Annotated in this window: 60 protein-coding genes (1 of these 60 only partly in view); 34 read left to right on the top strand and 26 right to left on the bottom strand. The window is 62.1% G+C overall.

Going from position 1 to position 55227, the window contains the following annotated elements; translation table 11 throughout:
• On the bottom strand, positions 1-248 hold the 5' portion of the coding sequence (locus NKH73_RS30795; protein WP_352938918.1) for a BrnA antitoxin family protein. Its footprint begins 22 nt before the window's first position; the window shows 248 of its 270 coding nt (coding positions 1-248); the start codon lies at positions 246-248; its stop codon lies off the left edge, out of view.
• Positions 249-503: 255 nt separating this feature from the next.
• Complete coding sequence (locus NKH73_RS30790) at positions 504-812, bottom strand: hypothetical protein (protein ID WP_352938916.1); 309 nt, start codon at positions 810-812, stop codon at positions 504-506.
• A 463-nt stretch (positions 813-1275) separates the two neighbouring features.
• Here NKH73_RS30790 and guaB point away from each other — a divergent pair, with 463 nt between their 5' ends.
• On the top strand, positions 1276-2778 hold the full coding sequence (gene guaB / locus NKH73_RS30785) for an IMP dehydrogenase (RefSeq protein ID WP_352938914.1): 1503 nt from the start codon (positions 1276-1278) through the stop codon (positions 2776-2778).
• 25 nt (positions 2779-2803) lie between these two features.
• Positions 2804-3349, top strand: coding sequence for a hypothetical protein (locus NKH73_RS30780; RefSeq protein ID WP_352938912.1), 546 nt, complete (start codon positions 2804-2806; stop codon positions 3347-3349).
• 18 nt (positions 3350-3367) lie between these two features.
• Here NKH73_RS30780 and rnd read toward each other — a convergent pair whose 3' ends face one another.
• The 3 genes from rnd to NKH73_RS30765 all read right to left on the bottom strand — a co-directional run bounded on the left by rnd (position 3368) and on the right by NKH73_RS30765 (position 6529).
• On the bottom strand, positions 3368-4519 hold the full coding sequence (gene rnd / locus NKH73_RS30775; RefSeq protein WP_352938909.1) for a ribonuclease D: 1152 nt from the start codon (positions 4517-4519) through the stop codon (positions 3368-3370).
• A 94-nt stretch (positions 4520-4613) separates the two neighbouring features.
• A complete protein-coding gene (locus NKH73_RS30770) occupies positions 4614-5861 on the bottom strand; it encodes an MFS transporter (RefSeq protein ID WP_352938907.1) in 1248 nt (415 codons plus the stop codon).
• Between the two features lie 161 nt (positions 5862-6022).
• Positions 6023-6529 carry a DUF3280 domain-containing protein gene (locus tag NKH73_RS30765; protein ID WP_352938905.1) on the bottom strand — a complete coding sequence of 169 codons (507 nt, stop codon included), beginning with the start codon at positions 6527-6529 and terminating at the stop codon, positions 6023-6025.
• A gap of 250 nt (positions 6530-6779) precedes the next feature.
• Here NKH73_RS30765 and NKH73_RS30760 point away from each other — a divergent pair, with 250 nt between their 5' ends.
• Both NKH73_RS30760 and aspS read left to right on the top strand, forming a co-directional pair.
• Positions 6780-7574 carry a GNAT family N-acetyltransferase gene (locus tag NKH73_RS30760; protein WP_352938902.1) on the top strand — a complete coding sequence of 265 codons (795 nt, stop codon included), beginning with the start codon at positions 6780-6782 and terminating at the stop codon, positions 7572-7574.
• Positions 7575-7765: 191 nt separating this feature from the next.
• Positions 7766-9562 carry an aspartate--tRNA ligase gene (gene aspS, locus NKH73_RS30755; RefSeq protein ID WP_352938900.1) on the top strand — a complete coding sequence of 599 codons (1797 nt, stop codon included), beginning with the start codon at positions 7766-7768 and terminating at the stop codon, positions 9560-9562.
• An 82-nt stretch (positions 9563-9644) separates the two neighbouring features.
• On the opposite strand, the gene NKH73_RS30750 is transcribed toward aspS, so the two are convergent.
• Complete coding sequence (locus NKH73_RS30750) at positions 9645-10835, bottom strand: aq_1923 C-terminal domain (protein ID WP_352938898.1); 1191 nt, start codon at positions 10833-10835, stop codon at positions 9645-9647.
• Between the two features lie 286 nt (positions 10836-11121).
• On the opposite strand from NKH73_RS30750, the gene parC reads away from it, so the two are divergent.
• Both parC and NKH73_RS30740 read left to right on the top strand, forming a co-directional pair.
• The gene (gene parC, locus NKH73_RS30745; protein ID WP_352938896.1) at positions 11122-13374 is read left to right on the top strand and encodes a DNA topoisomerase IV subunit A; all 2253 of its coding nucleotides are present in this window, start codon (positions 11122-11124) and stop codon (positions 13372-13374) included.
• Between the two features lie 253 nt (positions 13375-13627).
• Positions 13628-14848: an AI-2E family transporter gene (locus tag NKH73_RS30740; protein WP_352938894.1), complete on the top strand. Its 1221-nt coding sequence runs from the start codon at positions 13628-13630 to the stop codon at positions 14846-14848.
• Here NKH73_RS30740 and NKH73_RS30735 read toward each other — a convergent pair.
• From NKH73_RS30735 to NKH73_RS30725, 3 genes are all read right to left on the bottom strand, one after another.
• Positions 14836-15732 (bottom strand): DMT family transporter, encoded by an 897-nt coding sequence (locus tag NKH73_RS30735; protein WP_352938891.1) that lies wholly within the window; start codon positions 15730-15732, stop codon positions 14836-14838. The genes NKH73_RS30740 and NKH73_RS30735 overlap by 13 nt on opposite strands.
• Before the next feature lie 126 nt (positions 15733-15858).
• The gene (locus NKH73_RS30730; protein ID WP_352938888.1) at positions 15859-16623 is read right to left on the bottom strand and encodes an arginyltransferase; all 765 of its coding nucleotides are present in this window, start codon (positions 16621-16623) and stop codon (positions 15859-15861) included.
• Between the two features lie 138 nt (positions 16624-16761).
• Positions 16762-17232, bottom strand: coding sequence for an RDD family protein (locus NKH73_RS30725; RefSeq protein ID WP_352938885.1), 471 nt, complete (start codon positions 17230-17232; stop codon positions 16762-16764).
• A gap of 262 nt (positions 17233-17494) precedes the next feature.
• On the opposite strand from NKH73_RS30725, the gene sthA reads away from it, so the two are divergent.
• Positions 17495-18883, top strand: a complete 1389-nt coding sequence (gene sthA / locus NKH73_RS30720; RefSeq protein ID WP_352938882.1) for a Si-specific NAD(P)(+) transhydrogenase — start codon at positions 17495-17497, stop codon at positions 18881-18883.
• Between the two features lie 12 nt (positions 18884-18895).
• Here the strand turns inward: sthA and NKH73_RS30715 are convergent, their stop codons facing one another.
• A complete protein-coding gene (locus NKH73_RS30715) occupies positions 18896-19567 on the bottom strand; it encodes an alpha/beta hydrolase (protein ID WP_352938879.1) in 672 nt (223 codons plus the stop codon).
• 276 nt (positions 19568-19843) lie between these two features.
• Between NKH73_RS30715 and NKH73_RS30710 the strand changes: the two genes are divergently transcribed.
• Positions 19844-21031, top strand: a complete 1188-nt coding sequence (locus tag NKH73_RS30710) for an OpgC family protein (RefSeq protein ID WP_502893977.1) — start codon at positions 19844-19846, stop codon at positions 21029-21031.
• A gap of 10 nt (positions 21032-21041) precedes the next feature.
• On the opposite strand, the gene NKH73_RS30705 is transcribed toward NKH73_RS30710, so the two are convergent.
• A complete protein-coding gene (locus tag NKH73_RS30705) occupies positions 21042-22124 on the bottom strand; it encodes a LacI family DNA-binding transcriptional regulator (RefSeq protein ID WP_352938873.1) in 1083 nt (360 codons plus the stop codon).
• A gap of 142 nt (positions 22125-22266) precedes the next feature.
• Here NKH73_RS30705 and NKH73_RS30700 point away from each other — a divergent pair, with 142 nt between their 5' ends.
• Positions 22267-22410: a hypothetical protein gene (locus NKH73_RS30700; protein WP_352938870.1), complete on the top strand. Its 144-nt coding sequence runs from the start codon at positions 22267-22269 to the stop codon at positions 22408-22410.
• A 57-nt stretch (positions 22411-22467) separates the two neighbouring features.
• Entirely contained in the window at positions 22468-22632 is a 165-nt protein-coding gene (locus tag NKH73_RS30695; protein ID WP_352938867.1) for a hypothetical protein, read from the top strand.
• Between the two features lie 24 nt (positions 22633-22656).
• Here the strand turns inward: NKH73_RS30695 and NKH73_RS30690 are convergent, their stop codons facing one another.
• A complete protein-coding gene (locus tag NKH73_RS30690) occupies positions 22657-23031 on the bottom strand; it encodes a DUF423 domain-containing protein (RefSeq protein WP_352938864.1) in 375 nt (124 codons plus the stop codon).
• A gap of 41 nt (positions 23032-23072) precedes the next feature.
• Positions 23073-24332 carry a multidrug efflux MFS transporter gene (locus NKH73_RS30685; protein ID WP_352938861.1) on the bottom strand — a complete coding sequence of 420 codons (1260 nt, stop codon included), beginning with the start codon at positions 24330-24332 and terminating at the stop codon, positions 23073-23075.
• A 175-nt stretch (positions 24333-24507) separates the two neighbouring features.
• Between NKH73_RS30685 and NKH73_RS30680 the strand changes: the two genes are divergently transcribed.
• Positions 24508-25173 carry a GntR family transcriptional regulator gene (locus tag NKH73_RS30680; protein ID WP_352938858.1) on the top strand — a complete coding sequence of 222 codons (666 nt, stop codon included), beginning with the start codon at positions 24508-24510 and terminating at the stop codon, positions 25171-25173.
• Positions 25142-25492, top strand: coding sequence for a DUF982 domain-containing protein (locus NKH73_RS30675; protein WP_502894165.1), 351 nt, complete (start codon positions 25142-25144; stop codon positions 25490-25492). Before NKH73_RS30680 ends, NKH73_RS30675 begins: the two co-directional genes overlap by 32 nt.
• Positions 25493-25546: 54 nt before the next feature.
• Here the strand turns inward: NKH73_RS30675 and NKH73_RS30670 are convergent, their stop codons facing one another.
• Positions 25547-25705, bottom strand: coding sequence for a hypothetical protein (locus NKH73_RS30670; protein ID WP_023798419.1), 159 nt, complete (start codon positions 25703-25705; stop codon positions 25547-25549).
• Between the two features lie 206 nt (positions 25706-25911).
• Here NKH73_RS30670 and NKH73_RS30665 point away from each other — a divergent pair, with 206 nt between their 5' ends.
• Positions 25912-26889, top strand: coding sequence for a glycosyl transferase family 90 (locus tag NKH73_RS30665; RefSeq protein ID WP_352938851.1), 978 nt, complete (start codon positions 25912-25914; stop codon positions 26887-26889).
• A gap of 28 nt (positions 26890-26917) precedes the next feature.
• Here NKH73_RS30665 and NKH73_RS30660 read toward each other — a convergent pair whose 3' ends face one another.
• From NKH73_RS30660 to NKH73_RS30645, 4 genes are all read right to left on the bottom strand, one after another.
• A complete protein-coding gene (locus tag NKH73_RS30660; RefSeq protein WP_352938849.1) occupies positions 26918-27829 on the bottom strand; it encodes a DUF3313 domain-containing protein in 912 nt (303 codons plus the stop codon).
• A gap of 183 nt (positions 27830-28012) precedes the next feature.
• Complete coding sequence (locus NKH73_RS30655) at positions 28013-29353, bottom strand: sensor histidine kinase (protein ID WP_502893979.1); 1341 nt, start codon at positions 29351-29353, stop codon at positions 28013-28015.
• The gene (locus NKH73_RS30650; protein WP_352938846.1) at positions 29350-30021 is read right to left on the bottom strand and encodes a response regulator transcription factor; all 672 of its coding nucleotides are present in this window, start codon (positions 30019-30021) and stop codon (positions 29350-29352) included. The genes NKH73_RS30655 and NKH73_RS30650 overlap by 4 nt, the downstream gene beginning before the upstream one ends.
• A 139-nt stretch (positions 30022-30160) precedes the next feature.
• Positions 30161-31204, bottom strand: coding sequence for an aldo/keto reductase (locus NKH73_RS30645; protein ID WP_352938843.1), 1044 nt, complete (start codon positions 31202-31204; stop codon positions 30161-30163).
• A 276-nt stretch (positions 31205-31480) separates the two neighbouring features.
• Between NKH73_RS30645 and ppk2 the strand changes: the two genes are divergently transcribed.
• Positions 31481-32401 carry a polyphosphate kinase 2 gene (gene ppk2, locus NKH73_RS30640; protein WP_352938840.1) on the top strand — a complete coding sequence of 307 codons (921 nt, stop codon included), beginning with the start codon at positions 31481-31483 and terminating at the stop codon, positions 32399-32401.
• Positions 32402-32683: 282 nt separating this feature from the next.
• Here the strand turns inward: ppk2 and NKH73_RS30635 are convergent, their stop codons facing one another.
• The 5 genes from NKH73_RS30635 to NKH73_RS30615 form a co-directional block, all read right to left on the bottom strand.
• The gene (locus NKH73_RS30635) at positions 32684-33328 is read right to left on the bottom strand and encodes a dihydrofolate reductase family protein (protein ID WP_352938837.1); all 645 of its coding nucleotides are present in this window, start codon (positions 33326-33328) and stop codon (positions 32684-32686) included.
• 140 nt (positions 33329-33468) lie between these two features.
• Complete coding sequence (locus tag NKH73_RS30630) at positions 33469-33819, bottom strand: HepT-like ribonuclease domain-containing protein (RefSeq protein WP_352938833.1); 351 nt, start codon at positions 33817-33819, stop codon at positions 33469-33471.
• A complete protein-coding gene (locus NKH73_RS30625; protein ID WP_202363192.1) occupies positions 33819-34115 on the bottom strand; it encodes a nucleotidyltransferase family protein in 297 nt (98 codons plus the stop codon). The genes NKH73_RS30630 and NKH73_RS30625 overlap by 1 nt, the downstream gene beginning before the upstream one ends.
• A 49-nt stretch (positions 34116-34164) precedes the next feature.
• Positions 34165-35196: a porphobilinogen synthase gene (gene hemB / locus NKH73_RS30620; RefSeq protein WP_352938829.1), complete on the bottom strand. Its 1032-nt coding sequence runs from the start codon at positions 35194-35196 to the stop codon at positions 34165-34167.
• A gap of 92 nt (positions 35197-35288) precedes the next feature.
• A complete protein-coding gene (locus NKH73_RS30615) occupies positions 35289-35936 on the bottom strand; it encodes a pyridoxamine 5'-phosphate oxidase family protein (RefSeq protein WP_352938826.1) in 648 nt (215 codons plus the stop codon).
• Between the two features lie 66 nt (positions 35937-36002).
• Here NKH73_RS30615 and NKH73_RS30610 point away from each other — a divergent pair, with 66 nt between their 5' ends.
• The 7 genes from NKH73_RS30610 (at position 36003) to NKH73_RS30580 (ending at position 43676) form a co-directional block, all read left to right on the top strand.
• Positions 36003-37046, top strand: a complete 1044-nt coding sequence (locus NKH73_RS30610; RefSeq protein WP_352938823.1) for an enoyl-CoA hydratase/isomerase family protein — start codon at positions 36003-36005, stop codon at positions 37044-37046.
• Positions 37043-37465 (top strand): DUF6163 family protein, encoded by a 423-nt coding sequence (locus tag NKH73_RS30605; RefSeq protein ID WP_352938820.1) that lies wholly within the window; start codon positions 37043-37045, stop codon positions 37463-37465. The genes NKH73_RS30610 and NKH73_RS30605 overlap by 4 nt, the downstream gene beginning before the upstream one ends.
• Positions 37466-37718: 253 nt before the next feature.
• Positions 37719-38234: a transcriptional regulator LdtR gene (gene ldtR / locus NKH73_RS30600; protein WP_095485756.1), complete on the top strand. Its 516-nt coding sequence runs from the start codon at positions 37719-37721 to the stop codon at positions 38232-38234.
• Between the two features lie 336 nt (positions 38235-38570).
• Positions 38571-39824, top strand: coding sequence for a L,D-transpeptidase family protein (locus NKH73_RS30595; protein ID WP_352938817.1), 1254 nt, complete (start codon positions 38571-38573; stop codon positions 39822-39824).
• 108 nt (positions 39825-39932) lie between these two features.
• The gene (locus NKH73_RS30590; RefSeq protein ID WP_352938814.1) at positions 39933-41579 is read left to right on the top strand and encodes a Na+/H+ antiporter; all 1647 of its coding nucleotides are present in this window, start codon (positions 39933-39935) and stop codon (positions 41577-41579) included.
• Between the two features lie 116 nt (positions 41580-41695).
• Positions 41696-43009: a serine hydroxymethyltransferase gene (gene glyA, locus NKH73_RS30585; protein ID WP_352938811.1), complete on the top strand. Its 1314-nt coding sequence runs from the start codon at positions 41696-41698 to the stop codon at positions 43007-43009.
• A gap of 85 nt (positions 43010-43094) precedes the next feature.
• Positions 43095-43676: an invasion associated locus B family protein gene (locus NKH73_RS30580; protein WP_502894002.1), complete on the top strand. Its 582-nt coding sequence runs from the start codon at positions 43095-43097 to the stop codon at positions 43674-43676.
• A gap of 95 nt (positions 43677-43771) precedes the next feature.
• Here the strand turns inward: NKH73_RS30580 and NKH73_RS30575 are convergent, their stop codons facing one another.
• Positions 43772-44074: a hypothetical protein gene (locus NKH73_RS30575; protein WP_352938805.1), complete on the bottom strand. Its 303-nt coding sequence runs from the start codon at positions 44072-44074 to the stop codon at positions 43772-43774.
• 189 nt (positions 44075-44263) lie between these two features.
• Between NKH73_RS30575 and nrdR the strand changes: the two genes are divergently transcribed.
• From nrdR to NKH73_RS30515, 12 genes are all read left to right on the top strand, one after another.
• Positions 44264-44740 (top strand): transcriptional regulator NrdR, encoded by a 477-nt coding sequence (gene nrdR, locus NKH73_RS30570; protein ID WP_023798407.1) that lies wholly within the window; start codon positions 44264-44266, stop codon positions 44738-44740.
• A 2-nt stretch (positions 44741-44742) separates the two neighbouring features.
• On the top strand, positions 44743-45864 hold the full coding sequence (ribD, locus tag NKH73_RS30565; RefSeq protein WP_352938801.1) for a bifunctional diaminohydroxyphosphoribosylaminopyrimidine deaminase/5-amino-6-(5-phosphoribosylamino)uracil reductase RibD: 1122 nt from the start codon (positions 44743-44745) through the stop codon (positions 45862-45864).
• A 61-nt stretch (positions 45865-45925) separates the two neighbouring features.
• Entirely contained in the window at positions 45926-46543 is a 618-nt protein-coding gene (locus NKH73_RS30560; RefSeq protein ID WP_352938798.1) for a riboflavin synthase, read from the top strand.
• Between the two features lie 78 nt (positions 46544-46621).
• On the top strand, positions 46622-46882 hold the full coding sequence (locus NKH73_RS30555) for a CopG family ribbon-helix-helix protein (protein ID WP_352938795.1): 261 nt from the start codon (positions 46622-46624) through the stop codon (positions 46880-46882).
• Positions 46882-47157 carry a type II toxin-antitoxin system RelE/ParE family toxin gene (locus NKH73_RS30550; protein ID WP_352938792.1) on the top strand — a complete coding sequence of 92 codons (276 nt, stop codon included), beginning with the start codon at positions 46882-46884 and terminating at the stop codon, positions 47155-47157. The genes NKH73_RS30555 and NKH73_RS30550 overlap by 1 nt, the downstream gene beginning before the upstream one ends.
• 82 nt (positions 47158-47239) lie before the next feature.
• Entirely contained in the window at positions 47240-47734 is a 495-nt protein-coding gene (ribH, locus tag NKH73_RS30545) for a 6,7-dimethyl-8-ribityllumazine synthase (protein WP_352938788.1), read from the top strand.
• Entirely contained in the window at positions 47731-48231 is a 501-nt protein-coding gene (nusB, locus tag NKH73_RS30540; protein ID WP_352938785.1) for a transcription antitermination factor NusB, read from the top strand. The genes ribH and nusB overlap by 4 nt, the downstream gene beginning before the upstream one ends.
• Positions 48228-49445 (top strand): MFS transporter, encoded by a 1218-nt coding sequence (locus tag NKH73_RS30535; RefSeq protein WP_352938782.1) that lies wholly within the window; start codon positions 48228-48230, stop codon positions 49443-49445. The genes nusB and NKH73_RS30535 overlap by 4 nt, the downstream gene beginning before the upstream one ends.
• 158 nt (positions 49446-49603) lie before the next feature.
• On the top strand, positions 49604-50515 hold the full coding sequence (gene osmF, locus NKH73_RS30530) for a glycine betaine ABC transporter substrate-binding protein OsmF (RefSeq protein WP_352938779.1): 912 nt from the start codon (positions 49604-49606) through the stop codon (positions 50513-50515).
• Between the two features lie 258 nt (positions 50516-50773).
• A complete protein-coding gene (locus NKH73_RS30525) occupies positions 50774-51940 on the top strand; it encodes an ABC transporter permease (RefSeq protein WP_352938776.1) in 1167 nt (388 codons plus the stop codon).
• Positions 51937-52875: an ABC transporter ATP-binding protein gene (locus tag NKH73_RS30520; RefSeq protein WP_352938773.1), complete on the top strand. Its 939-nt coding sequence runs from the start codon at positions 51937-51939 to the stop codon at positions 52873-52875. The genes NKH73_RS30525 and NKH73_RS30520 overlap by 4 nt, the downstream gene beginning before the upstream one ends.
• Positions 52872-53636, top strand: a complete 765-nt coding sequence (locus NKH73_RS30515; RefSeq protein ID WP_352938770.1) for an ABC transporter permease — start codon at positions 52872-52874, stop codon at positions 53634-53636. Before NKH73_RS30520 ends, NKH73_RS30515 begins: the two co-directional genes overlap by 4 nt.
• 217 nt (positions 53637-53853) lie before the next feature.
• Here the strand turns inward: NKH73_RS30515 and NKH73_RS30510 are convergent, their stop codons facing one another.
• A complete protein-coding gene (locus NKH73_RS30510) occupies positions 53854-54054 on the bottom strand; it encodes a type II toxin-antitoxin system HicB family antitoxin (protein ID WP_023798395.1) in 201 nt (66 codons plus the stop codon).
• Between the two features lie 97 nt (positions 54055-54151).
• A complete protein-coding gene (locus NKH73_RS30505) occupies positions 54152-54367 on the bottom strand; it encodes a hypothetical protein (protein ID WP_352938767.1) in 216 nt (71 codons plus the stop codon).
• Between the two features lie 88 nt (positions 54368-54455).
• Here NKH73_RS30505 and NKH73_RS30500 point away from each other — a divergent pair, with 88 nt between their 5' ends.
• On the top strand, positions 54456-54956 hold the full coding sequence (locus NKH73_RS30500) for a DUF2165 family protein (protein ID WP_352938764.1): 501 nt from the start codon (positions 54456-54458) through the stop codon (positions 54954-54956).
• Positions 54957-55227: the final 271 nt, after the last annotated feature.

Genomic DNA, 55227 nt, shown 5'->3' with positions numbered 1-55227 from the left:
ACCTCGTCAATGCGCGTTTGCCAACCGGGACCTGTCGCCTTGAACTTATCAATGACTTCCTGCGATAGGTATATGCTCGTACGCACCTTTGGTTTTTCAGTACGCGGGCGACCTCTGCGCACGACTTCGGCATAGGTCATGAACTTTTTCCCCTGAAACTCACCTGGGGCCTCGTCCTCGCGCTTGTGACGCTGTGCGGCTGCTTCTTCTGCGTCTGTTAGTGTGTGTCGTCCATGTGTGTTCGTCATAGCTTATTCCCTCATCTCGTGTTGCGAGTCGCATCGTAACGATTGACACCCCTTCGGTGCCTAACTGTTTAAAGACCACCGCGTAGAGACTATTACCAATCAGGTTGAAGGCCTTATAGCGCCCTGTGTGCCCCGCCTCGATTAAGGCGGATTCAATGAACGGCGGCGTTACCCATGCGAAATCAAGTTGACGGTCGATCAGCACCTTTTGTCGCTTGATTTCGTCCCATACGATACGCATTTAACGTATGTATGTTAATGCGTTGTTGCCGTCAAGGAAATGCGCAGGATGAACGCGAACGGCAGGGGGTCGGTGTGAGGGGTTTGCGTGTCGATGCGATCGTTGCCGTCGCGGGTCACTGAACGCGTCACACCGCGCTGTGAGGGTGGGCAGGGGGTTAGTTTCTGGGCGACCTCACCCTGCAATCGGGCGTTCGGGTGACGTGACTTATGCACCAACCTTATGAACCGCGCGTGCTTGGAGGGCACATCCCTGCAAATGCGACGAACGATCTGTTTGATGTAAAGGGCGACCGCCAGGATAAGCGGAATGGTGCGGTTCATGGAGCACGTCCGGATTTGAATGTTCGCCGCCGATTGCTTGCCGATCCCTCGGGGGCAAAGGGGGTAAGCCGACACGCAGGGCGGTTACCACGGGTTAAGTCGGATGTCGCCTTAATTTGCCGTCACATTTGCGCGACGCTTGGCAAACGTGCCGGTTCGGAGCCTTGCGGAGAATGGCGCCCAAATAAAAACCCGCCTCGGCGGCGGGCGATGGCGCAAATCGGCACCATGAATAAATTCCTAGCATAACTGCCGTCACAAAGCAAGGCCAGATGTGCTAATCACTTCAGCAAAGGCTGGCGGCACCGCCCCTCATCGCCCTGCCGACCCCGCCATGCACAACCAATCGGCTTTTCATCGGCGACGGGACGTGTTACGAGCCAGCGCCAATCCTGAAAGGGAAGAAGACGAGTCGGCGCTGTCCATCCGGTCCAGCGCTTTTCATGCATTCCGAGGGCTGGCCATGGCAAAAATTATCGAAACGTCCACGGGCGCGTTGGCGCTGACCTTTGACGACGTGCTGCTGCAGCCGGGTCATTCCGAGGTCATGCCCGGCGAGACCGATATCCGCACCCGCATCGCCGGCGACATCGACCTCAACGTGCCGATCCTCTCCGCCGCCATGGACACCGTCACCGAGGCGCGCCTCGCCATCGCCATGGCCCAGGCCGGCGGCATCGGCGTCATCCACCGCAATTTCTCGCCGGCCGAACAGGCCGAACAGGTGCGGCAAGTGAAGAAATTCGAATCCGGCATGGTGGTCAACCCCGTCACCATCGGCCCCGATGCGACGCTCGCCGACGCTTTGGGCTTGATGCGCACCTACAGCATCTCGGGCATTCCCGTGGTCGAGAATGGCGGCGCCGGCGGGCATACGGTCGGCCGGCTGGTCGGCATCCTGACCAATCGCGACGTGCGCTTCGCCTCCGATCCGGGGCAAAAGGTCTACGAGCTGATGACCCGTGAGAACCTGATCACGGTCAAGGAGAACGTCGATCAGGACGAAGCCAAGCGGCTCCTGCACCAGCACCGCATCGAAAAGCTGGTTGTGGTCGACAGCGACGGCAATTGCGTCGGGCTGATCACCGTCAAGGACATCGAGAAGTCGCAGCTCAATCCGCACGCTACCAAGGACGTGCAGGGGCGCTTGCGCGCGGCGGCTGCCACCAGCGTCGGCGATGACGGTTTCGAGCGCGCCGAGCGCCTCATCGACGCCGGCGTCGACCTTCTGGTGATCGACACCGCTCACGGCCACTCGCAACGCGTGCTCGACGCGGTGACACGGGCTAAGAAACTGTCCAATTCGGTCCGCATCCTGGCCGGCAACGTCGCCACCGCAGAAGGCACGCTGGCGCTGATCGATGCCGGTGCCGATGCGGTCAAGGTCGGCATCGGGCCAGGCTCCATCTGCACCACCCGCATCGTCGCCGGCGTCGGCGTGCCGCAGCTTTCGGCAATCATGTCGGCGGTCGACACGGCGCAGAAATCGGGCGTCTCGGTCATTGCCGATGGCGGCATCAAATATTCCGGCGATCTCGCAAAGGCGCTTGCCGCCGGCGCCAGTGCCGCCATGATCGGTTCGCTGCTGGCCGGCACCGACGAGAGCCCGGGCGAAGTCTACCTGCACCAGGGCCGCTCGTTCAAAGCCTATCGCGGCATGGGCTCAGTCGGCGCCATGGCCCGCGGCTCAGCCGATCGCTATTTCCAGGCCGAGGTGCGCGACACGTTGAAACTGGTGCCGGAAGGCATTGAAGGGCAGGTGCCTTACAAAGGACCCGTGTCCGGCGTACTGCACCAGCTTGCGGGCGGCCTGAAAGCCGCTATGGGTTATGTCGGCGGTCGCGACCTTGCCGATTTCCGCGACCGCGCCACCTTTGTACGCATATCCAACGCCGGACTTCGTGAAAGCCACGCCCATGACGTCACGATCACCCGCGAAAGCCCGAATTACCCCGGCGGAGCCTGACCAGCTTGCGCGAAGCCTGGCGGCAATGATGCTGCGGCTGTCGCGCCACGCTGCAGCACTTTGTTTTGCCTGCGTGGCGGTTTTCATCGCCATGACGGCGATGGAGTTCCTCTATTTCCGCCAGTTGAGTGGTGGCCTGCCGTCGCTCGATATGCGCTGGACCGGTTTCACCCCGGATGAGGGCATGGCTTGGCTGACGGCGCTCGGCCGGCGCGGCAGCGAGATCATTCTGGTCTGGCACTACCTGACCTTCGACCTCTTGTTCCCGGCGCTGCTGTCGCTGACATTGGTCAGCCTGATCCTGGCCACGGGACGGCGGCTGAAGAATTTTCGGGCGCTGCCCGCGCAGCTCCAGTCGCTGTTCGCGCTTGTCCTGGTGCTGCCCTATACGCTTGCTGATTATGCGCAGAACTTCGCGGTCGCCCGCCTGCTCTCGGATTTCCTGTCGGCCAATCCGGATTCGCTGTCCTTAGCCTCGGCGCTGATCGTCACCAAATTCGCGCTCCTGGCGATACCGGTGATCGTCATCGCGGTTTTTCTTCTGGCGGGGCAGAAACAGCGCCGAACTTAAGGCCAAACAGGCTCAAGCCTACAAATCGAACACTGCGATCTTGCGCTTGTCGAACTTGATCGCGATCTCGCCGCGCACCAGCTTGAGGGCGGCCTCGCCGAACACGGCGCGTCGCCAGCCTTGCAGGGCCGGCACGTCGGCGTCCTCGCCCTCGGCGGCGATGCGGTCGATGTCGTCGCTCGAGGCCAGCACTTTCGAAGCGACGCCCTCCTTTTCAGCGACGATCCGCAACAGCACTTTCAGCAGTTCCGCGGCGGCATTGGAGCCTTCCGGCGGCTGAAAGCTTTTCGGCAGCTTCGGCATGCTCTCCCTTGGCAAGGCAAGCGCTGTGTTGACCGCGCCAAGCAGTGCCGTTGCCGTCACTGAGCGCTCCCAGCCTTTCGGCGTGGTGCGCAGCTTGCCGAGTGCTGCCGCATCGCGCGGCGCCTGCTGGGCTATCTCGTAGATGGCGTCGTCCTTGAGCACCCGGCCGCGCGGCACGTCGCGTTCGCGCGCCTCGCGCTCGCGCCATGCCGCAACCGCTTGCACGATCGCCAGCTCCTGCGGCTTGCGCAGTCGCATCTTCAGCCGCTTCCAGGCGTCCTCCGGATGCGGATCGTAGGTTTCGCGCGCGGTCAGCACCTCCATCTCCTCGTTCAGCCAATGGGCGCGGTTTTCCCGCACCAGTTCGGCGCTGAGGTGCTGGTAGACCTCGATCAAGTGGGTGACGTCGGCGAGTGCGTAGTCGAGCTGCTTGTCGGAAAGCGGCCGATGGCGCCAGTCGGTGAAACGCGAGGACTTGTCGAGCCGAGCGCCGGTGATCTTCTGGACAAGCTGGTCATAGGAGACGCTGTCGCCGAAGCCGCAAACCATCGCCGCCACCTGGGTGTCGAACACCGGATGCGGGACCAGATCGCCGAGATGAACGATGATTTCGATGTCCTGGCGCGCCGCATGGAAGACCTTGACGACCCCCTCGTTGGCCATCAGCCTGAAGAACGGCTTCAGGTCGATGTCGGGTGACAGCGGATCGATCAGCGCCGTCACGCCGGGCGCCGCCATCTGGATCAGGCAGAGGATCGGCCAAAACGTCGTCTCGCGAATGAATTCGGTGTCGACGGTGACGAAATCCGACTTTTCGAACGCGGCAACAGCGGTCTCGAGTTCTTCTTGGGTGGTGATGACGTGCATCAAATCGCTTTTGGCAAAGGGTAAGGTCTCCTTCAATTTCAGCCGCGCGGGCTTTCGTCAAGCCGCAGCCCCGGGTTCAAGACATATGGGGCCGTCATCGGTGCTTCCCGGGCCCGTCGGAATCGTCGTTGCGTTTGGCCAGCCGGGCGAACACCGTCGATGTGCGCAACAGGCCGATGAAACGGCTGCGATGACCCGCCGGCACGCCGGATCGCGCCTGCATCCGGTACACGATGACGACGACAAAAATGGCGTAGACGATGGCGGTGAACACGAACAGTGCGCTTGGCCCGAAATGCTGCATGGCCGTCGAGGCGGCGAACGGCCCGCCAATAGCGCCGAAGGAATAGAACAGCATCAGCGCCGCGTTGATCAGCACGAACTCGCCCTTGTCGGCACGGTCGTTGGAGTGCGCCGCCGACAGCGAGTAGAGCGGCATGGCAAAGCAGCCGAAAATGAAGACCGTCACGAAGTTAAGGGTAGGGTCGCTGCGCACCCAGAACACCAGCGCCAGCGACGCAAGCAGCGCGCAGCACGTCGTTATCAGCAGCACGTAACGCCGGTCCCAGCGGTCGGATAGGTAGCCGAGCGGATACTGGATGATGGCGCCGCCGAAGATGCCGACGCTGACGAAGGTGACGACGTCGGTGACCGACATGCCGATCTGTTCGGCATAGACCGGCGACAATGTGCGGAAGGCGCTGTTGGTGACGCCGACGGCGATGCAGCCGAAGCAGCCGAGCGGCGAAATCCGCCAGACGCGGGCCAGGTCGAGCTTGACGTCTTCCGGCGGGGTCGGGTTGGAGCGGTCGCCGAGCGAGACCGGCACCAGCGAGAGCGTGATCATGATCGACATGATGGCGAAGATGGCGAAACCGCCGGCGCCGAAGATCGGGATCAGGAACTGCGCGCCTGTGACCGAACCGATGTCGACCATCCGGTAGATGGCCAGCACCCGTGCGCGGTCCTTGTTGGCGACCCCGGAATTGAGCCAGGCTTCCATGATGGTGAACAGACCGGCGAAGCAGAACCCGCCGGCAAAGCGGACCGCGCACCACATGACCGGGTCGACGACCAGCACCAGAAGCAATGTTCCCGCCGAAGCGATCGCCGCCAGCGCGGAAAAGGCGCGCACGTGGCCGACCGCCTTCATGATACGGGTGACGGCGAGGCAGCCGAGCAGGAAGCCGGCGAAATAGAACGTGCCCATCAGGCCGATGGTCGAGGCCGAAAACCCTTCCTGGGCGCCGCGCAGTGCGATCAAGGTGCTTTGTAACCCATTGCCGCCGAGCAGGATGCCGGCGGCAATAAGAAGCGGGATCAGCGGGCGCATGGATGACATGAAGGAAGGCCTGTCGTTGATCCTTCTTGAACCATCGTCCGCGCCAATGCCAGCGGCAATTCCCGGCGATTAGCGGGCCAGCACCGGCAATCAGTTTCTCAGCTTGAGTTTGGCTTGGGAGCGGTCTTTCGCACTCCCGAGGGCGCACTGGGTGGATGTCCCTACCGCAGAATTCTGTTTGTCATCAGCCATTTCACCGAGCGGGGCCACGCGTAGTTCGGACCCATGCGAAGATCGGTAAAGCCTTGCAAAACAGGTTTCCCGGTTTCGGCGTCAAGAATGCGAATGAACATGGTATGCTCTGTTCGATTGACGCGCGTTACGACGCCGAGCAAGGCAAGAGACGCGCCGTGCTCCTTGGCAATTTTGCCTTCACAGCCCCCGCAGTTGCGCAATCCGTGCGGTGCACCCGGCTGCTCGCCCTTCGCTGGTACATCGACGATTGTGAAACGCCCGGACTTGGAAAGCATGTCCTTCGCCATCTGTGCCGACTCGGACAGATAGCGCTTATCGTGTTCGTCAGGAGGAATTATCCCCGCCCCAGCGCTCTTGTCCTCCAATTCGAAAGGAAACACCTCGATTGATGCCGGCTTCGTCTGCTGGGCGTGGGCAAATGTGCAGGTGCCGACAAGCAGCATCATCAGGACAGTCAATGTGCGAATGCGCATGGTAGTCCTCCCATCAATGTGACGGCCATTGTACACGGCTTGACCACCCTAATCACGATCAAAGCAGAAGATAGCAGTCGCCTTCCGTTGGCCGCGACTCGTAGTCCGCTTCGGAACGGGCGAGGCCGAAAATCCCTCCTGCGCGCCGCGCCATACCCTGAAGGAGCCAAGCTGGTTCCAGCGGGACCAGGTTGGCTGTATTCTATCGTGCTTGCTATACTCCATCGGGCACGTCACGCGGGGACTTCCCATGTCAGGCTATTTCGGCACAGAGGTTCAGCAGCGTCTGCAAGCTCAGGCTGAGGTGAGTGTCGACTTCATCAATGCGACCCCCGGCGCGTGCCAGACCGGGCGCACCATGGGGTGCGATGATCCCGATCGGTTCGGGTGGGAGCTGATCGACAAGATTCTCAATCGCGACGGCATCTGCGGCTTTCGTATGATACCAGCAAGCAAGGCGGATGAGCTGAAGTCGAGATTGGCCAAAGGGGGCTTCCGCTTCGATACCTGGGACGTTTTCTTGGCCGACCGGGCAAGTGCCCTGGCGGCGTCGGAGGCAATTATCGATCAGGGGCTGCCCGACGGACTTCTCGATCAAGACAAGCCGACCGAGCCGGATGATGAGTATACGGCCCGCATCCAGGCGTTCATGGCGGCGTCGGGCGTAGTGCCATTTTCGGGGTCGCTGCTGGCCGGAACGCTGGGACCGGCGACGACGGTAGTGGTGGGCGACAAGACGGGTACCGTCGCGGCAACCGCGCATGGCTACTTGGCTCACAATCCCTACAGCGCCTATCACCGATATGCGTGGGGTGGACTGGTTGCGGTCGCGCAATCGCAGAGGGGCCGAGGGCTCGGCAACTACATCAACGCTCGCATGATCGTCAGTGTGTTTCGCGATCTGCATGCGACGCACACCTATGAGCTCGTATCAGCCTCGAACGTACCATCCCGGCGAATGGTGGAATCATGCGGGCTTCGTTGCGATCCCGCTGTTGTGTGTGGGGTTGCTACGCCGGGCGATAGTGCGCGCTTCACCCGCTGACCGCCATGGGCGGTCGATGTTGAATCGCGGCTTATTCCGAGCGATGATCGCGTAGGGCGAGAGCCGAAGTCCAACCTGAGATGCTGCCCTAGCGCCGTCCGCCTTGACAAAGGCGGCCTCTCATGTGCTTTTCGCGCAAATTTCGGGCCTGGCCATCATGCCTTGGCCGCAATCAACATCCGGACTTACCAATGACAATGCATCGTTACCGCAGCCATACCTGTGCCCAATTGAGGAAGAGCGACGTCGGCTCTTCGGTTCGCCTGTCGGGCTGGGTTCATCGCGTGCGCGATCATGGCGGCCTGCTGTTCATCGATTTGCGCGATCATTATGGCCTGACCCAGATCGTCGCTGACCCGGATTCGCCGGCGTTCAAGGTTGCCGAGACGGTGCGCGGCGAATGGGTCATCCGCGTCGACGGCGAGGTCAAGGCGCGCCTAGCTGAAACCGCCAACGCCAATTTGCCGACCGGCGAGATCGAGGTTTTCGCACGCGAGATCGAAGTGCTGTCGGCGGCCAAGGAGCTGCCGCTGCCGGTGTTCGGCGAGCCGGACTACCCGGAAGACATCCGCCTCAAATACCGCTTCCTCGATCTGCGCCGCGACACGTTGCACAAGAACATCGTGGCGCGCACGAAAATCATCGCCGAGATGCGCAAGCGCATGGGCGAGGTCGGCTTCACCGAATTCTCGACGCCGATCCTGACCGCCTCGTCGCCTGAGGGCGCACGCGACTTCCTGGTGCCGTCGCGGATCCATCCCGGCACTTTCTACGCGCTGCCGCAGGCGCCGCAGCAGTATAAGCAGCTGATCATGGTGTCGGGCTTCGACCGTTACTTCCAGATCGCACCCTGCTTCCGCGACGAGGACCCGCGCGCCGACCGTTTGCCGGGTGAATTCTATCAGCTCGACCTCGAAATGAGTTTCGTCGAGCAGGACGATGTGCTGTCGACCATGGAACCGGTCATGCGCGGGGTCTTCGAGACCTTCGCCAACGGCAAGCCGGTGACGCAGGAATTTCCGCGCATCGCCTACGACGTCGCCATGCGCAAATACGGCACCGACAAGCCGGACCTGCGCAACCCGATCGAGATGCAGGCCGTCTCCGATCATTTCCGCGATTCCGGCTTCAAGGTGTTCGCCAACATTCTTGCCAACGACCCCAAGGCTGAGGTCTGGGCCATTCCGGCAAAAACCGGCGGCAGCCGTGCTTTCTGCGACCGTATGAATTCCTGGGCGCAAGGCGAGGGCCAGCCCGGTCTCGGCTACATCTTCTGGCGCAAGGAAGGCGAGAAGCTCGAAGGGGCGGGGCCGCTGGCCAAGAATATCGGCGAGGAGCGCACCGAGGCGATCCGCCTGCAACTCGGCCTTGCCGATGGCGATGCTGCCTTCTTCGTCGCCGGCGACCCGAAGAAATTCGTGTCCTTCGCGGGTGCGGCACGCACTCGCGCCGGCGAGGAGCTGAACCTCGTCGACCGCGAGCGCTTCGAACTGTGCTGGATCGTCGACTTCCCGTTCTTCGAATGGAACGAGGACGAGAAGAAGATCGATTTCGCCCACAACCCGTTTTCGATGCCGCAGGGCGGCATCGAGGCGCTCAAGGGCGAGGATCTGCTCGGCATCAAGGCATTCCAGTATGACATGGTCTGCAACGGCTTCGAGATCGCCTCAGGCGGCATCCGCAACCATCTGCCCGAGACCATGGTCAAGGCATTTGAGACTGTCGGGCTGGATCGCGAAACGGTCGAGGAGCGCTTCGGTGGCCTCTATCGGGCTTTCCAGTATGGAGCGCCGCCGCATGGCGGCATGGCGGCCGGCATCGACCGCGTCGTCATGCTGCTGGTCGGCGCCAAAAACCTGCGCGAGGTGACGATGTTCCCGATGAACCAGCAGGCCTATGATCTGCTGATGAGCGCGCCGTCGGAAGCCAGCCCGCAACAGCTTCGCGAATTGTCGCTGCGCGTCGTGGCGACCAAGAAAGAGGCTTAACAAGCTCCCGCAACCGATTCTGTTGATTCACAAAGAACCCGGCAGCGCTGCCGGGTTTTTCGCTTTCAACAGATCGCTCCGCTCAGTCCTCGTTCGCCTTGACTGTCACGCCAAGCGTCTTCGTCAGGTCCACCGGGTTGGACATGGCGCCCGCCATGATCAGCGCGAACGGCACCGCTGCCGGCGGCTTGGCCAGGATCTCGAGGCTCTTTGGATCGTCGAGAAATTTGCCGACCGCAGCCGATACCTGCGCCGTCAATTCGGGATTGTTGAGCTGCGCCATGCCGAAAGGCACGATCGCCTTGGCCTGATTGGCGATATCCTTGCCGGACATGCCTTGCTGCTTGCCGACATAGTCCAGCACCTTGTTGGTCAGCGAATCGTCTTCGAAGCGGATCGAAGCGCTGTTGAACGAAAGCTGCTGCAAGACACCGAGCATGGCCATGCCTTGCGCCGAATTGTCGGCCCCTTCGGGCTGGGCCGCCAACTTCTTCTGCATCTCCTGCAGCGACTTCATGACGTCAAGCGTGTAGCCGCCGAGACCGAAGGTCATGCCGAGCGTTCCGGCATTGTCGACGGAGATGTCGTATTTCGACAGCTCCATCTTGCCGTCCGCAGGCTGCCACGTGCCCGCCATTTCAAGGTTCCCTGATATATTCTGGTAGCCGAGCGCGTTGATCACGTCCTTCGACTTCGGGTCCTCGACCAGCGTCAAGTCGGCATTGAACTTTTCCGTGGTTCCCGAAAATTCCATCGCCTTACCGTCGGCCGGCGGCGTGATTTCGATGGCAAGCCCGTCCATCGAGAAGGCGGTCTTGTCGGCGACCTTGACCGTCATCTTGTCGAGCTCTGCCGATTTGTACATCATCAGCGAGCCCAGCGGACCCGTGGCGCCGTCAGCCGGAACCGTCATGTCGTGGATGATAAAGGGGCTGAGGTCGAGTGTGATGCCGTCCTCGCTGTGCTGGAACGCCGCAGTCGAGACCGTTTTGATTTCATAACCGCCATTGGCTTCGGTCACGCCTTCAAGCGTGACGTCGCCGAGCTTGAGCGCCTCCTTTTCGGCCGCCGGTTTGACGGCGACGCCTTGCAGCACCATGCTGGAGGCATCGCCCGTCACCCCCGTCCATGAGATGTCGACGCCCTGGGCGGCGAGAGCCGCCTTCAGCCGGTCGGCGACCGCAGCATCCTGCGCGAAGGCCGCGTTCAGCGGCAGCGTCAGCAGGAAGGTCGAAAAAGCGAGCTTGTTGAGTGTCGAGCGTCTGATCGTCATCGCGGTTCCCTGAGCGTGTCCTGAAGATTGTTTTCAATTCTTTGCGCCGTCACCCTTCCGTGACGAACTGGACGGGAAAAAGGCGTTCTCCCGCACAATGGTCGAAAACCAGGGCGAAAGGCAAATCCCATCCATTGCGGCCCCGATCTATCGCGCTTGCCATAGAAGCGGGATGTAACCGGTTGATGTTGGCCGATGCTGCAGTACGTCCAGTTCGTGTTGCAGGAGGCGCCTCGCAATTCAAGCGCCTCTTGCCGCGAATCACCCGCTCGGCTAGTTCCAGCCCATGGGAAAAAGGCTTTTGCCGCCTGGAGATGGCGGCGGCGACAACATCGAGCCGGTCGATCTGAAGAAAGCGCTGGAAGAGCGCTATCTCGCTTATGCGCTGTCGACCATCATGCACCGGGCGCTGCCGGACGTGCGCGACGGGCTGAAGCCGGTCCATCGCCGCATCATGCATGCTATGCGGCTGCTGAGACTGAACCCCGACCAGGGCTTCGCCAAATGCGCCCGCATCGTCGGCGAGGTGATGGGCAAGTTCCATCCGCATGGCGACCAGTCGATCTACGACGCGTTGGTGCGGCTGGCGCAGGATTTTTCGATGCGCTATCCGCTGGTCGACGGCCAGGGGAATTTCGGCAATATCGACGGCGATAACGCTGCCGCCATGCGCTACACCGAAGCGCGCATGACCGATGTGGCGACCGAACTTTTGTCCGGCATCACCGAAGATGCGGTCGACTACCGGCCGACCTACAATGAAGAGGACGAGGAGCCGGTGGTGCTGCCCGGCGCCTTCCCGAACCTGCTCGCCAACGGCTCGTCCGGCATTGCCGTCGGCATGGCGACTTCGATCCCACCGCACAATGCCGCCGAGCTTTGCGACGCCGCGCTGCACCTGATCGAGCATCCGGACGCGCCGGTGGCCAAGCTGATGGACTTTGTCCAGGGTCCCGACTTCCCGACCGGCGGCATCATTGTCGACAGCCGCGCCTCGATCCTCGAAGCCTACGAAACAGGCCGCGGCGGTTTCCGCGTCAGGGCGAAATGGAGCCAGGAGGACCAGGGCAGGGGCACCTGGAGCATCGTCGTCACCGAGATCCCTTACGGCGTCCAGAAGGCGCGGTTGATCGAAAAGATCGCCGAGCTTCTGATGGCGCGCAAATTGCCGCTGCTTGAGGACATCCGCGACGAGAGCGCCGAGGACATCCGCGTCGTGCTGGTGCCGAAGAGCCGTTCGGTCGACCCCGGCATCCTGATGGAATCGCTGTTCAAGCTGACCGAGCTCGAAAGCCGCTTTCCGCTCAACATGAACGTGCTGTCGCGCGGCAAGATACCCAACGTACTGTCGCTGAAAGGCGTGCTCAAGGAATGGCTGGAGCACCGCCGCGAGGTGCTCATCCGCCGCTCGAAGCATCGGCTCGGCGAGATCGAAAGGCGGCTGGAGATCCTCGCCGGCTATCTGATCGCCTATCTCAACATCGACGAGGTGATCAGGATCATCCGTGAGGAGGACGAGCCCAAGCAAGTGATGATGGCCCGCTGGTCGCTCACCGACAACCAGGCCGAAGCCATCCTCAACATGCGGCTCAGAGCCCTGCGCAAGCTCGAGGAATTCGAGATCCGCAAGGAATTCGATGGCCTCACCACCGAGAAAAAGCAGATCGAAGCGCTGCTTGCGTCCGATGCCAAACAATGGGCGACGATCAAGTGGGAAGTCACCAGCATCCGCGAGAAATTCGGACCGGAAACCGAACTCGGCAAGCGCCGGACCCAGTTCGCCGACGCGCCCGAACATGACCTGACCGACATTGCCCATGCCATGATCGAGCGCGAGCCGGTCACCGTGGTCGTTTCGGAAAAGGGCTGGCTCAGGGCGATGAAAGGTCACCTGACCGATCATTCATTGCTGACGTTCAAGGAGGGTGACAGCCTCAAGCTCGCCTTCCACGCCCAGACCACCGACAAGGTGCTGGTCTTCACCACTGGCGGCAAGTTCTACACGATCGGCGCCGACCGGCTGCCCGGCGGGCGCGGCCATGGCGAACCGATCCGCATCATTGTCGACATGGACAACGACCAGGACATCGTCACCGCCTTTGTCCACGATCCCAAGCGCAAGCTGCTCTTGGTGTCGCATGACGCCAATGGGTTCATCGTGCCGGAAGAGGAAGTCGTCGCCAACACCCGCAAGGGCAAGCAGGTGATGAACGTCAAGGCACCAGACGAGGCTCAGCGTTGCGTGACAGTCGCCGGCGATCATCTCGCCATCGTCGGCGAGAATCGCAAGATGCTGGTCTTCCCGCTTGCCGAGATCCCTGAGATGGGTCGCGGCAAAGGGGTTCGCCTGCAGAAATACAAGGATGGCGGCGTCCTCGATCTCAAGACCTTCACGCTCGAAAGCGGTCTCTCCTGGCAGGATTCGGCCGACCGCACCTTCGTCAAGTCGCGTGAAGAGCTGATCGAATGGATCGGCGCCCGAGCCTCGGCCGGCCGCATGGTGCCGAAGGGATTCCCGAGGACCGGGAAATTCGGGTAGCCGCTAATCTCCCCCCTCGAGGGGGAGATGTCGCCGAAGGCGACAGAGGGGGTCGGCACGACCTGACGCGACCTCTTCGACCTCTTATTGTGGGCTGAGGACGCCGGCGCTTCACGCGCGGCTACCCCTCTGGCCTGCCGGCCATCTCCCCCTCAAGGAGGGAGATACCTAGACATTTGGACTATCGTCACGATTGCTGCACTATATCAGTGCATAAGTATCGCTACATAAGCCGTTTGGGAGAAATGGGCATTTGAAGGAAGCTGGGATTCACAAACCGGAAAGGCAGCAACGCCTGTTTGGCTTGTCGACGCCGCTCAGATCCGCCGTCATTCCGCCGTTGTCGGCGGCGCGCTGGCTTTTGGTGCTGATCGTCGCCGCAGGCGTATATTTCTTTCATGGTTTCCTGGTTCCCGTGCTGGCCGCGCTCGTCATCGCCTTTGCCAGCTGGCCGCTCTATCGGCGGTTGCTCGCTGCCGTTGGCGGCAACCGCACGATATCAGCGACATTGGCGATCCTGTTCATCCTTACGTTCCTGGTGGTGCCGATCGCTTTCGCCGGCGCCTACGCCACCAACGAAGTCCGCGAATGGGTCGGCTGGGCGATCGAGACCAACCGCGAAGGCGCGGTAACGCCGCACTGGATCGCCACGCTGCCCGTGGTGGGCGAGTGGCTGAACGAGCAGTGGACGCGCAATCTCGGCCATCCCGGTGGCATCGGCGAACTGATCCAGCTGATCAGCGGCGCCAACATCGGCAGCATCTATCGCGGCGTTCTGGCCGCCGGCGGCAGCGCCTTCGGCCTTCTGCTGGCGCTGCTGTTCATGATGATCGCGCTGTTCTTTGCCTATCGCGACGGCGAGCATTTCGCCGGGCAGGTCGACCGTCTCGGCGAGCGCATCCTGCCGGCCAGGTGGGAGCGGATTTCACGCGTCGTGCCGGCAACGATTTCCTCGACGGTGACCGGCATGACCATTATCGCCATTGGCGAGGGGGTGGTGCTGGGCGTCGCCTACTGGCTGGCCGGCGTGCCGTCGCCGGTGACGCTCGGCGCGCTGACCGGCATTATGGCGCTGATCCCCGGCGGCGCCCCGCTGTCGTTCACGCTTGTCTCGATCTATCTCGCCGCCAGTGGCTCGCTGATGGCGGGGCTGGCGCTGTTCATCTGGGGCTCGGTGGAGCTGTTCATCGTCGACAAGACATTGCGCCCGAAACTGGTCGGCGGTCCGATAAAGCTGCCGTTCCTGCCGACCTTCTTCGGCCTGATCGGCGGCGTCAAGACGATGGGCTTTCTCGGCCTGTTCATCGGTCCGGTGCTGATGGCATTGCTGGTCGCGATCTGGCGCGAATGGCTGCGCGAGGTGGAGTTGGCCGACGAGCTTGCTCCAGCAGCGCCGGCGGACATGGAAGGTGCTCCGGCGCAGATCGACATCGTCGCGGAGCACCCTGCCGCGAGAAAGACTCAGGCCGGGTGACTGACCGCAAGGGTTGCGCTGCGCTTGCGCCCCTCATGCAGCTGCCATAGCGAATGGGCGATCAGCGTGATGGTGAGGATCGCGCCGCCGATCAGGCTGTTGCGCGACGGCGTTTCGGCAAAGATCATCCACATCCAGACTGGCGCCAGCACGGTTTCGAGCAGATAGAACATCGCCACTTCCGGTCCCGAAACATATTTCGGCCCGTTGGCGAGACAGAAGAACGAGATCGGCATGATGACGGCGCCGTTGAAGATGATCCACCACGGCGCGTTCACCTGAAGGCCTTCGCCTGAGACCATGAACACCGCGACGGCCAAGGGCAGGACGACGCCGATCAGCGATGTGAACCCCATGTCCTTGCCGCTGGCGCGCGAGATGGTGATGGCCAGAGCGATGAAGAAAGCCGAGCACAGCGCCATCAGATCGCCAAACAGGTGCCCGGTGCCGATCGAATCGCTGACGATGATCGCAACACCGAGGATCATGACCAGCATCGCGGCCACGGTGACCAGTCGCGGCCGCTCCTTCAGGAACACCCAGGACAGCAGTGCCGCGAACACGGTGTTGAAGGCCAGGATGAAGACCAGATTGGCGGTCGTGGTGTAATAGATGCTGGTGACGAAGGTGACCGAAGTCAGTCCGTAGCATATGGCGACAATCAGCCCCGACCAGCCGGGGATGAGCTGCGGCGCGTTCCGGCTTAGCGAGCGCCAGACTGCCCAGATGATCAGCGCTGCGACCAAGGTAGTGCCGGTGCGCAGCAGGAGGATCGTCCATGCGCCGCCGTCTGCGAGGCGGATCAGTGGAATGTCGATGGTCAGGGTCAGCCCGCCGATGGCGGTGATAAGAAGGCCCTTCTGGTGATCGTTGTGGGACGACATGCGGCAATTCTCGCAATGATGTGGAGGCGGCGCGAAATTGGCCAAGCGTCTGTGCTTCCAGCCAAGCGGCCGAAAACCAGCAGCATCCTCCTTGAAAGTCTTAAGGGTGATTGGCGAAAGAGTGGATCAGCGCGAAACCGCTTCGTGGTCGTAGCGTTCCCAACCCTTCGGGCCGAGATGCTCCTGAGGCATGAAGCGCATCTTATAGTTCATCTTGCGCGAGCCGTTGACCCAGTAGCCCAAATAGACATGGGGCAGGCCCATCGCCCTGGCGCGGGCGATGTGGTCGAGGATCATGAAGGTGCCGAGCGAGCGGTCTTCGAAGTCCGGATTGAAGTAGGAATAGACCATCGACAGGCCGTCGGCCATCTTGTCGGTGAGCGCCACGGCGATCAGCTCGCCCTGGCCCTTGCCGGTGATGAAGCTGTCGGGGCCGCGGCGCCGGTATTCGATGACCTTGGTGTCGACATGGGTGTCTTCGACCATCATGGCGTAGTCGAGCACCGTCATGTCGGACATGCCGCCGCGGCGGTGGCGGGCATCGAGATAGCTGCGGAACAGCGAATACTGCTCCGTGGACGGTTGCGCGTCGTGCATGACGCCGATGAGGTCTGAATTGTGCTGTATCACCCGCCTCATGTTGCGGCTGGCGGTGAACTCCTGGGCCAGGATGCGTACCGAAACGCAGGCGCGGCAGGTCTCGCAGGCTGGTCTGTAGGCGATGTTCTGCGACCGCCGGAAACCGCCTTGCGTCAAGAGGTCGTTCATCTCCGGCGCCTTGTCGCCGACCAGATGCGTGAACACCTTGCGCTCGAACTGGCCCTCAAGATACGGGCACGGCGACGGCGCGGTCAGGAAGAACTGCGGCGACTGGGTCGGATGCTGCGTCATCGAACCTTGGAAACACTCCTGCGAATCGCTCTACCTTTGGCGCGCACGGCGAAAAATTCAATAGGATTGTGAAGGCGCCGACGATCGGACGCCCTCACTTCGCAGATAAACGCTCGCGGGAGCTCGTGAAACGTCGTCTCAGCGGTCACTGCGGCTGACCACGGTGCCAAGCAGCAGGTCGTGCAGCGTGCGCTTGCGGTCGGCAAACAGCGATACCAGAAGGACCAGCGGCGTCAGGATGACGTTGCCGGCCCAGAACAGCACCGAATGCACCACGGCCGTGAGCCCGTCGATGCGAGTGCCGTCCAGGCGGTCGAGCCGGATGCACATCATCTTCATGCCCGTCGTGGCCTGGTCGGCGCTGCCGAGCGTATTCCAGATGTAGAGGAAGGCGACGGCAGGCACGAGGACGGAAAACAGCATCCACCCGAGGCCGAGCGTCAAAATCCCGAGGAAGAATACCAGGATCGCAAACGGGATGGTGAGCAGCGCAACGATGCAATAGTCGATGATGAAGGCGAGGACACGCCGCGTGCGCACGCCGTCATAGGCCCTGACGTCGTCGAGCCTGGAGCTGATGATTTCGCCGTCGAGAACGCGCGCGTTCATGTCATTTCCTCGTAATCAGGCCCGGAATAGTGTGCGGGCCGCCTGGTGTTGAAATGGTGAAGTCTTGCGACGGAATCAAGATCGAACCGTTTTCGGGAGGCGACTGCAAGCAGCGTCGAACGCAGCCAGGATCGGTTGAATTTGCAGCGCGGATGGCGTTAGCTTGCTGCGGTGCAACATAGTGCCTGGAGCGCCGGGCGTCCTTTTTGGACACGCAAGGGGCGCTCTGGCATTTTGAACGACGAGGGGCAGGGCGGGCGAGATGGACTACGACATGCTGGTCATCGGCAGCGGGCCTTCCGGGCGCCGTGCCGCGGTGCAGTCGGCCAAGCTCGGAAAATCCGTGCTGGTGGTCGACCGGGGCCGGCGCCTCGGCGGCGTTTCCGTGCATACCGGCACCATCCCGTCGAAGACACTGCGGGAAACCGTGCTCAACCTCTCCGGCTGGCGCGAGCGCGGCTTCTACGGGCGCGGCTACCGGGTCAAGCAGGACATTTCGGTCGGCGATCTGATCCAGCGCCTGCATAAGACCCTCGATCACGAGGTGGAGGTTTTACAACACCAATTCATGCGCAACACGGTCAAGAGTGCGCGCGCCACAGTCAAGTTTATCGGTCCCAACAAGGTCAGCCTGACGGCGGACAATGGCGACTACAGCGAGGTGGGTTTTGCCAACGCGCTGATCGCGGTCGGCACCCGCCCGCATCGACCGCGCGACGTGCCCTTCGACAAGACCCGTATCTTGGACAGCGACGAGATGCTGGAGCTCGAGCGCCTGCCGCGGACATTGACGGTGATCGGCGGCGGCGTCATCGGCGTCGAGTACGCGACGATCTTTTCGGCGCTCGACGTTCCGGTGACGCTGGTCGAGCCGCGCAACACCATTCTCGATTTCGTCGACCGCGAGATCGTCGATGATTTCATCCATCAGATGCGCGACCGCGGCATGACGATCCGGCTCGGCAGCGCGGTCAAGGAGATCGCCTCGAAACCCGATCATGCCGAGGTGACGCTTGCCGACGGCCGCACCATACGCTCGGAGATGGTGCTTTATGCTGCGGGGCGCACCGGCAATGTCGGCGCGCTCGGCCTTGACGTGGTCGGCATCGAGGCCGATTCCCGGGGCCGCATCAAGGTCGATCCGCAGACCTTCCGGACCAGTGCGTCGAATATTTATGCCGCCGGCGACGTCATCGGCTTTCCGAGCCTCGCCTCCACCTCGATGGAGCAGGGCAGGGTGGCCGCCTGCCATGCCTTCGGCGTGCCCTTGCCGCCGCCGCCGGAAACCTTTCCCTACGGCATCTACGCCGTGCCGGAAATCTCGACCGTCGGCCAATCCGAGGAGCAGGTGCGCGAGAGCGGCGGCGCGTATGAGGTCGGCGTGGCGCGTTTCCGCGAAACCTCGCGCGGCCATATCATGGGCGTCGACACCGGCTTTCTGAAGCTTCTGTTCTCGATCGAAACGCGCCGGCTGCTCGGCGCGCATATCGTCGGCGAGGGCGCGACCGAACTCATTCACATCGGCCAGGCGGTGATCAATCTCGGCGGCACCGTCGATTTCTTCGTCAACAACACCTTCAACTATCCGACGCTGGCCGAAGCCTACAAGATCGCCGGGCTGGATGCCTGGAACCGGATGGGGCGAGCGTAAAACCTCGGCTCATCAATTCGCCTGCGCGATGGCGATCGCCGGGTCGGCCAGCCATTGCCTGACGATTTCAGCATCCCGATCGCCGATCTCATGGCCGGAGGCGATGGTGCGGGCCTCGATCTCGGGGCCATGTGCTTCGAGCGCTGCAATCAACGCCGGCGCGAAGGGGGCATAGGTGAGGTCGGCGGCGCCGGCGATGATCAGCACGTGCGCTTTGGACAAGTCGGCCGGGGGCACCTCGTCGAGTACCGGCATCGGGCGCAGCAATGCTGCCCGTTCGATGAGGCCCGGATGCAGCAGCATCACGCTCGAAACCAGGTTGGCGCCGTTCGAATAGCCGAGAAAAATCGTTCGGGAGAGATCGAGACCGTGGCGCTTCGCGGCCTCGCTGATGAAGCCGGCGAAAGCGTCCGCCTCCGTGCGAATGCTCTGCTGTTCGAAGCGCGTTGGCGTGATCCGCGCGAACCAGCGGAAACCGTCCTCCTGGGCGATTCGGCCACGGACCGCCACCAGCACGGCGCGCGGTGCGATTTGCCGCGCCAGTGCCACGAGCGTCGTCTCATCGACACCGGATCCATGCAGCAGAAAAAGGCATTCCCCGCTGGACTCCACGGGTCGATAGAGACGGTAGCAAAAGGCCAGGTCGCGCCGCAAAAAGCCATCTTCCGGTGGTTTTTTCACCATAGTGCATCCTTTTGATTTCGTACCATTTTTGTTCATTTGCCGGCTTCAAAACGGAATATTTTCGGGCTGCTTCAAAGTTGATTGAACCGGGCGCATTTCAGTCCGTTTCTTCGCCGATATGCTCCTGCGGGAGGAATCGAGTTGGTGCGCCGGGCGGCCGCATCGAATGCCGGCATGAACAACCAGCTTTGAGGCCTTTTATCGATGACCCTGCCAATTTCATCGGATCGGGATACGCGTATCCCGGATCGCGATATGCGTATCCCGGATCGCGATATGCGTATCCTGGATCGCGATATGCGTATCCCGGAGCGCGATACGCGTATTGACGTGTTCCGTGCGCTCGCACTGCTCATCATATTTGTCGACCATGTCCCGGGCACGGTTTTCGAAACCCTGACCTACAAGAATTTCGGCTTTTCGGATGCGGCGGAGGCCTTCGTGCTGATCTCCGGCATGTCAGTCGCGCTTGCCTACGGCTCAAAATTCCAACCGGGAAGCCGGCTCATGGCGACACTGAAATTGTGGCGCCGCGCCGGTGTGCTCTATGTCGCCCACATCGTCACGACGATGACGGTGGTGGCCATCTTCTGCGCGGCGGCGGTGTTCGAGAAGCGGCCGGACATGCTGACGCTGATCAACATCGAGCCATTGATCAGGAACCCGCCGCAAGCGCTGATCGGCATCGCCACGCTTGGCCATCAACTCGGCTATAACAACATCCTCCCGGTCTACGCGGTGCTGCTGCTGATGGCGCCGACATTCCTGCTGTTCATCAGCTACAGGCCCGTGGCGGCGCTCGCCCTGTCGGGTACTCTGTGGCTGGCTGCCGGGATTTACCAGATCGCCCCGCCGAACTATCCGGAGCCCGGCTTCTGGTTCCTCAATCCGCTGTCGTGGCAGTTCCTCTTCAACATCGGCCTGGCAGGCATGCTGCATGTCAGGCGCGGCGGCACCATTCCGGTCAATTGCTGGTTGGTCGGCGCGGCGGCGGCCTATGTCGCGGCGGCATTGGTCTGGGTGCACAGTCCGCTATGGGGGCACGTGTCGTGGCTGAACCTGCCCGTAGTGCTGACCGGCTTCGACAAGACGTTCCTGTCGCTGCCGAGGCTGCTGCACATCCTGGCGGTGAGCTACCTGATTGTGGCGTTTCCTTCTTTCTCGAACCTGTTCCGCACCAGCCGCGACCATCCGCTCGCCATATTGGGCAAACGGTCGCTGCCGGTTTTCATCGCCGGCACGGTGACCGCCATGGCGGCGCAGGTGATGAAGCTGATCAACCCGGGCGGGTTTGCCTATGACAGCTTGCTGATCGCCGCCGGCATCGCCATGCAATTCGCGCTCGCTTATTACCTTGAATGGCTGTCGGGTATTGGACAATCGGGAAGGAGCAAGCCAGCCCGTGGCGAGGCGCCGCCTGTCCATACGTCCTTCGGAGCCATGGCGGCAGGCATCAACCGGTAAGCGTCCGGGCTCAAGCTGTTTTGGGCGGCGGCCCGGAAGATGCCCTGACGACGAGTTCGACGCCGAGCGTCTCGCGCCGCACCGTGCCGTCGAAATCGAGGATCATTCGTGCCGCCCGGCGGCCGATCTCGGCGATCGGCTGGGCGATCGTGGTGAGCGCAGGATCGCAAAGTGCGGCTTCAGGCACGCCGTCGAAGCCGACGATGGAAACGTCGCCGGGAACCGCGATGCCCCGCGCCGTCAACCACTCGATCGCGACCATGGCCATCCGATCCGACATCGCCAGGATAGCCGTCGGCGGTTCTGCCGAGGCGAAGATCGTTTCGAGACCGGCTCTTGTGCTGGCTTCGTCGTTTTCGGTCTCGTATACCGGAATCCCGGCGGTATCGACGCCGAACCGGGAGAGCGCCTCGAAATAGCCGACGATGCGATCGCGCGTGCCAGTATAGGCGGCCGTCCGGACCTGGCTCGGCGTGACAAGACCGGTGCTGTCGTCGGCGAAAGGCAGCGCCAGAACGGCGAAGCGCCGGTGCCCGAGCTCGGCAAGATGCTGCGCCGCCAGGCGGGCGCCGGCGACATTGTCGACGCCGATCGCCGAGACGGTGTCATCTTCCGAGCCGAGTTCGAGCGCGACGAAGGGGAGCTTTCGTTCCCGCGTCAGCTCGACGAGGCGCGGACCTCCCTCAATGCAGAACAGGATAAAACCGTCGACCAGCGCGCTCTGGATGTTCCAGGCAAGCTTCTCCTCATTGCCGGCCGATACCAGCGCGATGCCGGCGCCGGTGGCGTCGCATGCCTCGGAGATCCCGGCCATCATCGCGCGGGCAAAAGGGTCGTCGAAGAAATAGGACAGCGGCTCGGTCGTGGCGACGCCGATCGCGTTGACCTTGCCGGCGCGCAGCAGCCGGCCCTTCGGATCCGGACCAGCATAGCCCATCGCCTCGGCCGCTGCCTTGACCCGTTCGCGGACTTCCTCGCGCACGATCTCGGGGCGGCTGAACACATTGGAAGCGGTGCCGTGCGAAACCCCGGCCGCCCTAGCGATGTCGGCCAGTCGGATGGGTCTTGCATTGCCTTCGGTGGATGACGCCATTTTTCTGCCTCCGGACAGCTATCTAGCACCTTTGTTGGATCGATTCAAATTTTGCTTGACATCGTGTGAGGTGGGTATATTTTTGAATCGATCCAATTTCGGCGCCAACTGTCGATTGGATCGATTCAGGAAGGAGACAGCCATGCACCCCGTCAATTATCTGTTCGAAGACATCTATCGCAGCGACTGGAGCATCACCTCGAACGCAACAACCCGGAAACATCGCGGCAACACCGGTCCGTGGGTCCGCGATCTGCGTTTTTTCGTGGAGCGCAAGCGGAGCTGATCGGCACGGCATTTTGGGCCTGTCGATTGAATCGATTCAAGCTGAAGGAGCCTAGCCATGCATCCGATGCATCATCTGTTTGAAGACATCTATCGCAACTATTGGGGCATCTCGCCGGCCACCGATAGGCCCGAGCGCCGCCGCCTGACCAAGCCGGCTGCACGCAATCGCGACCTGCCGGTCCGGCCTGAACGCCGGCAGGATAGGCCATCGTCTGACTGACCGTCGTTGGTGGACCCGGTCGTCTTATAGGGGCGGGCGCACCAGGGCTGAGGCGGCAATCGCCAGCCAGCCGGCGATGAGCAAGGTGCCGCCGGTAGGCGCCGACATTGGGAAAAGCCGCTCGCCGAGGAAGTCGCGAGCGAGGAGATCACCGCAGAACAACACAAGCCCGACAAGAAGAACAAGGCTGGCGATTCGCAGGATCCGGTTTGCCCCGACGAGGCCGATTGCAAGAAACACCGCTGCATGCATGAGCAGGAAGGACGCGACCGTGCCGACGAAAGCGCCGCCCAGATGAGCCGCCGCGGCGGACAGCGCCACGCCGGCCGCGCCGCACAGGCCGCCTGCGAAAACGAGGATGCGGCCGCTGCCGCTTGCTGGGTGGTCGGCCGTGCTCATGTCTCTGGTCTCCGTGAGGTAATGATGGCCCGCAAACGGTGTCATGCCTTCCCAGTCTGCACCAGCATGTCGCGCGCGCGGCGCGACTGGACCAGCCAGTTGTACGCCGCTCCGCCTGCCAGCAGCATGGACGTGCCGAGAAACACCGCGCGCATGCCGAAATGACCGCCGACGAAGCCGCCGAGCAGCGGCCCGGCGACCTGTCCGACATATTGCGCCGAGATCGATAGGCCAAGCACATTGCCGCCGACGCCGTCCGGAACATTGTGGCGGATGACGCTGGTAATGCACGGCAAGAGACCGCCAAGCGCCAGTCCCATCAGGAAACGCAGGCCGACGAGCTGCCAGCCCTGGGTGACGAAAGCTTGCGGGATCAAAAGCAGCGCCGAGACGGCAAGCGCCCCGATGACGACGTTCCAGTGACCGACGCGGTCGGCGAGCTTGCCGAGACGCGAGGCCGACAGGATGGCGCCGAGTGCCGTCGCGGACATGACGACGCCGGAGGTCAGTGTTAACAGGCTTTGATCCTCTATGAGCTGCTGGACATAGACGGTGATGATCGGCTCGATTGACATGGTGGCGAAGCTCAGCAGCATGCCGGTCGCCAGCATGGCGATTATGGGGCGCTTGTCCTCGATTTGCGACCAGCCGCCTTGCGGCTTCTCAGTCGAAGCAGCAGCCTTGTCGGCTGCCGGGCGAGGGTTCTCCTTGATGAGAAAAGTCGTTGCCAGGAACGCCAGGAAAATGACGCCGCCGGCGAGCAGGAAGGTGGCGCGGATGCCGATCAGCGGTGGCAACGCGCCGCCGAGCAGGGGGCCGACGAGAGCGCCGGCGGTGATGCCGGCCGACAGCACGCCGAGCGCCCAGCCGGACCGGTCCTTCGGCGTCTGCATGGCGACGAGAATGGTCGAGCCTGAGGAATAGCCGCCGGCGAAACCGATCAGCAGGCGCAGCAGCACCAATTGCCAGACAGTCTCCACCATGCCGGTCAGCGACATGCAGATGGCCATGCCGAAACTGGCGCGCACCAGCATCAGTTTGCGGCCGTAGCGGTCGCCCAGCCGTCCCCACAGCGGCGCCACCAGCGCGGCGGCGAAGAAAGTGGCGCCATAGGCGATGCCGGACCACTGCACGATAGCCGCGTGGCCCTCGGCGCCGAGCTGCTCGACATAAAGCGGCAGGAAGGGCAGCAGCAGCGTCATGGCGACGAGCGTGCTGAACGAGCCTGCGAAGCACACGGCAAGATTGCGCCGCCAATGGATGTTGTGCGTGCCTTGCGCAGCGGAAGAGGCGTCTTGCATGTCCTGTCCTGTCCGGCACGTACCAGCTTGCCGAGGAGACCGTTTTGGGATACCAACTTGGTACCTCTGATGGACGCAAGCTTGGCCACCTGTCAAGGCGGCGCTCCGAAACGTGATCGGCCAACCATTGTGGTGCAAGTCGATCGACAGCGACGGCCAAAAATCGGAAGCCACAATGTCGCAGATGCGGAATGTCGAAATTAGGCTTCGGGAAATGATCCTCGGCCTCGAAGTTGGCCCGGGCGAGCGGCTGACGGAACGCTGGATCGAAAGCCGCTTCGGCGCCTCGCGGACGCCGGTCAGGGCAGCATTGCTGCGGCTCGAGACGGAAGGTCTGGTCTGCCGCGATGGGCGTGGCTGGACGGTTTCACCCATCAATCTCGCCGAACTCGAGCAGATCGCCGTCTACCGCGAGGCGGTCGAGGTCGCGGCGGTCAAGCTGACTTGTGCCCTGGAGGACAGGAGCGCTGTCGACGTCATCGAGGCGATGCTGGACTCCTGTGACGCCGGCACGCCGCGCGAGGAATGGCACCGCGTCGGCATGGATTTTCACATCGAGCTGGCACGGCTGTCCGGCAACGAGTTCCTGTTCAGGGCGGTCCGCGATGCCATGACACGCCTGTCGCGCGCCCGTTGGCTGGAGGTGCGCGACGAGGCGGCACTCGGCCGCGCCTGGGCCGAACACCATGCCATTCTGGCAGCGGTGCGGGCTGGCGAAGCCGATGAGGCGGCACGTCGGCTTTCGGCCCATATCGTCGGCAGCCGCGACCGGCTGGTGACATCGCTGCACAACGACCGGCGCGGCCTGCGTGCCAGGGGATTTGCCGTCGTCGCAGCCTGATTGCGGAGGCAACCACTTTCGCCCTCGCTTCGCGAGCGCCGATGGCGTAAGAGCGGCGATGGAAAACAACCGATTTGAAACACCCGTGACCGTCAAGTCGGGCGCGGCGGGAACTACTCAGCTCTTGCGGACCGTCCGGGAGGCTTCCGATTACCTCCTCAACAACTGGCCCGGCAAGCGCAGTCCAAAACATCGCGAAGCGCTGCAGGCCTGCCATGATGCGCTGGCCGGCGACAAGCCGGCCATGATCGCAAGGCGCGCCTTCATAGCCGCCGCGCGCGAAGTAAATGTTTTCGTTAGTGACAAGGCGCCGGTCTGAAGACGCAGCGGGACTCCTACGCCAAATCCGATCCGCCTCGCGGGCCGGATGCGTTTACTCTGCGGTTTCCGTTTCGGTTTCGGAGGTAGTTTCGTCTTCGGGCTTCGAACGCTCCTTGGCTGCAACCTTGGCCGCCTGCTTTTCCGCCTTCTTGGCGGCCTTCTGCCGGTCGCGTTCCTTGCGTTCCTGGCCGTAATTCGGTGCTCGCGCCATATCTCTTCCTTTCGCAATCCTGAAGGCTGTTAGCCCTGCCTAGGAGCATTGGGCTGCAAATACAACACCGCAAAGGCCGATCGGCTCCATAGACAGCCCGCAAGCCGGCTGCACGCGGTTCCGGGCTTGCAAGATGGCTGGCACAATGGTGTAGGAGAGACTGGGGTACAGATAACAAGCTCACCTATTTTTTTACCAAGTGACTGATGGCCACGCTTCGAAGAAACGCACAGAGGCTTTTCTACTATGCGCGCAATGCCATGCGCGATATTGCGCCGCAGGCGCTGTTCCGCCGCAGGCTCGCCGGGCTGCTCGACCAGGCCAGGCTTTCGGACGGATCGGTCCGCGCGCGTCTCAACTATTATAACAGATTGCAGGACGCCTTCGCGCCGAGCGCCGATGCGGTGCCGGTCAGCCGGCTGCCGACAGACCGGAGCATGTATTATTACGATCTGAAGGAATTCACCCGCTACTTCGATCCCGATTTGCGCATCGACCTCGAATTCGGAGACGTCATCGAAGTGCCTGCCGTGCCGTCGATCGTCAAGGATCGGCCGATCGCCGGCGACAACAGGAACGGGGTCCTGTTCAAGCTCAACAAGTTCCGCCACTTCCACATGCCCGCCGACGATGTTGCCTTCGCGGACAAGCTTCCGGTCGCCGTCTGGCGCGGCGAGCTCAACAATCCGATACGGACCTTGCTTCTGGAGGTCGCGCGCGATCTGCCCTCTTGCGATGTCGGCACACCCAGGCCGACGGCTGCGCCGGAATACCGCAAGCCTTATCTGAGCATCGATCAGCAGCGACGCTACCGCTACATCATTTCGCTCGAAGGCAACGATGTGGCGACCAACCTCAAATGGATAATGAGTTCGAATTCGCTGTGCTTGATGCCGCCGCCGACATACGAGACATGGTTCGCCGAAAGCGAACTCGTGGCTGACGTGCACTATGTGCCGCTCGCGCCGGATTTTTCGGATCTTGCCGAGCGGGTGCAGTATCTCGAACGGCATCCTACCGAGGCCGAACGCATTGTTGCCGCCGCCAACGCCTATTGCCGCAAGTTCGCCGACGAGCGGGCCGAGCAGGCGATCTGCCTGCTCGTGCTCTACAAATATTTCGTGCTCAGCGGCCAGATCAAGCCTGATCCCGAAGTCTGGCGATTTATCTCAGGCTCGGCCTAGTTCTACGCGCGCGCTTGCGAAGGACTTTTCAATTCGCCGCAAGCGGCTTGGGCTTCTTGTCGGTCCATTCCGGCGGCGCGCCGTATTTGGACGCCACAGCCCCCATCAATCCCGGCATTCGGCCGAATGTATCGCACACCGCGTATTTCGGTTTTCCGCCAAACCAGGATCGGATTCGCTGTTTCGAAGGCATCGAGAGGTCCAGTAGTTTCGGTTCCTTGCCGGTGATGAGCATTTGGGAGAAGTCACTCCCGAACTTCGAAGCGAGGCTATATGCATCCCCGACTTCCGAAAAGCGGGGGTTGTCCTGGATCGAGTTTGCCCCGCGAGCCCAGACCATTGCCGCGCGCTGGACGCCGCCGCTATCGACGGCCTCGGCCTCGACGGCAAGTCCTCCGAGGCCGAAGGGCAGGCGCGGCACGCTGACGGGCACACTGGAGGGCAAGACAAAACCGCTGCCTACGGTGACAACGGTCGAGACCCCCGCCATTGCCTTGTTCGTCGGAACGATATCGGTGACGACGGATCGGATCGTCACATCGGCCGGCTGGCCGGCCGAGACCATTTGATACTTGTCGCTGAGCGCGACACAGAGCGCCCGGTCCAATGCGTTCGACACCAATGAGCGGTCGGCTGCCGATTTCACCCGGGATGCGGCGCTGAAGACGAAAGTCGTCGGAACGATCCTCGCCGTCTTTGCAACCGCCAGACTTTGCCCGTCCACAAAGATGCGCTTCTTGGACAACTTTCCCTTGGGCGCGCCAAGATTGCTGTAGGACGTCAGCGTGCCGCCTTCTGTCAGAGGCACGGAGGCACATCCGGCTACCGCCAGAATCAGGAAAAATGCCAGACACAAGGATTTCAGCGGAGATGTTGGTGGGGATCTGACAGATCGGAAGAATGATCCGATGGATATGGATAGTGATGGATTGCTGCGCACGCTTTCTGGCCTCCGTCGCGGATGTTCTGGAAACGACCGTGCGAGGGTAGGATTGCCGCAACATTACAGATCATTTCGAGCAGCGACGGATATTGCTGATGCGTAGTGCCAACTGGCCGACCGAGGGCTCGTCACCGGGAGGCATGGCGTGCGAGGCGCAAACCGCCTCCGAGATGTATCAGATCAGAGCCGTATCGCCACCTGCGTCCCGGTCGTACTGCTTGTCATGCTGACCTGGCCCTGGTGGTTGGCGACGATCTGCTTCACCAGGCTCAAACCAAGACCCGCGCCAGCGCTTCGCGGGGTGACGCGGTAAAAAGGCTCAAACACCAGTTCCCGATGCTCTGCCGGTATGCCCGGTCCTTCATCGGCCACATTGATCTCTCCGTCGGCCGAGACCGAGATCGTGATCGTCCCGGTATTGCCGCCGTGGTCGATCGCATTGCGGATCAGATTGCTGATCGCTCTCGGCAAAGCCGACGGGCTGCCGTGCCGTTCGAGACTTTCCACGTCACTTTGAAAGGAAATCTGGTAGCCGGAAGCGATCGCCAGCGGCGCGAGGTCGGCAACGACCGTTCGTGCGATTTCGACGAGATCGACCGTTCCGTCGAGATCGGTCGCCTGGTCGTTGCGCTCGAAATCGAGGAGCTGTTCGGCCATCTCAGCCAAACGCGCGACGTCGGCCAACAATCGCCGGCGATCCTGACCCTCCGGCATCCCGTCGATCCGTATCTGCATGATGGCGATAGGTGTTCTGAGCTCATGCGCCGCATCGATCAGGAAGCGCTGGCGTTTTCGGAACTCATTCTCGAGCCGCTCGAGTGTTCCATTGAACGCAATGACCAGTGGGGCGACTTCTTTGGGAATACCGTCCACAGGCAGGCGTGCTCCCCGCTGGCGCGGTTCGATCTCAGATGCTTTGCGAGCGACATCGTTCACACCGGTCAAACCGCGCTCGACGATGCGCGGAACGGCAAAGAACATCGCAGGCAACGCAATTGCGATCAAAGAGATATAGATCGGGTAGCTGTCGGCCAGAATGGCGAGAACGGGCCAGCCTTTGTCATTGAAGCCGCCAAATAGAATCCGGACCTCACCCACCACGGTATCGACGTTGTCGACCGACGCGATCTCATTCGTACCGGCAGATCCCCTGATATCTGCGTCCTGGAACAGGTGCGCCAGAGGGGCGAGTTCGGCATAAGGAGCTGGTACGGTGCCGTAGGATACCGAAGCACCGTCTGTCGTGGCCGCGACATACCATAGTCCGCTGTTCTGCTGCCTAAACGAGATCAACTCCGGCGTATCGCGTATTTCAAAATTTCCTTGCGGGCCGCGTGCAACCGCTCCGGCCATCAGGGAGGTGATTTTGCGCTCCATGGCAACATTCGGCGACATGACGGTAGTGGCCCATATGCAAAGCCCGACGATCACTGCGGCAACCACGGCGACAATGACGAGACTGAGCTGCCAGCTCAGCTTCCACCAAAGTGATGGATTCAGCCTGTTGCCTACGCGCATCATTCTTCCTTCAGGAGATATCCGACGCCGCGGATGTTGTGGACCGCGACGCCGGCGCCGGCATCCAGCAGTCGCTTGCGCAGTCTGGAAATATGCGCATCGAGCGCGTTCGACTGGATCTCTTCTTCGTAATTGTAGACTGCCGCCTCAAGCGTCGACCGCAGGACGGTTTTTTCCTTCCGCTTGGCCAGCGCCGCCAGAACGAGAAGTTCGCGTCTGGGCAGATCGAGCGGGATCGCTTCGACGGTCACGCTCAAATGCAAGGGATCGATCACCATTCGACCCACAGCGATATGAAGTTCCGCCAGACTTGCCGGTCGCCGCAGAACGGCCCGCAAACGAGCCATCAGCTCTTCGACGAGAAACGGCTTGCCCAGATAATCGTCGGCGCCGACGTCGAGACCTTCGACGCGCTCCATCGGCTCGTTGCGCGCCGTCAGCACGATGATCGGCGTATCGGTTCCTGTCCGCCGCAACGCCGGGATAAAGGTTAATCCCTCGCCGTCGGGCAAACGACGATCCAGGAGGATCGCATCGTAATCGTTCTGGCGCGTCAACTCGATTGCGTCGGCGAGATGCATCGTATGGTCGGTGACGATGCCATGCTTTTTCAGTGCCACCGACAGCGCGTCCGCCAGTTCCCTCTCGTCCTCTATCAGTAGGATTCTCATCACCCTCACCGCTTTTTCCGCACCCGGTGTTTTCACCACCAAGATTGCAGCAGCATTGCGGAGCTTGAAGGGCAGTCAGCTAATGCTGCTGCAGATGCAGAAAACCTGGACCAGGGCGTGTCGAGATTCTTCCGATCTTTCAGATATCATCCCGGTCGAGAACCAGATCGGCCGGACCGAACCGGTCTTTTGCGGTGAATTGCTGATGCCAGTAGGGGTAGAGAACGGGCGGGCGGCTGACCGCATCGAGCCGTTTGCGGTCGTCGTCGGTAAGCACCAGGCTTGCAGCGGCGATATTGTCCTTGAACTGGGCTTCGGTTCGGCCGCCGATCACTAGCGAGCTGACCGCGGGCCGACCGAGCAGCCAGGCAAGCGCCACCTGCGCGGCCGACACGCCATGGTTCTTGCCGACATAGGCAAGCACGTCGACGATCCTCCACAGCCGGTCCTCGTCGCGGATCGGCGGTTCCTTCCAGCCGCTGAGCTGGCGGGAGGTGGCCTGGTCGCGATGGTATTTGCCCGACAGCAATCCACCGGCGAGCGGGCTCCACACCAGCACGCCAAGCCCCTGGTCGACCGAGATCGGCAGCAGTTCATATTCGGCTTCGCGCGCTTCCAGCGTGTAGTGGATCTGCTGGGTGACGAAGCGCGGCTGGTGCTGACGATCGCTGATCCCCAGCGCCTTCATCACCTGCCAGCCGGAATAGTTGGAACAGCCGACATAGCGGACCTTGCCCTGAGTGACGAGCGTGTCGAGCGCGGCGATGGTCTCCTCGAGCGGCGTCGTGCCGTCCCATTCGTGCAGGAAATAGATGTCGATGACATCGGTCCTGAGGCGCTTCAGGCTTTTTTCGCACTCGCGGATCAGATGGTAGCGCGACAGTCCTTCGTCGTTGGGGCCTGTGCCGATCCGCATGCGCGCCTTGGAGGCGATCAGCACATCGCCCTTGCGTTTGCCGCCGAGCGCTTCGCCGATGATCTCTTCCGAAAGCCCGTTCGAGTAGACATTGGCGGTGTCGATGAGATTGACGCCGGAATCGATGCAGAGGTCGATCATCCGGCGCGCCTCGTCGAGATCGGTCTTGCCGACCGCCGAAAATGCGCCGGCGCCGCCAAAGGTCATGGTGCCCATGGTCAGCGTCGAAACCTTCAGCCCTGAACGGCCGAGAGTGCGGTATTCCATGTCAGATCCTCGCAATTGCGTTGAGAAGGGCTGGCTCGAAGATAGCCCGAAATGAGCTGGCATTTGTAGGACAACTTGCAAGGCTTGTCGCCCATGCCGTGGGGGGCGGGTCGATCACATCTCACGGATTTGGCCGGCCGGCGCAGAGGCCGACTGCAATAAAACCGTCATTGCGGGTCTATATCAAGTCGGCTCAGGGTTCCGTCTTCGGCTCGGTTGGCCGGGAGGCAGGCGCCCTGCCAGAAGCCGACAGGGGCTCGCACGCGGAGCAGCGCAATGACCGAAGCAAAACAAAATTCTCCTGCCAAGGATTGGCTGGAGGCGGAGCTAGCCGACACGCTCGACGAAGACTACGAGCTGGAAATGTCGGAACCGGCGCTGTCGCTGGAAATCGCCAAGATCTACAAGAAAGCGCATCCGCCCTCGATGGATCGCCAGCAGTATTTTCGCGATCTGATCACGCTGCAGTCCGAATTGATCAAGCTGCAGTCCTGGGTGGCTTACCACAAGAAGAAGCTGGTGGTGGTTTTCGAGGGCCGCGACTCGGCCGGCAAGGGCGGCGTCATCAAGCGCATCACCCAGCGGCTCAATCCGCGCATCTGCCGCGTCGTCGCCTTGCCGGCGCCGACCGAGCGCGAGAAGTCGCAATGGTATTTCCAGCGCTATGTCCCGCATCTGCCGGCAGGCGGCGAGATCGTGCTGTTCGACCGCTCCTGGTACAACCGCTCCGGCGTCGAGCGGGTGATGGGATTTGCCGAGCCGGATCAGGTCGAGGAGTTCTTCCGCGACGTGCCGGAGTTCGAGCGCATGCTTGTCCGTTCCGGCATCACACTGGTCAAATATTGGTTCTCCATCACCGACGAGGAGCAGCAGATGCGATTTCAGATGCGCATCCATGATCCGATGAAGCAGTGGAAGTTGTCGCCGATGGACCTGCAGTCGCGCGTGCGCTGGGAGCAGTACACCAAGGCCAAGGAAGAGACGTTCGCCCGCACCAACATTCCCGAAGCGCCTTGGTTCATCGTCGAGGGCAACGATAAGAAGCGTGCACGGCTGAACTGCATCGACCATCTCCTCAAGCAGATGCCTTATGAGGAAGTCCCGCACGAGGAAATCATACTGCCGGAGCGCGTCTTCAATCCCGAATACGAGCGCCAGGTGCTGCCGCGCGAGCTCTACGTGCCGGAGAAGTATTGAGGCCGGAGTTCGGCGATATTTCTGAACTGCTGCGCTTTTCGGCCTTAGTCACGGCATGGATCCTAGGGTCTGCGCTCCGCTTCGCGTCGCTTCGCCCTAGGATGACGAATGGATAGGAGCCTCGGCCAATCGCAAACGTTGGCGATTAGCCTAAAATAGCCACCTGCCTTCGTCATCCTAGGGCGGAGCAGGAGCGAAGCGACGTCGCGAAGACCCTAGGATCCATGCCGTTCCTTTCGGGCGCCGCTGCGATGCAGACAAATACCCGCGATTTCTTTTCACTTACACCCGCTCAATAATGACGTGCGTGGCATTCGGCGTCGCGACCTGCTCGCTGCAGCGGTAGCCGAGCTTGAGCATGTCGATGCCGGCAAACAGGTTCTCGCCGGAGCCTAGCAGCATCGGCGAGATCGTCAGATGCATGTCGTCGACGAGCTTTTCCCTGAGATATTGCCGGATCGTGGCGACGCCACCGCCGAGCCGGATATCCTTGCCTTTGGCAGCTGCTTTCGCCTTTTCCAGCGCCGAGTGGATACCGTCAGTCACGAAATGGAAGGTCGTGCCGCCCTCCATGACGATAGGATCGCGCGGATGGTGGGTGAGCACGAAGGCTGGCACATGGTAAGGCGGATTGTCTCCCCACCAGCCTTTCCAACTTTCATCCGGCCACTCGCCGCGGATCGGCCCGAACATGTTGCGGCCCATTATCCACGCCCCGACGTTTTCGAAGCTGCGCGCCACGAACCCGTCGTCCGTGTCGGTCGTCCCGCGATCGTCGCCGGACATGTTGCGGAAGGTTCGGGTGCCGAACATCCAATTGTGCAGGGCTTCCCCGCCGACGCCCAGCGGCTCTTTCAGGTCCTGGTCGGGACCGGCGCCGAAGCCATCGATCGACAGAGTGAAAGCGTTGACCCGAAGTCTGGACATGGGGTACCTCCTCGATAACCAGTTGTGAAATGCAAGCAGCTTTGTTTTTAGCTATACTGATTGCATTTTGCAAGCGGTATTTTGGCGGCTAGTTGGGCCAACCGCATCAAGATTACAGCCAAGACGAGTGGTTGCAGCAGTTACTCGCGCTGCGATGCCTCGAGGATGCGCTCGACAGCTATGCGTAGCGGCGACAGACTGTCTGTCACCACGGTCCAGACGATAGCGTCGGACGTCTTGTGGTATTCGTGACGCAAAATATTGCCTATTCCACGAATCTGTTTCCAGGGAATTTCTGGAGCAAGAGCGATCAAATCGTCCGGGATGTGCCGGGTGGCTTCGGATATAATCTCGATGCCGCGCTCTACCCCATGACGAAGCAGCCAGTCATCCCGAAAGTCGTCCAGAGTCTTGCCGGCGGTGGCAGTGCCGATGCCATCCAAGGCCGCTATGATCTCGGCTAGGATCGGCTCAATCCGGCGGACTGCCATCAGAACACGCGCACGGCCGATTGTTCGATCTCGGCCTTCAGCATAGGATGAAGGCTGTCGCGTGTGGTGATGTCGATTTCCGTTGACATCTTCTCTTCCAGAAATTGCTTGATGCCAACCAGATCGATCAGAGAGAAGCGCCGCGCCGGATCATAGTCGATGAACAGATCAAGATCGCTGTCCGGTTGTGCATCGTCCCGCGCCGCCGACCCGAACAGATAAAGCGAAGTCGCGCCCATGCCTTTGATGGCATCTGCGTTTCTCTGCAACCGTTCGATGACCTCATTCCTGCTCATAGGTCCATTCTAGCGGATTGCATCAAAATCCCAAAATGATTGCGAGTATCTACCCCTTCAGCATCGTCGCCACTTCGGGCGCGAAATAGGTGAGAATGCCGTCGCAGCCGGCGCGCTTGAAGGCCAGCAGCGATTCCAACATCGCCTTGTCTCCGTCGATCCAGCCATTGGCGCCGGCCGCCTTGATCATCGAATATTCGCCCGACACCTGATAGGCGAAGGTCGGCATCCGGAATTCGTCCTTCAGCCTGCGGATGATGTCGAGATAGGGCAGGCCGGGCTTGACCATCAGCATGTCGGCGCCCTCGGCAAGGTCCTGCTCGGCCTCGCGCACGGCCTCGTCGGAATTGGCGTGGTCGAGATAGTAGGTCTTCTTGTCGCCCTTGAGCAGACCGGCGGTGCCGACCGCCTCGCGATAGGGTCCGTAGAAGGCGGAGGCGAACTTCGTCGCATAGGACATGATCGCCACATCCTGAAAACCATTGGCGTCGAGCGCATCGCGGATGGCGCCGATGCGGCCATCCATCATGTCGGACGGGGCAATGATATCGGCGCCGGCCGCGGCCTGGATGACGGCCGCCGCCGTAACCTGCTCCACGGTCTGGTCGTTGACGATGATGCCGTCGCGCAAAATGCCGTCGTGGCCGTGCGAGGTGAAGGGATCGAGCGCCGCATCGGTGATGATGCCGATCTCGGGCACCGCGTGCTTGATGGCGCGCGTGGCGCGGTTGATGACGTTTTCCGGATCGAGGATGTGCGAGCCGGTCTGGTCGCGCAGGCCGAGTTCGACATTGGGGAAGGTGGCGATCGCCGGGATGCCGAGCTTTGCGGCGCGCTCGGCCTCCTTGACGGCAAGGTCGAGCGACAGGCGGAAGACGCCCGGCATGGCGGCGATCGGTTCGCGGATATTTTTCCCATCGACGACGAAGATCGGCCAGATCAGATCGTCGACGGTGAGCCGGTTTTCCTGGACGAGGCGGCGCGACCAGTCGGCCTTGCGCATGCGGCGCAAACGGCGGCTGCCGGTGATCTCGTCGACGCTGCGCGCGCCGGCAGGCTTTGCTGGGGTGAATTTGTTCATCGCCAAAACTCCGGATCGGGCGGCTTTTACCACGAGCTTCCGCCGCTGACCAATGTGACGATTGTGCCAGCATGTCCGTGGCTCGCTGGCAGCTACAGATTTGGCGGCCATGCAAGGTCGGGACCCGTTCTGAAGAACGAGACGTTGTTGGTGAAAATGCTGGCCGGGGCAAGCCTGATCATGCGCCCGTCCGGATGTTCGATCTGGGCCACGTTGTCGATGAACCACTGGTTCCAGCCAGATTCTGGACCAAGGTATTTTCGAAGCAGCCGTTTGAAGCGATCTGGCGACATCGGTTCGATGGTGGCGGCGCCGCGCAGCCCGAGGTGGAGCAGAATACCGGCATCGTTGTCGAAGTGGACAATTTCGACCGCGCAGCGCGGGTCTCTTTCAAGATGCTTTACCGCGCTTCCATCCGACGACCCGAGAAGCCAGATCGCATCGTTCTCCCAGATGAACCATACCGGCGCGTTGCGCGGCGCGCCGTCGGCGGTAGCGGTCGCCAAATTCGCCATCAGCGGGCGACTGAGGACATCATCCGGGTCGAAATTGCGCGGCATCGTCAAATCATATTCTGACGCTCTGGGTTCAACGATCATGCGTTCGCCTTTGAGTTGACTGCTGCACAGCGGCCGGCTGTGCTTGTCGCTGACAATTTGCGCCCATTTGATCCGGACGCAAAGGATGCGCTCTGTCCACTCCAGAATCCAAACTGACCCTGTACCGACTGAGCTTGGCATTGACGCACCCATGCGCCACGCTTTAGCACTTCAGTCCCGGCGGCGCGGGGGAGGGATTCTATCGCGATGGATTTTGACGGCGGCGACGAGATCCGCTTCGAACGATTGGGCAGGGCCGGTGTTGTCACGCTGACGCGGCCGCAGGCGCTCAATGCCGTCACCCATCGCATGGTCAAGGCGCTCGACAACGCGCTGCGTGCCTGGGAGCGCGATCATGAGATCGATGTCGTCGTCGTCAAAGCCGAGGGCAGGGCGTTTTCGGCCGGCGGCGACATCCTCCACGTTTACGAGGCCGCCAGGGCGGGAAAGCCGCCGGTCGATTTCTTCGCCGACGAATATCGGCTGAACGCCCGCATCGCGCGGTTCAGGAAACCCTATGTCGCGCTGATCGACGGCATCGTCATGGGTGGCGGCGTCGGCATCTCGTTCCACGGCTCCCAGCGGGTGATGACCGAGAATGCGCAATTCGCCATGCCGGAAGTCGGCATCGGCTTTTTCCCGGATGTCGGCGCCAGTCATCTCCTGCCGGACCTCGGCGGCAGCTTCGGCATGTATCTGGCCCTGACCGGCAACCGCATCCGCTATGGCGACGCTTTGTGGTCGGGCCTGGCGACGCACACGATCAAGGCGCAGGACCAGGCCGGATTTCTCGACCGACTGGCGGCAAACGGCGACCCGGAATCGGTGCTGCGCGGTTTCTTCATCCCGGCTCGGCGCGAGACGGACAGGCCGACGCTGGAGGCGATCGCCCGCCATTTCGCGCAACCGTCGCTGGGTGACATCGTCGGTAGCCTTGAGCGCGCCGCGCTCACCGATGCGTTCGCGGCCAAGACGCTGGCGACGATCCGCAGCCGCTCGCCGACCAGCCTGCATGTCGCCTGGCGCGAGATCAGCGCCGGGCTGACGCTGTCGATGGACGAGTGCATGCGGATGGAGTTCCGCATCCTCAACCGCATGCTTGCCGGCCACGATTTCTACGAAGGCATCCGCGCCGCCATAATCGACAAGGGCTCGACGCCGCTATGGCGGCCGGCAGGCATCGATAAAATCAGCGCCGCCGACGTCGATGCCTATTTCGCTCCGCTCGGCGAACGGGAACTCGAACTGTGAGCGAGGTCACGTCAAGACGCGTCGTGCTCCAGCCCTCGACGGTCGAAGTCATCTTCGCCTGGTTCCAGCGCGTCGTGTCAGCTTACTGTCTGCTGTTCGGGATTTTGTACTGGATCCGGCTGATCGGCTTCTACCCCGGCCCGTTGTGGCGCTTCGACCTGATGCCGGTGCATTGGCAGGTGGCGGCGGTGATGCTCGCCGTCTTCTTTCCCTTCGCCGCCGCCGGCCTGTGGATGCTGGCGTCCTGGGGGCCGGTGATCTGGTTCATCTGCGCGGTGACCGAGACCGTCATGTATGCCGGCTTTCCCGAGCTCTTCGGCCACCGCCTGCCGATCGTCGCCGCGCATGCGGCGGTGGCGCTGCTCTACATCGTCTTTCGCGTGGTGATCTGGCTGCAGAAGCGCCAGGCCCGTCGATAGAGCATCGGATGATCGACGGGAATAGCGCGGCGCGCCTCATTGGACGGGCAAAATTTCCGTCCGGAATCATTGGCTAAATCTTTAGGTTAATCATCCTTGTTTGGGTGACCCTTCGTTAAGCCTCTTTCGAAACCTCTTACCGGTAAGCTCTTGTTAGCCCTAGCGTTTAAGTCGAATTTTATGAGTATTCGATAGTGTCGCGATCAAGGTGAAAAACAAAAAATCACCAGGCGACAAACGAGAGGCAAAGACAATGATCAATTCCCGTCCGGCGGCGAAGACCGCCAACGTATCCGATGACCGCCGCGAGGCGATCCGTTCGCTATACATGGAATCGCTGCAGCTGGTGGAGCGGCTGCACCGCCGTTTGCTTGACGTGATCAAGGACGAATTCGACCGCAACGGCCGTTCCGACATCAACGCTATCCAGGCGCTGCTGCTCTTCAACATCGGCAATTCGGAGCTGACCGCCGGCGAACTGCGCTCGCGCGGCTACTATCTCGGCTCGAACGTCTCCTACAATCTGAAGAAGCTGGTCGATCTCGGCTTCATCAACCACCAGCGCTCGCGCATCGACCGCCGTTCGGTGCGGGTCTCACTGACGCCGAAGGGCAGCGAGGTGGCGGAAGTCGTCGGCGGCCTCTACGAGCGCCATGTCGGCTCGATCGAGCAGGTCGGCGGCATCAACACGGAAGAATTCAAGCAGATGAACCGCGCCCTGCAGCGGCTGGATCGCTTCTGGAACGATACGATTGCCTATCGGATGTAAGGTAGATCCGCCATGTGAAGGGGAACCGCGCCAAAAGAGGCGCGGTCGGGGAGCGACCTAAAGACCGGTGCCGAAAAGCACCGGTCTTTCCGTTTCGTGAGGGCAGTCGATCCAAATCGCGGTCGGGGCCACGTTGCCGCCATATTCCCGGTGGAAGCGAGAATGCGGGTGATGTTGCGGCAACGGCCAAGCGTCCCCCTGAAACGCGCGTCGCGCCCGGCGTGTTCTCACGAAGTGGTAGGGGCCATGGTTGGCTAATTGTTAACATTGCCAACCCTAGAGTGCGGGCGGGATCGCTCGATGAAGAGAATTGTTACAAGACTGTCTGGAGCGTACATGAGAACCAGTCGCCGTTTCTTCCTTTCCGGAGCCTCCGCGTTGGCAGCGACGATGCTTGCCGGTGGCGCCAGCGCGCAGGACGTGATCGGGGATATCCTGAAATCCTCGGGCCGCGGCAACTGGGACGACCAGTTCGACGCTCGCGCCAGCCAGGGCGGCAAGGTGGCCTCGACGCTGCCGATCGTCAGCCTGCAGACCGTTGCGTACACCGAGCAGGCGATCGCGCAGTATCAGAATATTGTCGCGCAGGGCGGCTGGGAGCCAGTCCCGGACACCAAGAAATTGCAGCTCGGCGTCATCGACCCCGACGTGGTGCCATTGCGCCGGCGCTTGATGGTTTCGGGCGACCTGGCGCAGAGCGCCGGTCTTTCGGAGGCTTTCGATTCCTATGTCGATGCGGCGGTCAAGCGTTTCCAGGCGCGCCATGGGCTGCCTTCCGACGGGACGCTGGGCCAATATACCTATGCGGCGATGAATGTTTCGGCGCAGGTCCGGCTTGGCCAACTGCAGACCAACCTGCAGCGGCTGAACGAGCGCGCCGGCACACTGGGCAACCGTTATGTATTGGTCGACATCCCGGGCGCCCAGATCGAGGCGGTCGAGAACGACCGCGTGGTGCTGCGCCATACCGCCGTTGTCGGCAAGATCGACCGCCAGACGCCGATCGTCGATTCCAAGATCAACGAAATCATCGTCAATCCCTACTGGAACGCGCCGGTCTCGATCGTGCGCAAGGACATCATTCCGCTGATGCGGAAGGACCCCAACTATCTCAAGGACAGCAAGATCCGCCTGTTCGCACCGGATGGCAGCGAGGTCGATCCGCTGACCGTGGACTGGTCGACCGACGACGCCGCCAAATACCGCTTTCGCCAGGATCCGGGCGCCGGCAATGCGATGGCTTCGGTCAAGATCAATTTCCCGAGCCCGGACGGCGTCTACATGCACGACACGCCGCAGCAGAGCCTGTTCGGCAAGATGATGCGCTTCGATTCCTCGGGCTGCGTGCGCGTCCAGAACGTGCGCGACCTCGTCACCTGGATCCTGCGCGACACGCCGGGCTGGAACCGCCAGCATTTCGAGGCGGCGATCAAAAGCGGCGAGAACATCCCGGTGCAGGTCAACAATCCGGTGCCGGTCTATTTCCTCTACATCTCGGCCTGGTCGACGGGGCCTGGCGTCGTGCAGTTCCGCGACGATATCTATGGGCTGGACGGAGCCAACGAGCTGCAGATCACTTCTGCGCTCTAAGCAACTGATCTTTCTGCTGAAAAGGCCGCCGCTGAGGGCGGCCTTTTTGTATCCGGCTGGAGGGCGCGCTTTGTGCAAGATCCGGAAAGCGTCGTTCGGTACAGGGCCATGCAAGTCGCCATCTTCATCCTGATTGTACTCGTTTTCGTCGCGGTATCAGGCGCGCTGGCACGGCTGGTGCGCGTCCCGTTGCCGGTGCTGCAGATTGCCATAGGGGCCGCACTCGCCTTGCCGGTGCGCGGCATCCATGTCGAGATCGATCCCGAGCTTTTCCTGCTGGTGTTCATTCCACCGCTGCTGTTCAGCGACGCCGTTACGGCACCGAAGCGTGAGCTGCTGGCGCTGCGCGGGCCGATACTGGACCTTGCCATCGGACTGGTCTTCTTCACCATCGTCGGCTTCGGCTACGCCTTGCACTGGCTGGTGCCGAGCGTTCCGCTCGTCGTCGCTTTCGCGCTTGCCGCGGTTCTGTCGCCGACCGACGCGGTGGCGGTGTCCTCGATCGTCGACAAGAATGTGGTTCCGGCGCGGCTGATGCACATTCTGGAAGGCGAGTCCCTGCTCAACGATGCGTCGGGGCTGGTCATGTTCCGTTTTGCCGTGGTGGCAGTGTTGACCGGCAGCTTCTCCTTCGCCGCCGCATCCCTGACTTTCCTCTACGCCGTGGCAATTGGCATCCTGGCCGGCGTGGTGGCATTGTTCGTTGCCGCCAAGGCGCTGCAATTGCTGAACCGCATCGGCGGCGTGCCGGCCGAGGCACAGGTGCTGGTCATGGTCCTGCTGCCCTTCGTCGCCTATCTCGGCGCGGAGCACTTCGGGGCTTCGGGCATCCTGGCAGCGGTCACCGCCGGCATGCTGACCGGCGGGTCCGGAATTTTCCGTTTCCTCGGCGTTTCGGCGCGCATGCAGACGATGTCGCTTTGGTCGACGCTTTCCTTCGTTTTCAACGGCGCTCTCTTTATCCTGCTCGGCCTGCAGCTTCCCGACATCATCGGCAACGTACCGCCCGGGCTCAGCGGCCGCTATCCGGTCATCCAGCCGATCCTGACGGTGTTGGCGCTGACGCTGTGCCTGATCGGGCTGCGCTTCGTCTGGATCTGGATTGGCGACACTACAGCCCGCGTCTTGGCGCGATTGCGCAAGCGCAAGGCCGAACCGTTCGGGCTACGCATCCGGCTCGCAGGCTCGGTGGCCGGGGTGCGTGGCGCCATAACGCTGGCCGGCATTCTGTCGTTGCCGCTCGCCATGCCGGACGGCTCGCCGTTTCCGGCGCGCGACGAAGTGATCTTCCTGGCAGCCGGCGTCATCATTTGCTCGCTGGCCATCGCCAGCCTTGCCTTGCCGAAGATCGCGCACGGGCTGGTCGAGCCGGGCGAAGATCCAGGGGCGGCCGAGGAGCGCCTGGCGCGCGTCGGTGCGGCAAAGGCCGCCATCGCCCGCATCGAAAACATGGCCGCCGCGGAGGATGGGGACGAAGGCGAGGTGCCCGGCGCCCTGCTTGCCGCGGCCGACAGTATTGTCGCCGGCTACCGCCGCCGCATCGCCGCCTCCGACGAAGCGGATGAAGCACGCGCCGAAGCCCGTGAAGCCGGACGGATGGAGCTTGAATTGAGGCTCGCCGGCATCGAGGCCGAGCGCACGGCGGTTCGCGCCATGTTTCGCAGCCGAGAGATCAACGACCACACGATGCAGGCGCTGTTGACCGAGATTACGCTCACCGAGGCTTTGCTGAAGGGCTGGCAGGCGAGAAAATAGCTGGCTCTTCGCCTCGCTGCCGCAATCCGGCCAGCAAATTTCGCGCTGCAAACGTGGCGGGGCGAAAGCAACTGTGTTAATGGCGCGGCAGACCCCAAACCTGAGGAATTCAGCTCATGGCAACAGCAGCGGCAGTGTCGAACAAATTCGAATCCTTCTTCGAAACCACACTGGCCGATGCCGATCCCGAGATTTTCGGCGCGATCCGCAACGAACTCGGTCGCCAGCGGCACGAGATCGAGCTGATCGCATCGGAAAACATCGTCTCCCGCGCCGTACTCGAGGCGCAAGGGTCGATCATGACCAACAAATACGCCGAGGGTTATCCGGGCAAGCGCTATTATGGCGGCTGCCAATTCGTCGACGTGGCCGAGGAACTGGCCATCGAGCGCGCCAAAAAACTCTTCGGCTGCAACTTCGCCAACGTCCAGCCGAATTCCGGCAGCCAGATGAACCAGGCGGTGTTCCTGGCGCTGCTGCAGCCCGGCGACACCTTCATGGGCCTCGATCTGAATTCGGGCGGCCATCTGACCCATGGCTCGCCGGTCAACATGTCAGGCAAATGGTTCAAGGTCGTTTCCTACGGCGTGCGCAGGGACGATAACCTGCTCGACATGGATGCGATCGAGAAGACCGCCCACGAGACCAAGCCGAAGCTGATCCTTGCCGGCGGCACTGCCTATTCGCGCGTCTGGGACTGGAAGCGTTTTCGCGAGATCGCCGACGCGGTCGGCGCCTATCTGATGGTCGACATGGCCCATATCGCCGGCCTGGTCGCCGGCGGCGTGCATCCGTCGCCGCTGCCCCATGCGCATGTGGTCACCACCACCACACATAAGTCGTTGCGCGGCCCACGCGGCGGCATGATCCTGTGCAACGACGAGGACATCGCCAAGAAGATGAACTCGGCGGTGTTTCCGGGCCTGCAGGGCGGGCCGCTGATGCACGTCATCGCTGCCAAGGCGGTGGCGCTCGGCGAAGCGCTGAAGCCAAGCTTCAAGCTCTATGCCGAGAGCGTCGCTGCCAACGCCAAGACGCTCGCCTCCAGCCTGCAGGAGACCGGTCTCGACATCGTCTCCGGCGGCACCGACAATCATCTAATGCTGGTCGACCTCAGGCCCAAGAACGCCACCGGCAAGCGCGCGGAGGCAGCGCTTGGCCGCGCCAACATCACCTGCAACAAAAACGGCATCCCGTTCGATCCTGAAAAGCCGTTCGTCACCTCGGGCGTGCGCCTCGGCACGCCGGCCGGCACCACGCGCGGTTTCGGCCAGGCCGAGTTCCGCGAGATCGGCAAGCTGATCGCCGAGGTGCTGGACGGGCTCAAGGCCGCGAATTCCGACGAAGGCAATGCAGTCGTCGAGGCAGCGGTGAAGGCGAAGGTGGCCGCGCTGACCGATCGTTTTCCGCTTTATCCCTATCTCGGTTGAGCGCTCGCAAACTGTCGTCCCTTATCGGCCGTAGGAGAACGACCGTTTCAGCGGGCACGGAGTCCGGACAGGAGCCTTGACGATGATGCAGATTTTCCGTGTCGCTGGTTTTGGCGCGCTTGGCGTGTTGGCCACATTGACCATCTTGCCGCTGTCCGCCGCCTTGGCACAGTCCGCGCCGACCCCAACCGCACCGAAGACGGAAACCTTCGGCAAATGGTCCACCACCGTGGACGAGATCGATACCGGTGAGGACGTGCGCAAGACCTGCGTCGCCTCGACCGCCTTTCTCGACGCCAGCGGTACCAGCGGCACCCTCACGCTTGCCATCTCGAACGGTGATGCATTACCGCCCAATGGCTATCCGACCCTTGTCATCGCGATGAGGAACAAGGACTTGCCGACCGGCGAGAACATCCCGGCGGTGTTCGGCGACAGCAACGGCAAGGTCAAGGCGACCGTCAATGCCCTTGCCGGCGGGAAATGGATGTTGAACAACAAGACCGAGGTCAGCCTGGCGCTGCTGCGCGCCATGCGCCGCGCCGGCGCGCTCGATATCGTCTTCGCCGACAAGCCGGTCGCGACGGTATCGATGGACGGCTTCACCAAGGCCTATCGCAGCCTCGGTCTGTCATGTAGGTTTCCGACCGGTGACGTCGCGCCGTAAGACTTCATCGAAAGCCGTTCCTGCCGAGCTGAGCGAACGCTTGCATTCTCCCCCGTCAGATGGCTACGGCGTTGCGTTGCTTAAAAAAACTTATTTTACGTCTCAACAATATATTGGCCATCGATGTCAACGTAGACGAATATTTCGGGAGAGACGATAAGGTTTTCATCTCCAGAAATATCGATATAGGATTGGCCAGACAGAGTTATTCTGTAACCATGGTCTCGTTTAACAAAGCCGGTCACGCGTGGTGGTTCTGCTTCCGCGACAAACCACGGACTGACAGCCGTATTGACTGTCATAGCTGTGCCGTCATCGAAGGCTACTATGCACACGTCGTTCTCCTTTGAGATGGACGTAACGAGTTTGCCCTGCAGTCTTTTGCCTAAAAGATTCACCAGCCCTCTCCTTCAGCCGCTCCTGGTGCCGACGGCCTTGTAGCACCGGCGGTCTTTTCTCGCGACAGCTCTCGCCACGGCTGGTGGCGGTTCGACTTGGTGCTGGGCCAGTGCTTGTTTTCTGGGTCTTTGATTCCGCGCCGAAAGCTACTAAGTCCTTGGTCGTTTCGAATCCAACAAAGGTTCTCCATGCGCTGTCCCTACTGCCAGTCCGAAGATACGCAGGTGAAGGATTCGCGCCCTGCCGAAGATGGCGCGGCGATCCGCAGGCGGCGCGTCTGCCCCGATTGCGGTGGCCGCTTCACCACCTTCGAGCGTGTGCAGTTGCGCGATCTCGTCGTGGTGAAGAAGTCCGGACGCAAAGTGCCGTTCGACCGCGACAAGCTGCTGCGCTCGGTCGAGATCGCGGTGCGCAAGCGCAATGTCGATCCCGAGCGCATAGACCGCGCGGTGACCGGCATCGTGCGCCAGCTCGAAAGCTCGGGCGAGACCGAAGTCGCCTCGGGTGAGGTCGGCCGCCTTGTCATGGAGGCGCTGAAGTCGCTCGACGACGTCGCCTATGTCCGCTTCGCCTCGGTCTATCGCAATTTCCGCGAGGCCAAGGATTTCCACGACGTACTGGGCGAACTCAAGGGGGATGAGCTCAAGGAAGAGGACGCCGGCTAAGCATGGCAAGGCGCAGCCAAGCCGAACAAGAGGGCCTTGACCGCCGCTTCATGGCGGCGGCACTCAGGCTGTCGCGGAAAAATGCCGGGCGGACCTCGACCAACCCTTCGGTCGGCACGCTAATCGTGCGCGACGACGGCACCGGGCCGATGATCGTCGGCACCGGTGTCACCGCTGTTGGCGGCCGGCCGCATGCCGAGACCGAGGCGCTGGCCGAGGCTGGCGAACTCGCACGCGGCGCCACTGCCTATGCCACTCTGGAGCCCTGCGCCCACCATGGCCGCACACCGCCTTGCGCCAATGCATTGGTCAATGCCGGCGTCACGCGGGTGGTTGGGGCCGCGAGCGACCCAGATCCAAGGGTGGCCGGCAACGGCTATGCGATCCTGCGTGCCGCCGGTGTCGAGGTGGTCGAAAAGGTGCTGGTGGCAGAAGCCGCCGAGCAGATGGCCGGCTATCTCACTCGATCTCTCAAAAAGCGACCGGAAGTAATTCTGAAACTTGCGCTTTCCAGCGACGGCAAGATCGGCATGGAAGGCGAGGGGCAGGTCTCGATCACTGGCGACATCGCCCGGCGCGAAGTCTATCTGATGCGGGCCGAAGCCGACGGCATATTGATCGGCATCGGCACGGCGCTGGAGGACGATCCGGCGCTGACGGTGCGGTTGCCGGGGCTGGAAAACCGTTCGCCGGCGCGCATCGTGCTCGACCGCCAGATCAGGCTGCCGGAGACGTCGAAACTGGTCGCCGGCGTCGACCGGGTTCCGCTTTATGTCGCCGCCTGTGCCGAAGCCGATCCGCAGCGGCGGTCAGCACTCGAACGCGCTGGCGTGCGCTTCATCGGCACTGAGACCTATGACGGCGATATTGCGCTGCCGGAGCTGCTCGAGGATCTGGCCGCGCTCGGCATGGCAAGCGTGCTGGTCGAAGGCGGCGCCAAGGTGGCCAAAGCCTTCCTCGCCGAAGGGCTGGTCGACCGGATCGTGCTGTTCCAGGGGCCGGAGCCGATCGGCAAGGGTGGCATTGCATCGCCCGTCGACGCCAGCCATATCCCGGCAGGATTTCGCAAATTGCGCGACATGCGTTTCGGCGAAGACAGCTATGCCGAGTGGATAAGACCATGATCCCAAAAAGTGGAAACCGGTTTTTGGACAAGATCATGGTCAAACTGAAAGACAGTATCTGATGTTTACCGGGATTGTCACCGATGTTGGCACCGTCGCTGCCGTCAAGCCTCTGAGAGAGGGGGTCGGCTTGCGTATAGACACGGCCTATGACCCTGAAACGATCGCCATTGGTGCCTCGATTTCTTGCGGCGGCGTCTGCCTGACGGTGACGGCGCTCCCGGAAAGCGGCGCCAATGCACGCTGGTTTGAGGTCGAGGCGTGGGAAGAGGCGCTCAGGCTGACGACGGCGATGGACTGGAAATCCGGTACCAGGATCAATCTGGAGCGGGCGCTGAAGATCGGTGACGAACTCGGTGGCCACATTGTATCAGGCCATGTTGACGGCATGGCCGAGATCGTGGCGCGCAAGGAGGAAGGCGACGCCGTGCGCTTCACGCTCGAAGCACCGCGCGAACTGGCCAAGTTCATCGCCCCCAAGGGCTCCGTCGCGCTCGACGGCACCTCGCTCACCGTCAACAAGGTCGAAGGCACGCGCTTCGACGTGCTGCTGATCCATCACTCGCTGACGGTGACAACCTGGGGCGAACGCCAGGTCGGCGACCGGGTCAACCTCGAGATCGACACCATGGCCCGCTACGCGGCACGCCTGGCGGAGGCGGCAAAAGAGGGGCTTTGAGGCCATCGTCAGACCATTCCAGCTCGACATAATCACATTTAATCACTATGATTAGGTTCGATTAGACGAGGCTTTCCAATGGATACCAAGGTAATTACCGCGCACGTTCCCCTGCCACTCGCAGAAAAGGTAGACCAACTCGCGGCTCGTCTTGAGCGTCCACGGGGCTGGATCGTAAAGCAAGCCCTTTCCGCTTGGGTTGATATGGAGGAGGAGCGTCGGCGGCTCACGCTCGAAGCGCTGGCCGATGTGGATTGCGGGCATGTTGTCGATCACCAAACCGTGCAGGCATGGGCCGATAGCCTTGACAAGGAAAAGCCGCTGCCGGCACCGCTTTGATGGAATTGAAGTGGACCAGCAAGGCTCTGTCCGATTTGGTGCGGCTTTATGACTTTCTCGCGCCGGTGAATAGCCAGGCAGCCGCACGCGTGGTGCAATCTCTGACTGCCGCTCCCACCCGGCTGACTGAACATCCGCGCATCGGTGAAAGTCTGGAAGAGTTCGAACCACGCGAAGTTCGCCGCATTCTGATAGGCAACTACGAAATGCGTTACGAGATCCAGAAATCGACCATCTATGTGCTCCGCCTGTGGCACACGCGAGAGGATCGATAAGGACTGTCACCGCGCCGCGCCAATCTTCCGCTTGCGATCATATCGGCTTCGGCCTAAGTCACCGGCGATCCCGGAGACATCTATGGCTGGCACATCCCAACACGGCAAAGCGTTCATTCGCCCGAAGAAGAAGGCCCACCTTCTTGTCATCGAGGCTCGCTTTCATGACGACCTTGCCGACGCGCTGCTCGAAGGCGCGACAAACGCGCTTGAGGAAGCGGGCGCGACATACGACGTCGTTACCGTTCCTGGTTCGCTCGAAATTCCCGCGGTGATTTCCTTCGCGCTCGACGGCGCCACCGAAGGCGGGCCAAGCTATGACGGTTTTGTCGCCCTCGGCACCGTCGTGCGCGGTGACACCTATCATTTCGACATCGTCGCCAACGAGTCTAGCCGTGCGCTGATGGATCTGTCCGTGCAGGAAGCGGTCTGCATCGGCAACGGCATCCTGACCACCGAAAACGACGAGCAGGCCTGGACGCGGGCCAGGCGTTCGGAAGGCGACAAGGGCGGCTTTGCAGCGCGCGCGGCGCTGACTATGATTGCCCTCAAGCAACAGTTGGGAGAGCGATCGTGAGCGAACCCGCGTCACCCGGCCAGCCTGCGGTACGCCACGCCAACAAGCGCGGTGCTGCCCGTCTGGCCGCCGTGCAGGCGCTCTACCAGATGGATGTGGCCGGCAGCGGCGTCTTCGAGATCACCGCCGAATACGAGGCATTCAGGCTTGGCAAGGAAGTCGATGGGGCGCTCTATCGCGAGGCGGACGCGCAATGGTTTCGCGCCATCCTCGCCGGCGTCGTCGAAAACCAGAAGATCATCGACCCGATCATCCGCCAGGCGCTGACCGAGGACTGGCCATTGTCCAGGCTCGATTCGACGCTGCGCGCCATATTGCGCGCCGGCGTCTACGAATTGATGAAGCGCGAGGACGTGCCGGTCGCCGTCATCGTCTCCGAATATGTCGACATCGCCAAGGCCTTCTATGAGGAAGATGAACCGAAGCTGGTCAACGCGGTGCTCGATCGCGTGTCGCGCCGGGTGCGCGGCGAGGGGCGCGGCAAGGACGCGCCATGACGGCCATCGTCGCCGTCGAGGCCGTTAAGGAAGCGCGCCGCACCGCGTTCATCCTCGCCGCTTCGCAGGCGATTATCGGTTCGGCCGCACCCATCGCCATTTCCCTGGGAGCGCTGGCCGGGCAGCATCTGCTCGATGCCGACAAGTCGCTGGCGACGGCGCCGGTCACAGGTTTCAACCTCGGCGTGGCGCTCGGCTCCTTGCCGGCCGCGGCCATCATCCGCTGGCTGGGCCAGCGCGACGGCTTTATGACCGGCACGATTGTTACTGCGCTGGGTGGCCTCATAGCGACACTGGCACTCTTCCACCCCAGCTTCTGGCTGTTCGCCTTCGGCCTGACCGTCATCGGCGTCGGCGGCGCCTTCGTCCAGCAATTCCGCTTCGCCGCCGCCGACAATGCGACGCCGGAGTTCAAGGCGCGCGCCATCTCCTTCGTGCTGGCTGGCGGCGTCGTCACCGCCATACTCGGGCCGCAGATCGTCATCTTCACCCGCGACTTGTTTTTGCCGGTGATGTTTGCCGGCTCGTTCGCGTCCATCCTGGTGCTGGCCGCGGTCGGCGCCGCTATTCTCTCCTTCCTGCACGTCCCGGCCAGCGCAACCGGTAAGGCTGAAATCGCCGGCAGCGACGCCCGCCCACTTTCAGAGATCGTGACGAGACCGCGTTTTGTCGCGGCTCTGTTTTGCGCCGTCGGTAGCTATGCGCTGATGAGCTTCGTCATGACCGGCGCGCCGTTGGCCATGGTCGGCTGCGGCCTGTCGACGGACGACGCCACGCTCGGCATTTCCTGGCATGTCATGGCGATGTTCGCGCCGAGCTTCTTCACCGGCTCGCTGATCCATCGCTTCGGTGCCGAGCGGATCGTGGCGGCCGGGCTTGTATTGCTCATCGGCTGCGCCGTGGTGGCACTGTCGGGCTTGGCGTTGTGGCAGTTCTGGACGGCGCTGATCCTGCTTGGCCTCGGATGGAATTTCGGCTTCATCGGCGCCACCGCCATGGTAGCGGACAGCTATCGGCCGTCCGAGAAAGGTAAGGTCCAGGGTTTTCACGACTTCGTCCTGTTCGGCTCCGTCGCCTTTGCTTCGCTGATGTCGGGTGCCGTCTACAATGCCTGGGGCTGGGAGATGCTGAACTGGATCATCTTCCCGGTGACGGTGCTGTGCTTCGTGGCATTGGGCGCATTGAAGATGACGAGCTTGCGCGGGACTACCTGACACGACGCTGTCGGGACGAGCCACGCCCGAATTTACCGCATCGGAACAAAATTATTGCGCCCATCCCCCTTCTTATGAAACCGTGTACCCCGACGGAGCATTGAAGCCATGCTCATATGCGGCAGCCGTAGTCCGGTTCTCAGCAAGGGATTTGTCAAATGTTTTCAGTCAAGGTTCTGGCCGGCGCGGCTCTGGCGCTCGGCATCACCGCAGCCTCGGCGAGCGCTCAGGTGGTCGTGTCGTCGAAGATCGACACCGAAGGCGGCGTGCTCGGCAACATCATCCAGCTGGTGCTGAACGCCAACAACATCCAGACCACCGACCGGATCCAGCTCGGCGGCACCCCTGTGGTGCGTAAGGCGATTACTGCCGGCGAGATCGACATCTATCCGGAATACACTGGCAACGCCGCCTTCTTCTTCGAAAAAGCCGACGATCCCGTGTGGAAGGATGCGGCGAAAGCCTATGAGACGGCCAAGAAGCTCGACTACGACGCCAACAAGATCGTCTGGCTGTCGCCATCGCCGGCCAACAACACCTGGGCGATCGCATTGCGCAAGGATGTCGCCGATACCAACAAGCTGGCGACGCTGTCCGACTTCGGCAAATATGTCTCCGGCGGCGGCCAGGTGGTGCTGGCGGCCTCGGCCGAGTTCGTCAATTCGGCTGCCGCGCTGCCGGCGTTCCAGACCACCTATGGCTTCACGCTGAAGCCGGACCAGCTGATCACGCTGTCCGGCGGCGATACGGCAGCGACCATAGCCGCGGCAGCGAACCAGACCAACGGCGCCAATGCCGCCATGGTCTACGGTACCGATGGCGGCATCGCGCCGTCCGGCCTGGTCGTGCTCGAAGACGACAAGGGCGTGCAGCCGGTCTACCAGCCGGCGCCGATCATCCGCGAGGCGGTGCTGAAGGAGCATCCCGAAATCGAGACGCTGCTGAAGCCGGTCTTCGCCAAACTCGACCTCGTCACCCTGCAGGAACTGAACGGCCGCGTGCAGGTCGGCGGCGAACCGGTCAAGGGCGTCGCCGAAGAGTTTTTGAAGAAGAACGGGTTTTTGAAGTAGTCAGCCCGTTTTGAAAATGACGCCGGTGCGAGGCGCCCCCCTCTGGCCTGCCGGCCATCTCCCCCACTTGGGGGGAGATTGGATGCCCGCTCGGCTTTCGCCAATCGCCAACGGCGAAGATGGACCGGCGGCAATGAAGCTGCCGATCTCCCCCCGTGTGGGGGAGATGTCCGGCAGGACAGAGGGGGGCGCGACGGAGCGCGGCGGTCCTGGTCCTGACGTCGGGTCCTCAAGTCGCCGCCGTCGCAATGGCACGTCATGACCATCCGCTTCGACAAGCTCGGCGTGGTCATTGCCGCGATTGTTGCCTATGCCGCTTTCGCGGCACCCTTCGCCACCTTCCGTGCCAATCGCATCGTGCCAGGCGAGGCACGCTCGATTATCGAGGCTCTGCCTGCGTTGGCAGGCTCGCTGCTGCTGGCGGTCGTCGTCACCGCGGCGCTTATCGCGCTTTTGAAGACGCCGCTGATCCTGCGCCTTGCCGCCAGCGTGGCCGCGCTTGCAGCACTGGCGCTGCTGATCGGGGTCGCCGGCAGCTTCCTGACGCCTGAGGGCAACAGCTTTGCCCGCATCTCGCCGGCCTCGGGCTTCTGGCTGCTCATCTTCGCCTTTACGCTTTTGCTCGCCGACGTTCTGACAAGGCTGAACCTGTCGCCAGCGGCGCGGATCGGCGTGCTCGTCGTCGCGGCAGCGGCGATCAGCGTGCTGCTGGTCTCGGGAAGCTGGAACAGCCTGTCGATTCTCAAGGAATATGCCAACCGTGCCGACAGTTTCTGGGCGGAAGGCTCCAAGCATGTGACGCTGGCGCTGGGCTCGTTGGCGGCGGCGGTGATCGCAGGCCTGCCGCTCGGCATCCTCTGCCACCGCGTCGAGAAATTGCGGGCCGGCGTGCTGAACGTTCTGAACATCATCCAGACCATTCCCTCGATCGCGCTGTTCGGCCTGTTGATCGCGCCGCTCGGCTGGGTCGCCACGCATGTGCCCGGCGCGGCCTCCCTCGGCATTCGCGGCATCGGCACCGCACCGGCTTTCGTCGCCCTGTTTCTCTATTCGCTGCTGCCGGTGGTGGCCAATACCGTGGTCGGGCTGGCCGGTGTGCCACGTGCAGCCAACGACGCGGCGCGGGGTATGGGCATGACCGACCGCCAGCGCCTGTTCGGCGTCGAATTTCCGCTGGCTTTTCCGGTGATCCTCACCGGCATCCGCATAGTGCTGGTCCAGAACATCGGCCTTGCCACCATCGCGGCGCTGATCGGCGGCGGTGGCTTCGGCGTGTTCGTGTTCCAGGGCGTTGGCCAGACCGCGATGGACCTGGTGCTGCTTGGCGCCATACCGACGGTGGCGCTGGCCTTTACCGCCGCCATCATCCTCGATGCGGTGATCGAAATGACCTCCACCAAGAGACGCGAGGCGCAACCGGCATGATCGAGATCGAAGGCATTACCAAGCGCTATGACGCGACAACGGTGGTCGACGATGTGTCGATGGTGATCGAGCCGCGCACCATCGCCGTCATCGTCGGCACCTCGGGGTCCGGCAAGACGACGCTGCTTCGCATGATCAACCGATTGGTCGAGCCGACCGCGGGCGTGATCAAGCTCGACGGCGCCGACAACCGCTCGCTGCCCGGCTATGAGCTGCGCCGCAGCATCGGCTACGCCATCCAGGGCCATGGTCTGTTTCCGCATCGCACGGTGGCGCAGAACATCGCCACCGTGCCGGTGCTGCTCGGCTGGGACGCGGCCCGTATCAAGCGCCGTGTCGACGAGTTGATGACGCTCTACCAGCTCGATCCCGAGGCGTTTGGGCCACGTTATCCGCACGAGCTCTCCGGCGGCCAGCAGCAGCGCGTCGGCGTTGCCCGCGCGCTTGCCGCGGAACCGAACGTGCTGTTGATGGACGAGCCGTTCGGCGCGCTCGACCCGATCATCCGCAACAAGGCGCAGGAGGATCTTCTGGCGATCCAGAAGCGCTTCGGCACCACCATCATCCTCGTCACCCATGACATGGAAGAGGCGGTGCATATGGGCGATAAGATCGCGGTGATGGATGCCGGCAAGTTGGTGCAATATGCCAAGCCCGCCGAGATCCTGGCGAAGCCGACCAGCGCCTTCGTCGAGAGCCTGGTCGGCGCCAGTGAAAAGCCGTTCCGCCTGCTGTCGCTCGGCCGCGTGCGCGATGCGGTGGAGAAGGGGACCGCCGAAGGCGAGGCGATCCCCGAAGATGCCAGCCAGCGCGATGCGCTGGCCGAGCTCCTCTGGTCGGGCCGCCCGGCTCTGCCGGTGAAGGGCGCCGACGGTAAGCCACTCGGTCGTGTGACGGTGGACGGGCTGGTGAAGCGCGCGGCGAGGCCGGCATGAAAGAGGCTGGCTTAAAAGCCTGGCTTCCATCGCTGCTCAGGCTTGTCCTGGTGGTGCTGCTCGTCGCATTCGTGACCACCCCCGGCTGGTTCGAACCGCTTCTGAAGCCGCTGACCGAGAACAACGCGCCGGCGATCTACAACCAGGGCAGCCTGCTGTCGCTGACGCTGCTGCATCTGAGGACCGTGCTGATCGCCACCGTGGCCGCGACCATCGTTGCCGTGGCGCTCGCCATCCTGGTCACCAGGCCGGCCGGCGTAGAATTCCTGCCGCTGTCGCGCAGCCTGGTCAATATCGGCCAGACTTTTCCGCCGGTGGCGGTGTTGGCGCTGGCCGTGCCAGCGGTCGGCTTCGGCGAGAAACCGACACTGATCGCGCTGTTTCTCTATGGCCTGCTGCCGATCTTCGAGAACTCGCTGACCGGGCTGACGACGCTGCCGGCCAATGTGGTCGAGGCGGCGCGCGGCGCCGGCATGACCGGCTGGCAAAGACTGATCAAGGTCGAGCTGCCGCTCAGCGCGCCGATTATTCTCGGCGGCATCCGGCTGTCGGTGGTCATCAGTCTCGCCACCGCAACGATCGGCTCGACCGTGGCGGCCAGGACGCTGGGCGAGGTGATCATCGCCGGTCTCTTGTCGAACAATCTCGCCTTTATCCTGCAGGGCGGCCTGATCGTCGCAGCTCTTGCCGTGCTGATCTATGACGGGTTGTCGGCGATCGAGCGCTACACAGCTCGGCGTATGGGGCGGGAGGCGGCGTAGCCGACAGGTCAGAGCTCAGATATCGCGTTCGCTCATCCCGGCCAGCGCCAAGAGATGCCGCAAGGCCCCGTTTTGAGCGGTTTGTTGCTGTGAATCGAGATCGAAAGGCGCACGATGCTACCTTCCTTGCCGTAGATGTGATGACTGCCAGCAACACGCAAAAGCTTTCAGCCTTGCCGCTCTACGGCACGCGCAAACTCTTTGCCGGAAATGGACTTCAAACAGCGATTTCCATGACCCGGCCGGGTTCTGAAGTGAAAGATAGCGGCTCTACCGAGAGGCAGCCTTCGATCGCTTCACGCAAGTTCTCGACAAGTTCGTCCAAGGTTTCACCCTGGGTCGCGCAGCCGGGAATTGCCGGCACTTCGGCCCAGTAGCCACCTTCTTCGGCTTCGTGAATGATCGCCTTGAACTTCATGGGTCAGCTCCAATTCGACCTTGAAGATAGGCTACCCCGTCTGGGTTTGCAAAGCAGGACGAGCGCTGCCTATTCGCAAGTTTCTTGCTGCGCCTGATCAGGCTCGCGCCGGGTGATCGAGCGTCAGTTCGAGCGTGCTGCCCGTCTCGCCCGAAATCCAGCGGCGGCGGATGACTGCAAAATCGTACTGTCTTGCAGCTTTCATAAAAGAAACAAGGTCACCTACGGCGCAATTGCTGTCGAGATCGAGAGCTTCGACAGTCTCCGCAATGCCGTGCAGGCCGGCATAATGTCTCGCGATGGTGGTGAGCACTATGATCACTGGAACCCCGGTTGCGCGATCTTCGGGACTCGGCGATTGATGCGTGCGATGCCCCGATCTTTCAGCAGGAGTTCTTGCCATGACCGCGCGTCTCTCCAAGATCGTCATGTGTCTGTGTCTGGCGATTTTCGCCTTCCTTGTCGCTTTCGGCAACATCACCGATTACGGCTCAAACTTTGCTTTTGTCCAGCATGTGCTGAGCATGGACACAACCTTTCCGGGTAACGCATTGATGTATCGGTCGATCACCGACCCGTCGCTGTGGACGGCGGGCTACTGGCTGATCATCCTGGGCGAGGCGCTGACCTGCCTGCTTTATCTGATTGCCGCGTGGAACCTGTGGCAGGCGCGCAATGCCAGCGGGCAGGTTTTCAACGACGCCAAGAACTTCGTGGTGATCGCCGCCACGATGGGTTTCCTCGTTTGGTATTTCGGCTTTATGGTTGTCGGCGGCGAGTGGTTCGTCATGTGGCAGTCTTCGACGTGGAACGGCCAGGAGGCGGCGTTCAAATTCTACATGACCATGCTGGCGGTGCTGATCTTCGTCGTCCAGCCGGACGGCGACCTGCGCAAAGGCTGACGACCACCAGCCGATTTCAATCGATCTAATTGGGCGGCGGCGCTGGCGAGTGTGTCGCCGCCCATAGCTTTTGGGCGAAAGCCGGGCAAAAACCGAACAATATCTTGACGTTCGCAGCCCTGTTTCGCATAAGCCGGTGCGAGGGGAGCGGGGTTGCCCCCCGGGAACACCAAACCCCGGAGAAACGGCCCCGCGGGGGGGGGGTTTTGTGGAAAAAAAAAGGAAAAAAAGCCAAAAGCAAAAATTAAAAAGTAAAAACGGGCGGGAGGGA

Source organism: Mesorhizobium sp. M0938 (assembly GCF_040319125.1).
Classification (GTDB): Bacteria; Pseudomonadota; Alphaproteobacteria; order Rhizobiales; family Rhizobiaceae; genus Mesorhizobium; species Mesorhizobium robiniae.
This window is presented reverse-complemented; position numbering and strand designations above follow the sequence as displayed.

What these genes read in the sequence shown, in the direction of transcription:
- NKH73_RS30510 (WP_023798395.1), bottom strand. Translation starts at nt 54,054, where the DNA reads ATGAAGTTCAAGGCGATCATTCACGAAGCCGAAGAAGGTGGCTACTGG.
- osmF (WP_352938779.1), top strand. Translation starts at nt 49,604, where the DNA reads ATGTTTTCAGTCAAGGTTCTGGCCGGCGCGGCTCTGGCGCTCGGCATC.
- aspS (WP_352938900.1), top strand. Translation starts at nt 7,766, where the DNA reads ATGACAATGCATCGTTACCGCAGCCATACCTGTGCCCAATTGAGGAAG.
- NKH73_RS30515 (WP_352938770.1), top strand. Translation starts at nt 52,872, where the DNA reads ATGAAAGAGGCTGGCTTAAAAGCCTGGCTTCCATCGCTGCTCAGGCTT.
- NKH73_RS30555 (WP_352938795.1), top strand. Translation starts at nt 46,622, where the DNA reads ATGGATACCAAGGTAATTACCGCGCACGTTCCCCTGCCACTCGCAGAA.
- NKH73_RS30700 (WP_352938870.1), top strand. Translation starts at nt 22,267, where the DNA reads ATGCACCCCGTCAATTATCTGTTCGAAGACATCTATCGCAGCGACTGG.
- ldtR (WP_095485756.1), top strand. Translation starts at nt 37,719, where the DNA reads ATGATCAATTCCCGTCCGGCGGCGAAGACCGCCAACGTATCCGATGAC.
- guaB (WP_352938914.1), top strand. Translation starts at nt 1,276, where the DNA reads ATGGCAAAAATTATCGAAACGTCCACGGGCGCGTTGGCGCTGACCTTT.
- NKH73_RS30670 (WP_023798419.1), bottom strand. Translation starts at nt 25,705, where the DNA reads ATGGCGCGAGCACCGAATTACGGCCAGGAACGCAAGGAACGCGACCGG.
- NKH73_RS30780 (WP_352938912.1), top strand. Translation starts at nt 2,804, where the DNA reads ATGATGCTGCGGCTGTCGCGCCACGCTGCAGCACTTTGTTTTGCCTGC.
- NKH73_RS30690 (WP_352938864.1), bottom strand. Translation starts at nt 23,031, where the DNA reads ATGAGCACGGCCGACCACCCAGCAAGCGGCAGCGGCCGCATCCTCGTT.
- NKH73_RS30630 (WP_352938833.1), bottom strand. Translation starts at nt 33,819, where the DNA reads ATGGCAGTCCGCCGGATTGAGCCGATCCTAGCCGAGATCATAGCGGCC.
- rnd (WP_352938909.1), bottom strand. Translation starts at nt 4,519, where the DNA reads ATGCACGTCATCACCACCCAAGAAGAACTCGAGACCGCTGTTGCCGCG.
- parC (WP_352938896.1), top strand. Translation starts at nt 11,122, where the DNA reads ATGGGAAAAAGGCTTTTGCCGCCTGGAGATGGCGGCGGCGACAACATC.
- ribH (WP_352938788.1), top strand. Translation starts at nt 47,240, where the DNA reads ATGGCTGGCACATCCCAACACGGCAAAGCGTTCATTCGCCCGAAGAAG.
- NKH73_RS30695 (WP_352938867.1), top strand. Translation starts at nt 22,468, where the DNA reads ATGCATCCGATGCATCATCTGTTTGAAGACATCTATCGCAACTATTGG.
- NKH73_RS30685 (WP_352938861.1), bottom strand. Translation starts at nt 24,332, where the DNA reads ATGCAAGACGCCTCTTCCGCTGCGCAAGGCACGCACAACATCCATTGG.
- ppk2 (WP_352938840.1), top strand. Translation starts at nt 31,481, where the DNA reads ATGACCGAAGCAAAACAAAATTCTCCTGCCAAGGATTGGCTGGAGGCG.
- NKH73_RS30735 (WP_352938891.1), bottom strand. Translation starts at nt 15,732, where the DNA reads ATGTCGTCCCACAACGATCACCAGAAGGGCCTTCTTATCACCGCCATC.
- NKH73_RS30760 (WP_352938902.1), top strand. Translation starts at nt 6,780, where the DNA reads ATGTCAGGCTATTTCGGCACAGAGGTTCAGCAGCGTCTGCAAGCTCAG.
- NKH73_RS30610 (WP_352938823.1), top strand. Translation starts at nt 36,003, where the DNA reads ATGGATTTTGACGGCGGCGACGAGATCCGCTTCGAACGATTGGGCAGG.
- NKH73_RS30730 (WP_352938888.1), bottom strand. Translation starts at nt 16,623, where the DNA reads ATGACGCAGCATCCGACCCAGTCGCCGCAGTTCTTCCTGACCGCGCCG.
- NKH73_RS30790 (WP_352938916.1), bottom strand. Translation starts at nt 812, where the DNA reads ATGAACCGCACCATTCCGCTTATCCTGGCGGTCGCCCTTTACATCAAA.
- hemB (WP_352938829.1), bottom strand. Translation starts at nt 35,196, where the DNA reads ATGAACAAATTCACCCCAGCAAAGCCTGCCGGCGCGCGCAGCGTCGAC.
- NKH73_RS30635 (WP_352938837.1), bottom strand. Translation starts at nt 33,328, where the DNA reads ATGTCCAGACTTCGGGTCAACGCTTTCACTCTGTCGATCGATGGCTTC.
- NKH73_RS30580 (WP_502894002.1), top strand. Translation starts at nt 43,095, where the DNA reads ATGCAGATTTTCCGTGTCGCTGGTTTTGGCGCGCTTGGCGTGTTGGCC.
- NKH73_RS30550 (WP_352938792.1), top strand. Translation starts at nt 46,882, where the DNA reads ATGGAATTGAAGTGGACCAGCAAGGCTCTGTCCGATTTGGTGCGGCTT.
- NKH73_RS30645 (WP_352938843.1), bottom strand. Translation starts at nt 31,204, where the DNA reads ATGGAATACCGCACTCTCGGCCGTTCAGGGCTGAAGGTTTCGACGCTG.
- NKH73_RS30705 (WP_352938873.1), bottom strand. Translation starts at nt 22,124, where the DNA reads ATGGCGTCATCCACCGAAGGCAATGCAAGACCCATCCGACTGGCCGAC.
- NKH73_RS30595 (WP_352938817.1), top strand. Translation starts at nt 38,571, where the DNA reads ATGAGAACCAGTCGCCGTTTCTTCCTTTCCGGAGCCTCCGCGTTGGCA.
- NKH73_RS30655 (WP_502893979.1), bottom strand. Translation starts at nt 29,353, where the DNA reads ATGATGCGCGTAGGCAACAGGCTGAATCCATCACTTTGGTGGAAGCTG.
- NKH73_RS30680 (WP_352938858.1), top strand. Translation starts at nt 24,508, where the DNA reads ATGTCGCAGATGCGGAATGTCGAAATTAGGCTTCGGGAAATGATCCTC.
- NKH73_RS30625 (WP_202363192.1), bottom strand. Translation starts at nt 34,115, where the DNA reads ATGAGCAGGAATGAGGTCATCGAACGGTTGCAGAGAAACGCAGATGCC.
- NKH73_RS30710 (WP_502893977.1), top strand. Translation starts at nt 19,844, where the DNA reads ATGCGTATCCTGGATCGCGATATGCGTATCCCGGAGCGCGATACGCGT.
- NKH73_RS30615 (WP_352938826.1), bottom strand. Translation starts at nt 35,936, where the DNA reads ATGCCAAGCTCAGTCGGTACAGGGTCAGTTTGGATTCTGGAGTGGACA.
- NKH73_RS30560 (WP_352938798.1), top strand. Translation starts at nt 45,926, where the DNA reads ATGTTTACCGGGATTGTCACCGATGTTGGCACCGTCGCTGCCGTCAAG.
- NKH73_RS30725 (WP_352938885.1), bottom strand. Translation starts at nt 17,232, where the DNA reads ATGAACGCGCGCGTTCTCGACGGCGAAATCATCAGCTCCAGGCTCGAC.
- NKH73_RS30590 (WP_352938814.1), top strand. Translation starts at nt 39,933, where the DNA reads ATGCAAGTCGCCATCTTCATCCTGATTGTACTCGTTTTCGTCGCGGTA.
- NKH73_RS30715 (WP_352938879.1), bottom strand. Translation starts at nt 19,567, where the DNA reads ATGGTGAAAAAACCACCGGAAGATGGCTTTTTGCGGCGCGACCTGGCC.
- NKH73_RS30535 (WP_352938782.1), top strand. Translation starts at nt 48,228, where the DNA reads ATGACGGCCATCGTCGCCGTCGAGGCCGTTAAGGAAGCGCGCCGCACC.
- sthA (WP_352938882.1), top strand. Translation starts at nt 17,495, where the DNA reads ATGGACTACGACATGCTGGTCATCGGCAGCGGGCCTTCCGGGCGCCGT.
- NKH73_RS30500 (WP_352938764.1), top strand. Translation starts at nt 54,456, where the DNA reads ATGACCGCGCGTCTCTCCAAGATCGTCATGTGTCTGTGTCTGGCGATT.
- nrdR (WP_023798407.1), top strand. Translation starts at nt 44,264, where the DNA reads ATGCGCTGTCCCTACTGCCAGTCCGAAGATACGCAGGTGAAGGATTCG.
- ribD (WP_352938801.1), top strand. Translation starts at nt 44,743, where the DNA reads ATGGCAAGGCGCAGCCAAGCCGAACAAGAGGGCCTTGACCGCCGCTTC.
- NKH73_RS30650 (WP_352938846.1), bottom strand. Translation starts at nt 30,021, where the DNA reads ATGAGAATCCTACTGATAGAGGACGAGAGGGAACTGGCGGACGCGCTG.
- NKH73_RS30770 (WP_352938907.1), bottom strand. Translation starts at nt 5,861, where the DNA reads ATGTCATCCATGCGCCCGCTGATCCCGCTTCTTATTGCCGCCGGCATC.
- NKH73_RS30750 (WP_352938898.1), bottom strand. Translation starts at nt 10,835, where the DNA reads ATGACGATCAGACGCTCGACACTCAACAAGCTCGCTTTTTCGACCTTC.
- NKH73_RS30520 (WP_352938773.1), top strand. Translation starts at nt 51,937, where the DNA reads ATGATCGAGATCGAAGGCATTACCAAGCGCTATGACGCGACAACGGTG.
- NKH73_RS30765 (WP_352938905.1), bottom strand. Translation starts at nt 6,529, where the DNA reads ATGCGCATTCGCACATTGACTGTCCTGATGATGCTGCTTGTCGGCACC.
- NKH73_RS30525 (WP_352938776.1), top strand. Translation starts at nt 50,774, where the DNA reads ATGACCATCCGCTTCGACAAGCTCGGCGTGGTCATTGCCGCGATTGTT.
- NKH73_RS30665 (WP_352938851.1), top strand. Translation starts at nt 25,912, where the DNA reads ATGGCCACGCTTCGAAGAAACGCACAGAGGCTTTTCTACTATGCGCGC.
- glyA (WP_352938811.1), top strand. Translation starts at nt 41,696, where the DNA reads ATGGCAACAGCAGCGGCAGTGTCGAACAAATTCGAATCCTTCTTCGAA.